This is a genomic window from Rhodococcus sp. P3_B8, assembly GCF_056402775.1.
Genome location: NZ_JBFUGT010000046.1, coordinates 1 through 40541, shown reverse-complemented (window position 1 = coordinate 40541; position 40541 = coordinate 1). Strand labels below are relative to the sequence as shown.

The 40541-nt window shown below is 66.1% G+C and carries 36 protein-coding genes and 1 pseudogene; 22 read left to right on the top strand and 15 right to left on the bottom strand.

Annotated features, from left to right (window positions below):
• The 4 genes and pseudogenes from AC1D1G_RS17600 to AC1D1G_RS17585 all read right to left on the bottom strand — a co-directional run.
• Window positions 1-915, bottom strand: a 915-nt coding sequence (locus AC1D1G_RS17600; protein ID WP_477953035.1) for an acyl-CoA dehydrogenase family protein, incomplete at its 3' end; no start/stop codon positions are given.
• A gap of 369 nt (window positions 916-1284) precedes the next feature.
• Window positions 1285-1491, bottom strand: a pseudogene (locus AC1D1G_RS17595) (recombinase family protein); the annotation flags it as partial.
• A gap of 33 nt (window positions 1492-1524) precedes the next feature.
• On the bottom strand, window positions 1525-1701 hold the full coding sequence (locus AC1D1G_RS17590; RefSeq protein ID WP_477953034.1) for an RraA family protein: 177 nt from the start codon (window positions 1699-1701) through the stop codon (window positions 1525-1527).
• A gap of 180 nt (window positions 1702-1881) precedes the next feature.
• On the bottom strand, window positions 1882-2457 hold the full coding sequence (locus AC1D1G_RS17585; RefSeq protein ID WP_477953033.1) for a TetR/AcrR family transcriptional regulator: 576 nt from the start codon (window positions 2455-2457) through the stop codon (window positions 1882-1884).
• A 108-nt stretch (window positions 2458-2565) separates the two neighbouring features.
• Between AC1D1G_RS17585 and AC1D1G_RS17580 the strand changes: the two genes are divergently transcribed.
• The 9 genes from AC1D1G_RS17580 (at window position 2566) to AC1D1G_RS17540 (ending at window position 12466) form a co-directional block, all read left to right on the top strand.
• Entirely contained in the window at window positions 2566-3084 is a 519-nt protein-coding gene (locus AC1D1G_RS17580) for a Zn-ribbon domain-containing OB-fold protein (RefSeq protein ID WP_317571425.1), read from the top strand.
• A complete protein-coding gene (locus tag AC1D1G_RS17575; protein ID WP_477953032.1) occupies window positions 3081-4220 on the top strand; it encodes a thiolase C-terminal domain-containing protein in 1140 nt (379 codons plus the stop codon). The genes AC1D1G_RS17580 and AC1D1G_RS17575 overlap by 4 nt, the downstream gene beginning before the upstream one ends.
• Before the next feature lie 21 nt (window positions 4221-4241).
• Window positions 4242-5834, top strand: coding sequence for an AMP-binding protein (locus tag AC1D1G_RS17570; protein WP_477953031.1), 1593 nt, complete (start codon window positions 4242-4244; stop codon window positions 5832-5834).
• A gap of 13 nt (window positions 5835-5847) precedes the next feature.
• Complete coding sequence (locus tag AC1D1G_RS17565; protein ID WP_317571422.1) at window positions 5848-6996, top strand: acyl-CoA dehydrogenase family protein; 1149 nt, start codon at window positions 5848-5850, stop codon at window positions 6994-6996.
• Window positions 6997-7019: 23 nt separating this feature from the next.
• Window positions 7020-7775, top strand: coding sequence for an SDR family NAD(P)-dependent oxidoreductase (locus AC1D1G_RS17560; protein WP_317571421.1), 756 nt, complete (start codon window positions 7020-7022; stop codon window positions 7773-7775).
• Window positions 7776-7789: 14 nt separating this feature from the next.
• On the top strand, window positions 7790-8554 hold the full coding sequence (locus AC1D1G_RS17555) for a crotonase/enoyl-CoA hydratase family protein (protein WP_317571420.1): 765 nt from the start codon (window positions 7790-7792) through the stop codon (window positions 8552-8554).
• A 5-nt stretch (window positions 8555-8559) separates the two neighbouring features.
• Window positions 8560-9696, top strand: coding sequence for a CaiB/BaiF CoA transferase family protein (locus AC1D1G_RS17550; protein ID WP_317571419.1), 1137 nt, complete (start codon window positions 8560-8562; stop codon window positions 9694-9696).
• A 96-nt stretch (window positions 9697-9792) separates the two neighbouring features.
• The gene (locus tag AC1D1G_RS17545) at window positions 9793-10959 is read left to right on the top strand and encodes a CaiB/BaiF CoA transferase family protein (protein WP_317571418.1); all 1167 of its coding nucleotides are present in this window, start codon (window positions 9793-9795) and stop codon (window positions 10957-10959) included.
• A 181-nt stretch (window positions 10960-11140) separates the two neighbouring features.
• Window positions 11141-12466 (top strand): MFS transporter, encoded by a 1326-nt coding sequence (locus AC1D1G_RS17540; protein WP_317571417.1) that lies wholly within the window; start codon window positions 11141-11143, stop codon window positions 12464-12466.
• A 231-nt stretch (window positions 12467-12697) separates the two neighbouring features.
• On the opposite strand, the gene AC1D1G_RS17535 is transcribed toward AC1D1G_RS17540, so the two are convergent.
• From AC1D1G_RS17535 to AC1D1G_RS17520, 4 genes are all read right to left on the bottom strand, one after another.
• The gene (locus AC1D1G_RS17535; protein ID WP_317571416.1) at window positions 12698-12955 is read right to left on the bottom strand and encodes a DUF1214 domain-containing protein; all 258 of its coding nucleotides are present in this window, start codon (window positions 12953-12955) and stop codon (window positions 12698-12700) included.
• 389 nt (window positions 12956-13344) lie between these two features.
• Window positions 13345-14106 carry an SDR family NAD(P)-dependent oxidoreductase gene (locus AC1D1G_RS17530; RefSeq protein WP_317612926.1) on the bottom strand — a complete coding sequence of 254 codons (762 nt, stop codon included), beginning with the start codon at window positions 14104-14106 and terminating at the stop codon, window positions 13345-13347.
• A gap of 48 nt (window positions 14107-14154) precedes the next feature.
• Entirely contained in the window at window positions 14155-15336 is a 1182-nt protein-coding gene (locus AC1D1G_RS17525) for an acetyl-CoA C-acetyltransferase (protein WP_477953030.1), read from the bottom strand.
• A 32-nt stretch (window positions 15337-15368) separates the two neighbouring features.
• Window positions 15369-16511, bottom strand: a complete 1143-nt coding sequence (locus AC1D1G_RS17520; RefSeq protein ID WP_016881871.1) for an acyl-CoA dehydrogenase family protein — start codon at window positions 16509-16511, stop codon at window positions 15369-15371.
• A 101-nt stretch (window positions 16512-16612) separates the two neighbouring features.
• Here AC1D1G_RS17520 and AC1D1G_RS17515 point away from each other — a divergent pair, with 101 nt between their 5' ends.
• Window positions 16613-17197 (top strand): TetR/AcrR family transcriptional regulator, encoded by a 585-nt coding sequence (locus tag AC1D1G_RS17515; RefSeq protein ID WP_009476362.1) that lies wholly within the window; start codon window positions 16613-16615, stop codon window positions 17195-17197.
• Window positions 17198-17203: 6 nt separating this feature from the next.
• Here AC1D1G_RS17515 and AC1D1G_RS17510 read toward each other — a convergent pair whose 3' ends face one another.
• Window positions 17204-19072: a helix-turn-helix domain-containing protein gene (locus tag AC1D1G_RS17510; protein WP_283333243.1), complete on the bottom strand. Its 1869-nt coding sequence runs from the start codon at window positions 19070-19072 to the stop codon at window positions 17204-17206.
• A gap of 105 nt (window positions 19073-19177) precedes the next feature.
• Here AC1D1G_RS17510 and AC1D1G_RS17505 point away from each other — a divergent pair, with 105 nt between their 5' ends.
• Window positions 19178-20545, top strand: coding sequence for an FAD-binding oxidoreductase (locus AC1D1G_RS17505; protein WP_477953029.1), 1368 nt, complete (start codon window positions 19178-19180; stop codon window positions 20543-20545).
• A gap of 5 nt (window positions 20546-20550) precedes the next feature.
• Here AC1D1G_RS17505 and AC1D1G_RS17500 read toward each other — a convergent pair whose 3' ends face one another.
• The 3 genes from AC1D1G_RS17500 to AC1D1G_RS17490 are packed head-to-tail and all read right to left on the bottom strand — an operon-like array spanning window position 20551 to window position 24020.
• Complete coding sequence (locus AC1D1G_RS17500; protein WP_477953028.1) at window positions 20551-21471, bottom strand: fumarylacetoacetate hydrolase family protein; 921 nt, start codon at window positions 21469-21471, stop codon at window positions 20551-20553.
• Entirely contained in the window at window positions 21468-22250 is a 783-nt protein-coding gene (locus tag AC1D1G_RS17495; RefSeq protein WP_477953027.1) for a cyclase family protein, read from the bottom strand. Before AC1D1G_RS17495 ends, AC1D1G_RS17500 begins: the two co-directional genes overlap by 4 nt.
• A 12-nt stretch (window positions 22251-22262) precedes the next feature.
• Window positions 22263-24020, bottom strand: coding sequence for a CocE/NonD family hydrolase (locus tag AC1D1G_RS17490; RefSeq protein ID WP_477953026.1), 1758 nt, complete (start codon window positions 24018-24020; stop codon window positions 22263-22265).
• Between the two features lie 91 nt (window positions 24021-24111).
• Between AC1D1G_RS17490 and AC1D1G_RS17485 the strand changes: the two genes are divergently transcribed.
• Complete coding sequence (locus AC1D1G_RS17485) at window positions 24112-24729, top strand: TetR-like C-terminal domain-containing protein (protein ID WP_477953024.1); 618 nt, start codon at window positions 24112-24114, stop codon at window positions 24727-24729.
• 153 nt (window positions 24730-24882) lie between these two features.
• A complete protein-coding gene (locus AC1D1G_RS17480; protein ID WP_477953023.1) occupies window positions 24883-26238 on the top strand; it encodes an MFS transporter in 1356 nt (451 codons plus the stop codon).
• Between the two features lie 43 nt (window positions 26239-26281).
• On the opposite strand, the gene AC1D1G_RS17475 is transcribed toward AC1D1G_RS17480, so the two are convergent.
• Window positions 26282-26755, bottom strand: coding sequence for an Lrp/AsnC family transcriptional regulator (locus AC1D1G_RS17475; RefSeq protein ID WP_477953022.1), 474 nt, complete (start codon window positions 26753-26755; stop codon window positions 26282-26284).
• Window positions 26756-26924: 169 nt separating this feature from the next.
• Here AC1D1G_RS17475 and pdhA point away from each other — a divergent pair, with 169 nt between their 5' ends.
• The 4 genes from pdhA to lpdA all read left to right on the top strand — a co-directional run bounded on the left by pdhA (window position 26925) and on the right by lpdA (window position 31738).
• On the top strand, window positions 26925-28010 hold the full coding sequence (gene pdhA / locus AC1D1G_RS17470) for a pyruvate dehydrogenase (acetyl-transferring) E1 component subunit alpha (protein WP_477953021.1): 1086 nt from the start codon (window positions 26925-26927) through the stop codon (window positions 28008-28010).
• Window positions 28007-29008: an alpha-ketoacid dehydrogenase subunit beta gene (locus AC1D1G_RS17465; protein WP_477953020.1), complete on the top strand. Its 1002-nt coding sequence runs from the start codon at window positions 28007-28009 to the stop codon at window positions 29006-29008. The genes pdhA and AC1D1G_RS17465 overlap by 4 nt, the downstream gene beginning before the upstream one ends.
• A gap of 16 nt (window positions 29009-29024) precedes the next feature.
• Entirely contained in the window at window positions 29025-30299 is a 1275-nt protein-coding gene (locus tag AC1D1G_RS17460; protein ID WP_477953019.1) for a dihydrolipoamide acetyltransferase family protein, read from the top strand.
• A gap of 62 nt (window positions 30300-30361) precedes the next feature.
• Entirely contained in the window at window positions 30362-31738 is a 1377-nt protein-coding gene (lpdA, locus tag AC1D1G_RS17455) for a dihydrolipoyl dehydrogenase (protein ID WP_477953018.1), read from the top strand.
• Between the two features lie 46 nt (window positions 31739-31784).
• On the opposite strand, the gene AC1D1G_RS17450 is transcribed toward lpdA, so the two are convergent.
• Complete coding sequence (locus tag AC1D1G_RS17450) at window positions 31785-32414, bottom strand: cysteine hydrolase family protein (RefSeq protein WP_283350963.1); 630 nt, start codon at window positions 32412-32414, stop codon at window positions 31785-31787.
• Window positions 32415-32471: 57 nt separating this feature from the next.
• Complete coding sequence (locus AC1D1G_RS17445) at window positions 32472-33998, bottom strand: permease (protein ID WP_477953017.1); 1527 nt, start codon at window positions 33996-33998, stop codon at window positions 32472-32474.
• A 780-nt stretch (window positions 33999-34778) separates the two neighbouring features.
• On the opposite strand from AC1D1G_RS17445, the gene AC1D1G_RS17440 reads away from it, so the two are divergent.
• The 5 genes from AC1D1G_RS17440 to AC1D1G_RS17420 all read left to right on the top strand — a co-directional run.
• A complete protein-coding gene (locus tag AC1D1G_RS17440) occupies window positions 34779-34928 on the top strand; it encodes a hypothetical protein (protein WP_280779410.1) in 150 nt (49 codons plus the stop codon).
• 148 nt (window positions 34929-35076) lie between these two features.
• The gene (locus AC1D1G_RS17435) at window positions 35077-38364 is read left to right on the top strand and encodes a protein kinase domain-containing protein (RefSeq protein ID WP_477953016.1); all 3288 of its coding nucleotides are present in this window, start codon (window positions 35077-35079) and stop codon (window positions 38362-38364) included.
• Between the two features lie 154 nt (window positions 38365-38518).
• Window positions 38519-38830: a hypothetical protein gene (locus AC1D1G_RS17430; RefSeq protein ID WP_283350966.1), complete on the top strand. Its 312-nt coding sequence runs from the start codon at window positions 38519-38521 to the stop codon at window positions 38828-38830.
• Window positions 38831-38909: 79 nt separating this feature from the next.
• Window positions 38910-40097 carry an epoxide hydrolase family protein gene (locus AC1D1G_RS17425; RefSeq protein WP_477953015.1) on the top strand — a complete coding sequence of 396 codons (1188 nt, stop codon included), beginning with the start codon at window positions 38910-38912 and terminating at the stop codon, window positions 40095-40097.
• 217 nt (window positions 40098-40314) lie between these two features.
• The coding region (locus AC1D1G_RS17420; RefSeq protein WP_477953014.1) for a protein kinase at window positions 40315-40541 on the top strand (227 nt) is incomplete at its 3' end.

Sequence of the window (40541 nt, the reverse complement as noted above, 5' to 3'; positions counted from 1 at the left end):
GTCGGCGGCCATCTTCGCGATCTTGAACCGCAGATGCTGGAAATCGGCCAACTCGTGCCCGAACTGCCGGCGGGTGTGCAGATACGCGATCGAATCCTCCAACGCACCCCGCGCCAGACCGATTGCCCGGGCCGCGGTATGCGCCCGCCCCACCTCCAGACCGGACACCGCCAGGTAGAAACCCTTACCCTCCGCACCGAGCATCGCCGTGGCGGGCACCCGGAAATCGTCGAACGAAAGCTCCCACGTGCTCCACCCGAAATACCCGATCTTGCGGATCTTCGTCCCACTGATCCCCTCCGGGAACCCGCCGCGCTGCTTGTCGATCAGGAACGCGCTGATCCCCCGGTGCGGYTTCGCCGGRTCCTTGTGCGGATCGGTSCGCGCRAACAGCACCAGGTAGTCGGCCTCGTCGGCGTACGTGCACCACATCTTGGTGCCGCTGATCACCCAMTCGTCRCCGTCGCGGGTCGCGCGGCACGAAATGTTCGCCACATCGGATCCGGCCTCGGCCTCCGACAGSGCATACGCGCCCAGGTACTCACCRCGCGCGACCTTCGGCAGCAACGCCGCCTCCTGCTCCGSGGTGAACCCGCCGCCCATCCCGTTGCCGCGGGCCAGCAAMCCCGACACGCTCATCCACGCCCGSGACAACTCCTCCGCGACCAGGCAGTACTCGAACACSCCGAGACCGAGACCGCCGTGCTCCTCGGGGATCATGATCCCGAAGAACCCGACCTCGGCCATCGCCTTCTTCACCGTGTCCGGGATGGTGCCGCGCACCGGGTCGAGTTCGTTGGCGACCGGAAGCACCTGCTTCATCGCGAAATCGCGAGCCAGGTCACGGATCGCCACCCGATCCTCGGTCAGATACCGCGGCGAGTCGGTACGCGGCTGTGACGGCCGGTGAGTCATAGGAGAACTCCTGCTCTACTCGAGGGGTGGGCGCTTGCGATTCGGCGCCGGTGCGGCACAGCGCTCACGAGCGTGGCGTGGACGCGTACCGATCGATTGGCCGTCATCGCAATGGATCCACAGACCACCATAATGTACGGCCATGATTGCGGCGTTATTCTCCTTCAAAAACAATATTTTCCATGGCATTTCCGGTAAGTATGTTGACAATCGAGAGCCCCGACTGCAATCTGGCCGTACAAATATTGCAGGTATCGCGAGGATGAGTCAAGGGCAAGCTGAACGAGGAAGAGACGTACCCGGCCGACTGGCGGTGTGCGGTATTCGAAAGGTGCGGTATTCCGCCACCCGTGGGGCGTGGGTCAGCCCACGACCGCGGGCCCGAGCGGCAGGCAGCCCGTCGCGGGTGTTGGCCACGATCAACTCACGCTGGAACTCGGCCAGGACCGACAGCATGCCGAACATCGCGCGGCCCTCGGCGGTGGCAGTGTCGATGCCCTGCGCGAGTACCTTCAGGCCGATGCCGCGCTCGCGTAGGTCGGCGCCCAGGGTGATCAGGTGCAGCTTCGACGTACCGAAACCGGCCGGGAAGTAGGCGTGCAGCGTCGATCACGACGACGCCGTCGCGTTCGACACGACGGTGTCGCCGTTGTGGACCACGGTGCCGGCGACGGTGTCCACCCGTTTGCCGATGATGCCCTCGTATGCCTTCGCCGTTCCTCGGATGGTCGACCCTTTGGCGAGGACCGAGAAGCCCATTGCAATGATCGCTTCGGCGTCACGCACGCACCATTGATGATCAGGCAGCCGATGCCGACCCCGAGGTTGCCGCGGTGAGGGCATCGCCCCAGGACGTCCGCCTCGGCGAATCCTTCAGCGTTGGAGACGATGTCACTGAGGCAGGTGTGCTGCGGGCGGCGAGCATCAGGGTGTCTGCCGGGCCGGAGGCGTTGCGTGTCAGGAGTCTTACACGATGCCCTCGCGGCACAGTTGAGCAAAGGCTTTCATGACATCGCTCTTGGATGCGCCGATCTTGGCCAGTATTTCGGGATCGCGTAGACGTTTGATCACCGCGTCGATGATCTCCGCGATGAGGGCAGGGGAGCCACTACGCAGTTCACCGGTGTCCATTGCGGTGCGGATCATTTCTTCGAGGGCACTGACGGCCATGTCTTGATGTCGGTCGTAGAGATGGCGGGTCGGTAGATATTCTTCGACGTCCCTGAGGAACGTGGGACTGATGTCCATGTTGCGGTCGACCGAGGCGGACAGGTACGCCTGGATCTTGTCGTGCACGTCGTCGACCTTTGACGCCCGGCTGCGGGCGTCCTTCCCCATGCGGTTGTAGAAACGGTCCACAACGACCAGGACGAGCTCTTCCTTGCTGGCCGCCACGGTGTACAGCGTGCGCCGCGACGAACGTGTCCGACTCGCCATTTCGCTGATCGTTAGATGCCGGAATCCTTCTGCCAGGAACAAACTTTCGAGGTCGTTCAGCAACGCGACCTGCCGAGTGGTCCAGCGCTCACGAATGTCCGGCATGATCCTCGTTTCCTGAGGGATGGACGAACTCTCGTCCACGCCTGGCTGTCGACATTATCGGACGCCCTGAACTGCCCGACTGCTTGACACGATACCAGAAGGTAGACCATGATCGACGAAACAGTACCAATCTGGTCAGTTAAGCAGGCAATTCTCCGGTGCCACGTCTCACGCTGGCGCCGCGCCATTCACCACAAACGACGAGGTTCACCCATGCCCGTGAAGGACATACCTATCCCGACTCCCGTCACTCAGCCCTACTGGGACGCACTGGATCGACATGAGCTGATGATTCAACGGTGCGCACAGTGCAGCGCCGCCAATTTCTATCCGCGTTTGGCCTGTCCATCCTGCGGATCTCGGCGTATCGACTGGGTACGAGCGAGTGGTCGCGCCAGCCTGCACTCGTATGTGATCAATCATGTGCCCGCACCCGGGTTCGAGGACGAGGTGCCCTACGTCATCGCCATCGTGCAGCTCGAAGAAGGGCCCCGGATGATGACGAACCTGCGGGAGGTTGTGATCGCACCCGAGGCATTGCCCCTGGACATGGCGCTCGAGGTGACATTCGAGGGCTGCGGCGGTCGCACCTTGCCGATGTTCCGGCCGGCCGGGACTGCGGCATGAAGCCGGGAACTGTCGCTGTCGTGGGGGCCGCGGAGACCGAACTCGGTGCCCTGCCGCACATGTCGGAGTCGGATCTGCATGTGGACGCAGCTCTGCGTGCGCTCGATGACGCAGGTTTGACCCTCGCCGACGTCGACGGAGTGACCAGCGCGGTGCATTCGCCCGTCGACATCGCCCACCAGCTCGGCATCCGCCCGAACTGGTTCGACGGAACCTCCGTCGGAGGCTGCTCGTTCCTCGTCCACGTCGCGCATGCGGCGGAGGCGATCGCTGCAGGCCACGCCCAGACGGTCCTGGTCTTGCACGGTGAGTCGCGACGATCGGCGGTCGGGCGGGCACCGCGCGGTCATACCGCCGACTCCGCATTCGGTCAATTCGAGGCACCGTTCGGTGTCTACGGACCACCGACGTTGTTCACCCTGCCGTTCCTGCGCTACATGCACGAGACCGGAACGACCGCCGATCAGCTCGCAGCGGTACCCGCGCGGCAGAGCGAATGGGCGCACGGGAATCCGCGTGCCAGCAGGAACTCGCGATTCACCGTGCAGGACGTCCTGGACTCCCGAATGATCGCCTATCCGTTTCACAAGCTCGAGTGCTGCGTGGTCACCGACGGCGGCGGGGCGCTCGTGGTGACGAGTGCGGAGAGGGCCCGGGACCTGAGACAGCAACCGGTGTACCTGCTCGGATCAGGCCAGGCCGCAGACAGTCCACTGGTCTCGCAAATGCCCGACCTGACCAGGGCGGAGGCGTTCGAGCGCTCCTCACGGTCCGCATTCGTCGAAGCCGGGATCCACCGTACGGACATCGACCACCTCATGCTCTACGACGCCTTCGCGCATCTACCGATCTACGGTCTCGAGGCGCTCGGGTTCGTCGGCCGAGGTGAGGCCGGTGCGTTCATCGCCGAAGGCAACACCGCCCCCGGCGGCCAGCTGCCAGTCAATACGAATGGTGGCGGTCTGTGCTACACGCACACCGGTATGTACGGCATGTTCGCAATTCAGGAATCGGTGCGTCAGCTGCGCAAACAGGCGTACGCGCAGGTTGCGGACGTCGAACTCAGTGTCGTGCAGGGTGTCGGTCACTTCTTCACCGAGGCCGCCACGCTCGTTTTGTCCAATCAGCTCCCGTGAGCTCGCCCGAAGGAGAGTGATATGAATCCCGAATCTCGTCCCGAACCGAATGTGCTAGAGCCACTGGGCTTTTACGATTACGCCACAGCGATGCCCGACAAGATCGCATTGGTCATCGACGAGGACAACACCGAGGTCAGCTACAGCGAGCTCGGCGCCCAAGTCAATCAGCTGTCCCGTGCGCTGCTCGAGCTCGGTCTCGTCCGCGGTCAGACTGTCGCCGCCGTGCTGGGCAACAGCCGGGAGATGTTGGCATTGCAACTGGCCACCGACCAGATCGGGCTGTATCTCACGCCGATCAACTGGCACCTCACGCCCGACGAGGCTGCGTACATTTTGGCCGACTGTGGCGCCGAGTTCGTGGTTACGAACCTGTCCTTCGCCACCGATATACAGCGCGCACGCAGTATCGCGGGTATGCCCGCCGGCAGCATCCTGGTGTTCGGGGCCTTCCCGGACTCGCTGAATCTGGAGGAACTGAGCACTCGCCAACCGGTGAGTCCACCGCCCAACCGCAGTAGCGGCATGCTGCAGCTGTACAGCTCAGGAACGACCGGGCGACCGAAAGGGATCCGCCGTCCGCTACCGGATGGGACACCGGACGCCGCCAGCAGGGCGGTATCGCGCGGGCGGGCCGAACGCTTCGGCATCGAGCCTGGTTCCGGTGCGCACTTGGTCGTCGCTCCGCTCTATCACTCCGCGCCCAACATGAACGCGATCGGCGGGTTGCATCTCGGGCACACGGTGGTGCTCGCCGGCCGATTCGACCCGGTACGAACACTCGAACTCATCGAACACCACCGCGTCACCACCTCATTCATGGTGCCGCTGATGTTCCACCGCCTCCTCTCAGTTGATGATGCCGAGCGCGATCGGTTCGACATCTCCAGCCTGCAGGCCGTGATGCACTCCGGTGCTCCGTGCCCGATCCATGTCAAGAAGGCGATCATCGACTGGTTCGGCCCCGCCGTGTATGAGTACTACGGTTCCTCCGAAACCGGCATCGCCACGGTCATCGATTCACACCAGTGGGTGGCCCGCCCGGGGTCGGTCGGCAGACCCGCCGCCGGGATCGAGATCAAAATCTTCGGTGCCGACGGTACCGAACAGCCTGCCGGGCAACCAGGCGAAATTTTCGTCAAGGGCGGCACTGCCTTCCGCTACCGAGGCAAGGAAGCGGAGACGGCGGCTCAGTGGCGCGGTGAGTTCTACTCCGCCGGCGACGTCGGCTACCTCGACCCCGACGGTTACCTGTTCATGCAGGACCGCCGCACCGACCTGATCATCTCCGGTGGCGTGAACATCTACCCGGCCGAAGTGGAAGCCGCGCTCATCTCCGAACCGACGGTGGCCGATGTCGCCGTCATCGGTGCACCGGACCCCGAGTGGGGCCAGAAGGTGATGGCGGTGGTGCAACTGGTGGCCGGAGAGCCCGGCAACGACACCACGATTACGCGCCTGCTCGAGCACAGCCGCTCCCACCTGGCGAAGTTCAAAATTCCACGCGATTTCGTGTTCTGGGACGAGCTCCCCCGCACCCCGACCGGCAAGATCAGCCGCTCCAGCATCCGGGCAGCGGTCCTCGGCGAACTGACTACCAGCTCCCCCACCTGACAAGGACAACATAGTGCGACGCAGAATCTACGGCGACGAACACGAGGCGTTTCGCCGGACCATCCGCTCGTTCATCGAGCACGAGGTCGTTCCACACTATGCCGAGTGGGAGGCCGATGGGGCACCTCCGAAGAGCTTCTACCGCAGACTCGGTGAACTCGGTATCCCCGGCATCCAGGTACCCGAGAAGTGGGGCGGCGGCGGGATCGACAGCCTGAAATTCAGTGCCGTCCTCGCCGAGGAGACAGCACGGGCGGCGGTCACCTTCGGTGCGCTGCGAGTCCACACCGACATCGTCCTGCCCTACCTGCTCGAGTACGCAACCACCGAACAGCTCGACACCTGGATGCCCGGAATCGTCAGCGGCGAATGCATGACCTCGATTGCCATGACCGAACCCGGTACCGGCTCCGACCTCGCGAACATCCGTACCACCGCGCGGCTGCAGGGCGACCACTACATCCTCAACGGCGCAAAGACATTCATCACCGGCGGTGCGAACGCGGGCCTCGTCCTCGTCGTGTGCCGGACGTCGCCGCCGACCGAGACCAATCGCCGCTCCGGCCTTTCGATCCTGCTCGTCGACGCGGCCAGTTCCGGCTTCACCGTCGGCCGCCATCTGGACAAGATCGGCGTGCGTGCGCAGGATACGGTCGAACTCGCCTTCACCGACGTCGTCGTCACCGCGGATCGCCTCCTCGGCGAGGAGGGACGCGCGTTCGAGTACCTGACCCACAACCTCGCTCAGGAACGGCTGTCCATCGCAGTCGGGGCCTACGCGGCTGCGGCCGCCGCAGTCCGGATGGCCAAGGACTACGTTGCGGGCCGCACCGTGTTCGGGAAGCCGCTCTCGAGCTTCCAGAACACCAAATTCGTCCTCGCCGAGTGCCACACCGAAGTACTCGCCGCGCAGGCGCTGGTCGACCAATGCCTCGAACTGCACGACGCCGGGGAACTCTCCCCGGCCGACGCCGCCGCCGCGAAACTGTTCTGCACCGAGGCCCAGGGTCGAGTGGTCGACAAGTGCCTGCAGTTGCACGGCGGCTACGGATATGTCCTCGAGTATCCGATCGCCCGTCTGTATGCCGATGCCCGGGTGACCCGAATCTTCGGCGGCACCAGCGAAGTACTCAAGACCGTAATCAGCAAATCCATCGCGTAACACACCGAAAGAGATATCTGCACATGAAGATCGACAACTCTGTATGTGTCGTGACCGGCGGCGCAAGCGGTCTGGGGGCGGCCACCGTACACCGGCTCGCCGCCGCCGGCGCGACCGTCGTCGCCGCCGACATCGCCCCGCCGGAAGCGGCAGGACACAATGGTCACCGGGTGCACTACGTGACCGCGGACGTCACGTCCGAGGACGACATGACGCGGGTATTCGACACCGCAGAAGAATTCGGCCCGGTCCGCGCCCTCGTGCACTGCCCCGGTCGGGGGCTGCCCAAGCGCCTGCTCAACCGCAACCACGAACCCTTCCCACTGCACGAATTCCAACAGGTCACCCAGCTGAACCTGTTCGGAACCTTCAACGCACTGCGCCTCGCATCCGCCCGGATGGCCGGCAACGACGAGGTCGACGGTGAACGCGGCGCCATCGTGATGACCGCATCGGTCGCGGCGTTCGAGGGCCAGATCGGGCAGATCGCCTACACCGCATCGAAGGCTGCGATCGTCGGAATGACCCTGTGCGCTGCCCGCGACCTCGCCGACTTCCGAATCCGGGTCAACACCATCGCACCCGGCACCTTCGACACCCCACTGCTGGCGCGTCTGTCCGAGGACGTCAAGTCGAGTCTTGCAGCGTCCGTGCCCAACCCACCCCGACTGGGCGATCCCACCGAGTACGCCGACCTCGCCGCGACCATGCTCACCAACGGTTACCTCAACGGCGAGGTGGTCCGCCTCGACGGCGCCATCCGCATGGCACCCCGCTGACAGGAGACGCATTCATGTCCGACATCGTCACCCTCGACGTCAACGACGGCGTCGCCGTCATCACCCTCAACCGCCCCGAGGTACGTAACGCCGCCAACGCTGCACTCGCAGCCGATGTTGCGGCCGCAGTCGACGAAATCGACGCACGCGCCGACGTCCGGGTCACCGTCCTGACCGGATCCGGTGGGACTTTCTGCTCCGGAATGGACCTCAAGGCGTTCCTCGACGGCGAACGCGCTTCACTGCCGGGCCGCGGTTTCGCCGGCTTCACCGACCAGCCACCGAAGACACCAACCATTGCCGCGGTCGAAGGTGCTGCCGTCGCCGGAGGCTGCGAACTCGTCCTCGCCTGCGACATGGTCGTCGCCGCCGAGAACGCCAAATTCGGTGTGCCAGAGGTCAAACGTGGACTCGTCGCAGTCGGGGGCGCGCTGCTGCGACTACCCCAGCGCATTCCGTACCAGCTCGCAATGGAACTCATCCTCACCGGTGACCTGATGGACGCTCCCACCGCGCACACGGCCGGCCTGGTCAACCACCTGACCGCTCCAGGCACTGCCCTCGACGCCGCCTTGCGGCTCGCACACAAAATCGCCGCCAACGGACCCCTCGCGCTCAAAGCGAGCAAGGAAATCATGCAACGCGCACCGCGGTGGTCGCCCGACGAGGCCTACGACCAGCAGCGGGCAATCGCACAGACAGCATTCGAATCCCAGGACGCAAAGGAAGGCGCACGTGCCTTCGCCGAGAAACGCCAGCCCGTCTGGCAGGGAGTGTGACCCACATGCAGACCTCAGGACCCCTGGCAGGAACCCGCATTCTCGAGATCGGCGGCATCGGCCCGACACCGTTCGCCGGCATGATGCTCGCCGATCTCGGCGCCGACGTCATTCGCATCGACCGTCCAGGCCAGCCAGGCCACCCAGTGCTCAACCGAAACCGCAGATCAATCGTGATCGATCTCAAACAGCCGCGCGGCGTCGAACTCGTGACGACCCTCGCGGCACACTGCGACGCGGCCATCGAGGGTTACCGGCCCGGCGTCGCGGAGCGTCTCGGTGTAGGACCCGACGCCCTGCTCACAGCCAATCCTGCACTCGTCTACGGGCGAATGACCGGCTGGGGACAGGACGGTCCCCTGGCACAGGCACCCGGACACGACATCAACTACATCGCACTCAGCGGTGCACTGCACGCGATCGGGCCCGCCGACGGTGACCCTGTTGTTCCACTGAACCTCATCGGGGACTTCGGTGGCGGCGGAATGCTCCTCGCCTTCGGCGTAGTGAGCGCGCTGGTGCAGGCGAAAATGAGCGGCACCGGGCAAGTGGTCGACGCCGCAATGGTCGACGGCAGCGCCCTACTGATGGCCATGACCTACGGCTTCCTCGGTCAGGGTCGCTGGCAGGACCGGCGCGGGGTGAACCGTCTCGATGGCGGCGCACCCTGGTACCGGGTGTATCGCTGCGCCGACGACGAGCATCTGGCCGTGGGCTGCGTCGAACCACAGTTCTATGACCACATGCTTGGGGTTCTCGGACTCACCGACGACTCGGACTTCGCCAACCAGAACGATGTCGAACAGTGGCCGCGGATGCACAAGCGCCTCGAAGAGCTGTTCCGCACCCGGTCGCGCGACGCATGGGCCCGGCTATTCGATGGCCAGGAAGCATGTGTCACGCCCGTACTCTCGATGCGCGAAGCGCTCGAGCACCCCCACAATCTGGCGCGCCGCACCTTCACCCGCGACGCGGCGGGGATCTCGCAGCCGATGCCCGGACCGCGGTTCAGCATGACCCCGCCAGCGCATCCGCGGCCGGCGCCGACGGTCGGTGCCCAGACCCGCGAAGTCCTCGTCGACAGCGGTCTCGACTCCACTGCGATCGACGACCTGCTGCTGGCGGGGGTGATCAGCGCATGACGATGCGATCTCCCACACCCCGGATCGTTACCCGGTATGCCTGCGATAAGGACGGCGGTCTCACTGCCAGTCCGCCGGACAAGGGTCGGTGACGTCGTGAATGCCCTCGCGGACCTCACCGTGGTATCCCTCGAGCAGGCGGTGGCCGCGCCGTTCGCGACGCGTCAACTGGCCGATCTCGGTGCCCGCGTCATCAAGATCGAACGTCCTGGAGCGGGAGATTTCGCACGGCACTACGACACGGCCGTCCACGGCACATCGAGCTACTTTGCCTGGTTGAACCGGGGCAAACAGAGCGCCGCGCTCGACGTGAAGCAGCCCGCGGACCTCGCACTGGTCAAACGCATGATCGCGAACGCCGATATCTTCGTTCAGAACCTGGCGCCCGGCGCGGCCGCGCGTCTCGGGCTCGACGCCGACACACTTCGAGCGGATCATCCAGACCTGATTGTCTGCTCGATCTCGGGATATGGGCCGGGCGGACCCTACAGCGGCAAGAAGGCCTACGACCTGCTCGTCCAGTGCGAGACCGGACTGCTGTCGGTGACGGGCACCGCAGAGGAACCGGTCAAGGTCGGCATCTCCATCGCGGACATCGCCACGGGGATGTACGCCTTCAGCGGCATCCTCACAGCCCTCTACGAGCGCCAACGCACCGGAGACGGAACCGCACTCGAAGTCGCGATGATCGATGCGCTGGGCGAATGGATGAGCCAGCCCTACCTCTACAGCGAGTACGCCGGCGCGCCGCTGCCGCGGACAGGTCCTCGGCACTTCTCGATCGCACCCTACGGGCCGTACCGAACCGGCGGCAACGCAACAGTTTTCATCGGAGTGCAGAACGACCGCGAGTGGGCGGTGTTCTGCGAACGGGTCCTGGTGAATCCGGCGTTGGCATCCGATGAACGATTCGTGACCAATTCCGAGCGCGTCGTACACAACGCGCAGCTGACCCAACTCATCGAAGAGGCCCTCGCGCAGTACGACGCCGACGAGGTCACCGCGGCACTCGAGGAAATCGGGATCGCGAACGCCCGGCTACGCACGATGGGTGAGTTCGCGCACCATCCGCAATTGGTGGCACGCGACCGCTGGCGCACCGTCGAATCAGCCGGCGGTCCGGTCCGCAGCCTCCTGCCGCCGGTCGTCGTCGCCGGCAGCCGAGAAGCAGTGATGGGCGGTATTCCTGTCCTCGGACAACACACCGCGGACCTGCGTGAGGAGTTCGCGGTCACCGAACCCGTCCCGACCGCGGGCCGGTGACCGTCCCCATGCCCGGGTCTCGGCCCGGGCAATGACCTGCCGCTACACCGACAGCCACGAAAACAACTCTCTACCTCAATCACGCCGATCCGATGCCCCGTCGGGCGCTGTCAACTACAGCGTTCCCGGCAGTGATTGCAAAGCCCACCGAGCGATCGCAACCCGAGAGGACCAGTAGAAAATGAGTACCGGAACCTTCAAGAAAGCGGCGGTGCGGGTGATCGAGCCCGGCGCCGAATCCCGCCGTACCGCATGGGGCCTGACCTCCCTGCTCGTTCTGCTCTACATCGTCAACTACGGCGACAAGGTGGTCTTGGGCATCATCGCCCAGCCGTTGGCGGAGGAATTGGGACTGCGCTCGTCCCAAATCGGCCTCGTCGGCAGCCTGTTCTTCCTCACCTTCACTATCGGTGGGTTCTTCGCCGGCGCTCTCAACCGGTGGTTGACTCTGCGATGGGCACTCGTCCTGCTCGCGCTGGGATGGTCGGTGGTGATGTTGCCCATGGTCATCACCGCGACGTTCGCAGTCCTGCTAGTGAGTCGATTGGTGCTGGGCCTCGCCGAGGGGCCCACGTCCGCGCTGCTGCACACTGCCGCATATTCCTGGCATCCCCCGACGCGGCGCGCCCTGCCCGGCGCGTTGCTTGCCGGCTCCGCCTCGGTGGCGAAGATCGCGGTGGCTCCGCTCCTGGCCTACGTCACCGTCACAATGGGGTGGCGAAGCGCGCTGGTAGCCCTTTCCATCGCAGGTGTCGCATGGTGTGTCGTGTGGGTGGCCCTGTGGCGACAAGGCCCGTACGTCGGAAGCAACAAGAAGGACGAGGCCGTGCAGGACGCAGCGTCGGCCGAGTCGGCTGAACCGACCATCCCGTGGGTTCGGATCTTCACCACCCGGACCTTCGTCAGCGGCGTATTTCTGGTGATGAGTTGCTACGCCATGTCCTCTGTCATCCTCACCTGGTTGCCGTCCTACTTCGAGGTAGGCCTCGGCTACAGTCGACTGCAGGCCGGATCCATGTTCGCCTTCCCCAGCATCACCGGGTTGATCCTGATGCTGCTGACGTCGACGATCGGTGACCGTCTCATCACCCGAGGCGTGTCAAGCCGTCTCATCCGCATCGTGCTCCCAGCTACCGGCGTATTGTTCTGCGGTGCTTTCCTTCTCGTCCTGCCAGCCATCGATTCCCCCGCCCTGGCGGTGCTCGTCGTCTCGCTCGGCTACGGATTCGCATCGCCGGTCTTCCCGATGCTCAACGCTGCGATCTCGGAGATCTGTCCGCCGCGCCAGACCGCGGGAACGATGGGGGTGTTTTTGGCGATCATGGCGATCGGCGGCCTCATCGCCCCCTACGGGACCGGGCTCATCGTCGACGCCGCGAGCACACCAGCGGCAGGCTACGCGACCTCCTTCCAGGTCCTCGGTGTCGTCGCCGCGCTGTGCGCACTGCTCGCCGTTCTGCTCGCGAACCCGGAACGGGACAAAGCGAAAGTCCGCAGCACCCAATAGGTTGCAGCCCGCGCATCGACCTGGTGGTCGGGGTTCTGGATTCCGCTCGGTTTCTGCCTTACAGAGGCTCCACCCATCTTTTAGCGCTTGAAATGGGGATGTCACCGCGGCATGGGGCTATCGGGGTTCGTGCTGGCCAGCGAGTTCTCCGGTAAGGGACCACGCTGTCGGGACGAGCCGGTGGGATTCGACATACCCGGTGGCGGAAGGTGCGTTCTGTCAGTGGCCTGGTCAGGCTATCTGGATGGGGGGCAGGTGGTAGCTACCGTCCAGGACGGGTGCGAGTGGGGCGTAGAAGCGCATCGTGGTGTTGAACGACCCGGCGGGCGCGGGGAGCCAGTTCGCCGCCTCGGCCGGGTCCTCGGGTCGGGTGTGGCGCAGGTGAATCGTCAGCGAGCCATCGGAGTTGGGTCGAAGACCGTCCGTGGTGCTGCCGATCGAGAACCGGCCGATGTCGTTGGCGACGAACAGCATATCCTCGGCGTACATCGTGCTCGGCTCCCTCGACTCGGCCCAGGTGCGAAGACTCCTGGACGAATCGGCAATCGCGTTCGCCGAACAACGCACTGTCCGTGCATGTGCGGACCATCCGCAACTTCATGGCCAGGGACCGTTGGGAAGGCGTTGCGACACCGGAAGGCGTCGTCCGAACACTGATCCCCCCGGTCACGTTCGCCGGGACACGGCCGCTACTGAAGCCCGTCCCGGCATGGGGAGAGCGCACCGCGGAGATCATCGACTGGCTGGCCTCGGCACCGCGTTCACGCGTTCGCTGAATTCAAGTCAGCTCCAGCGCAGGTCATCCGTGCCGAGGACGTCTTCCCCGCACTCGAGTCCAACCCGTCAGGTGGTGACGGATCGTACCGGTGTCGGGTCGCCTACCTGGGACCCATGCGGATGGCTCCGTCGAGGCGGATGGTTTCGCCGTTGAGCATGGCGTTGTCGATGATGTGCGCGGCGAGGGCGGCGTATTCGGCAGCCTTGCCGAGCCGGGAGGGGTGCGGCACCTGCTGTCCGAGGGACTTCTGGGCCTCCTCGGGAAGCCCGGCCATCATGGGCGTTTCGAAGATTCCGGGTGCGATGGTGACGACGCGGATGAGGTGGCGGGCCAGTTCGCGGGCGATCGGCAGTGTCATGGCGGCGACGCCGCCCTTCGACGCCGCGTAGGCGGGCTGACCGATCTGGCCGTCGAATGCGGCGACGGAGGCGGTGTCGATGATGACGCCGCGTTCCCCATCGACGGGTTCGGTCTGGGCGATCTTCTCGGCGGCGAGGCGGAGGACGTTGAACGTGCCGACGAGGTTGATGCGGACGACGCGTTCGAAGTCCGCGAGGGGAAGGGCGCCGGCCTTGCCGAGAACCTTGCCGGGCGTGGCGATTCCGGCGCAGTTGACCACCACGCGAAGGTCGCCGAGCGACGCGGCGAAGTCGATCGCGGACGTGACGTCACCGGCGGAGGTGACGTCGGCGGCCGTGAAGTAGGCGCCCTTCCCGATCTCCTTGGCGGCCACTTCCCCGTCGGACGACGGGAGGTCGAGCAGCACGACCTGGGCGCCGCGCTCGTGCAGGGCCCGGGCGGTGGCGTTGCCGAGTCCGGATGCTCCGCCGGTGACGACAGCGACGGCTCCATCGATCTTCACAAAGTTCTCCTCGAATAGGTTTGCGGCAGTGGTGGGTAAGCGGGGTTGTCAGGGGACGCGCAGGATCAGGGCGTCGCCCTGTCCGCCGCCGCCGCACAGGGCGACGGCGCCGGTGCCGCCGCCGCGGCGCTGCAACTCGAGCGCGAGGTGCAGGGTGATGCGGGCGCCGGACATGCCGATCGGGTGACCGAGGGCGATCGCACCGCCGTTGACGTTGACCCGGTCGGGGTCGACGCCGAGTTCGCGGGTGGAGGCGATCCCGACCGCCGCGAACGCCTCGTTGATCTCGATCAGATCCAGCTCGGCGGGCGCGATACCGGCTGCATCACAGGCTTTCGCGATGGCACCGGACGGCTGGAACTGCAGACCCGAATCCGGTCCGGCGACCATGCCGTGCTCGCCGATCTCGGCCAGCCAGGTCAGTCCCTCGGCCTCGGCGCGTTCCTTGCTCATCACCACCACGGCGGCGGCGCCGTCGTTGATCGTCGACGCGTTCCCCGCGGTGACTGTGCCGCCGTCGCGGAACGCGCCACGCAACCGCGCCAGGGTTTCGGGCGTGGTGTCGGGGCGGATGCCTTCGTCGCGGCGCAGCCAGGTGCTCTCACCGCGGCGGGCGGGGATCTCGACCGGGACGACCTCGTCGTCGAAGATCCCGTTGTCCCAGGCCTTGGCGGCCAGCTGGTGGGAGCGGGCCGCGAACGCGTCCTGGTCCTCGCGGGCGATGACGTCGCTGTCGTTGCCGGCCTCGGTGAGCAGCCCCATCGGCTGATCGGTGAACGCGTCGTGCAACCCGTCGAGGGCCATGTGGTCGACGAGGGTGACGTCGCCGTACTTGAAACCGCCGCGTGAACCGGGCAGCAGGTGCGGTGCCTGGCTCATCGACTCCATGCCGCCGGCGACGATCACGTCGAATGCGCCGGACCGGATGAACTGGTCGGCGAGGATGATCGACTCGACCCCCGACAGGCAGACCTTGTTGATGTTCAGCGACGGGGTGCTCATCGGGATGCCGGCCTTCGCGGCGGCCTGACGGGCGGGCATCTGCCCGGCGCCGGCGGTGAGGACCTGACCCATGATGACGTACTGCACCTGGTCCGGGGCCACACCGGCCTTGCCGAGCGCCGCGTCGATGGCGATTCCGCCGAGGTCGGCGCCGGAGAACCCGGCGAGCGAACCCTGCAGCCGGCCGATCGGGGTGCGGGCGCCTGCGACGATCACAGAGGTGGGCATATCAGGAGGAGCCTTTCTCGGGGGTGGGTACGTCAGTTCGCGGCGAGGGTACGGCTGATGACCAGGCGCTGAATCTGGTTGGTGCCCTCGAAGATCTGCGTGATCTTCGCTTCCCGCATGTACCGCTCGACGCGGAAGTCGCGGGTGTAGCCGTAGCCGCCGAGCACCTGGACGGCGTCGGTGGTGACCTTCATGGCGGCATCGGTGGCGACGAGCTTGGCGACCGACGCGTTGCGGGAGTACGGCAGGCCGGCGTCGCGGCGGCGGGCCGCGTCGATGTAGGTGGCGCGCGCGGAGTCGACGGCCGCCGCCATGTCGGCGAGCAGGAAGCCGAGCCCCTGGTGGTCGATGATCTTCTTGCCGAACGCAGTCCGTTCCTGGGCGTAGGCGACGGCCTCGTCGAGGGCGGCCTGCGCGAGACCGACAGCGACGGCGGCGATGCCCAGGCGGCCGGAATCGAGTGCGCTGAACGCGATCTGCAGACCCTGGCCTTCCGCGCCGATACGTCGTTCCGCGGGCACGAAGGCGTCGTCGTAGTGCGCGGACGTCGTCGGCACGGCGTGCAGGCCCATCTTCTCCTCGGGCTTGCCGAACGTCAGGCCCTCGGTGTCCTTGGGGACCAGGAAGCAGGAGATCCCCTTCGATCCCTCACCGGTGCGGGCGAAGAGGTTGTAGAAATCGGCGATGCCGCCGTGGGTGATCCACGCCTTCGCGCCGTTGACGACGTACCCGCCGTCGGTTGCGGAGGCCTTGCAGGTCAGTGCGGCGGCGTCGGATCCGGCCTGCGGCTCGGACAGGCTGTAGGCGCCGATGGTGTTGCCGCCGAGCATCTCCGGGAGCCACTGCTGCTTCTGCTCGTCCGTGCCGAACGCCATCAGCGGGTGGCAGGCGAGGCTGTGGACGCTGACCGCGACCGCGACCGATGCCCAGCGGGCGGCGATCTCCTCGAGCACCTGCAGGTACACCTCGTACGGCTGCGCGCCGCCGCCCCACTCCTCCGGGTACGGCAGGCTCAGCAGTCCGGCCTCGCCGAGGGTGGCGAACACGCCTTCGGGGTAGGTCTCCGCCTTCTCGTGCTCGTCGACGATCGGCGTCAGGACCTTGTCGGCGACGTCACGCGTGAGCTGGATCAGGTCACGGGCTTCGTCAGTAGGCAGCAAGCGATCGACGGCCACGGTTTCTCCTCGAGAAGGCTACGGAAAACAGTACTGGATTACGCCCCAGGGTACTGATTGCGAAATAGTACTGCAAGGCATCGCCCAGTACTATTTCTGTCATGGAGCAGCCCACCCGAACCGGTTTCGCCACCCGACGGCGCACCCAGCTCTTCGACGCCCTCGTCGACCTGATCCTGGTCGAGGGGTTCGCCCACCTGACGCTCGACGAGATCGCGAACCGGCTGCGCTGTTCGAAGTCGACGCTGTACACCCTCGCCGGCAGCAAGGAACAGCTGGTCCGGGCCGCCACCGTGCACTTCTTCCGCCGCGCGACCGACGACGTCGAGTCGCACATCGAGCCGATCACCGGGGCCCGCGAGCGGATCACCGCCTATCTGTCGGCCGTGGGCACCGCACTGTCGGCCGCGTCCGACCAGTTCATGACCGACCTCGACGCCTTCCCGCCGGCACGGGAGGTGTACGAACGGAACACGCAGTTCGCGGCCGGCCGGGTCCAGGAGTTGATCACCGAAGGCGTCGCCGGCGGGGACTTCCGCGACGTGCACGCCGCCTTCGCCGCCGACCTCGCCGCCACCATGATGGTCCGCATCCAGCAGCGCGGGGTCCGCGACAGCACCGGGCTCGACGACGCGCACGCCTACGCCGAACTCGCCGCCATCCTCACGGGCGGCATCAGCGCCTGAACCGTGTCACCGAGTTCGTGCGCCGAGTAGTTCCGCGGTTCTCCGCAACCGCATCAGCACCTGCAGATCGAGAGCCTTGTCGGGGTCGCGCCAGTCCGGGCCGAGGAGGCGGTCGATCGCGTCGAGACGCTGGTAGAGGGTGTTGACGTGCACGCCGAGACTCGACGCGGTCGCCGAATGGTGACGGCCGTGAGCCAGATACTCGGACAGTGTTTCCAGCAGTGGCACTCCGCGTTTGGCCTGCTCGGCCATCAGCGGGCCCAGTTGCGCCTCGGTGAGCTCGTCGAGGTGCTCACGCGCCATGTGGCTCAGCAGGATCCGGTAGATGCCCAGACCGCGCGCGGACGAGACCTCGCCTGCGCGTCCCAATGTGTCGAGCACATCGACGGTCTGCTGGGCTTCGACGTAGGCGCGCGCGAGCGCCTTCGCGCCACGCGCGGGCTCCGCGATACCGATCGTCGCGCCGAGCCGTCCGGCGGTGAACACCGCCTGGGCGGAGGCCGAATTTTTGGCGGGCACGACCGCCAGGGCGCGGGAGCCATGCTCCGCTGCAACGGTTCCCGAGGGGAAGGGCAATGTCCCGAGAGCGGTGCGGACCGTGTCCTGGCCCGCGGCGATCGCCACGGCGACGCAGTACGTCGTGTCGGGGTTGAGTCCGGCCAACCGCAGTTGGCGGCGCTCGTCCTGTGCGGTGGCGGCGGGATGGGTCAGGAGGTCGACGAGAAACGCATCCCGTGCGCGACGCGTCGCCTCCCCCGCCGCACGTTCCTCGGCGAGCGACAGTGCGATCGCGGGTGCCGCGCGTTCGAGCAGGAGGCGAGTGGTCGGCTGCCCGGCTCCCACGGACAGGAGCGCGCCGAGCATCTCGCCGGCAGCCGCGACACGCTGCGCGATCACCTCGCCGCGTTCGGCGTGGTCGTTGCCGCCCGCGCGCAGCTCACGGACCGCCGCCGACACCTCGTCGGCGTGCGGCATCAGGTCCACGGGCAACTCGGATTCGTCCTGCACGAAATAGGCCGGTTGCCGGGAGAGTTGGGCGACCTCCTGCACCAGACGCTGCACCCCGGCGCCGAGCAGCACCACCTGAGTCAGCGTCCGATCCCATTGCAGTATCTGTTCGAGCTCGGTTGTGCGCTGCGATAATTCGGCGTTCACCGATTCGAGCCGTGCGATGGTGTCTCGCTCACGTTCCAACGAGCGAACGTTCTCGATCGCGATCGCCGCATGGGCTGCCAGCGCCGACAACAGCGCGATCTCGGATTCGGTGAACGCCCGCTCCTGACGCTTGCACGCGAACAGGGCACCGATGACGCGGTCGGCGACGCGCAGGGGCACCCCGAGCAGGCCGCGCATGTTCTCCGACCGCGCTGCGCTGTCGGCTCCGGTGATGTGCCGGAACGCCGGTTCGCTCTGGTAGTCGGGCGTCCACTCCGGCGCGGACCTGCGGACGATCAGGCCCACGAGTCCTTCGTCCAGGGACAACCGGATTCCGACGAGGTTCGGGGTCAGGGCCCCGCTGGTGACCTCGATGACGAATTCCTCGTCGTAGACCGACCCCATGTAGGCGAGATCCACACCGAGCAGTTGCCGCGCCTGATCGACCACTTCCTGCAGCAACACCCGGTCGTAGCGGACGGTCGTCAATCGGGCGGCGATGTCGTTGAGCGCCGCCAACTCCCTACTGCGCTGTTGGCGCTGGTCGAGCTGCGCCCGGAGCCGAAGTGCGGCGTTGGCTTCGCGTTCGACCGCGGCCCTGTCGGACGCGTCGGATTCCTCGATCAACGTGCGCCGGAGGGCATCGAGTTCGTCGATGGGTGCGTCGTCGAGCAGCAGTTCCATCCAGCCGCGATCGGCAGTACTCACTGGTGCCTCCATCCATGGATTCCTGGATTTGATAGATGAAATCTACATTGGCCGAGATGCAGATCACAGCTAGATTCGAGACATCACCTTCTCGCCCGCAAAGGACCGGTTTTCGCCATGTTGATCGATGCAGTGTTGGCATCCCTCCCCGCGGATCGCGTCGTGCGCGACCCCGACGTCGTCGCGAAGTACCAGCACGACGAAGCCGAGTGGGCGCCGTACGCCGCTCCACTCGCGGTCGTCAGGCCCCGAACGGCCCTCGAAGTCCAGGCTGTCGTGCGCGCCTGCCTCGACCACGACACCGCCGTCGTCACCCGGGGCGCCGGGACCGGTCTGTCCGGCGGAGCGAACGCCACCGACGGCTGCGTCGTCCTCGCCCTCGAGGGCATGAACGCGATCAAGGAAATCGATCCGCTCGAGCGGTATGCCGTCGTCGAGCCCGGCGTGGTGAACGACCATCTCCGCGCCGCGTGCGCCGAACACGGACTCTGGTATCCGCCGGATCCGGCCAGTTCACCGTGGTCGACGATCGGAGGGAACGTTGCCACCAACGCGGGCGGACTGTGCTGCGTCAAGTACGGCGTCACCCGTGACTACGTGCTCGGCATGCAGATCGTCACCGGCACCGGTGACCTCGTGCGCCTCGGCCGCAAGACCGCCAAGGGTGTGGCCGGTTACGATCTGGCGGGTCTCATGGTCGGGTCCGAGGGAACGCTCGGCGTCATCACCGAAATCACCGTCAAGCTGCGTCCACTCCAGGACCCGCAGCGCACGGTGGCCGGCTACTTCGACTCCATCGTCGACGCGGGCCGGGCCGTCAGCGCGGTGGCCGCTGCGGGGCTCACCCCGTCGGCGCTCGAACTGGTGGACAAGCAGTGCCTCATCGCCGTCGACGCGTGGAAGAAAATGGGACTGTCGGTGGAGGCGAACGTCGTTCTGCTCGGCCGAATCGACACCGCGGGAGTCGTCGGCGACCAGGAAGCGGAGAAGATGCTGTCGTGCTTCGAGGAAGCCGGAGCCACCTGGTCTGCCGTCTCCACCGACCAGGAGGAAGCCGACGCGTTGTTCGCTGCGCGTCGTCTGGCCTACCCCGCGATGGAGCGGCTCGGACCGGTCCTCACCGAAGACGTGTGCGTGCCGAAACGGGCTGTCCCCGAGATGCTTGCGCGCATCGAACAGATCGGTATCGACCACGGGACCACCATCGCCAACATCGCACACGCCGGCGACGGAAACCTGCACCCACTCCTCATCACACCGCGCGACGACGAGGCCGCCCGCGCCCGCGCGCAGGCCGCGTTCGCGGACATCATCGACGCGGCACTGGAACTCGGCGGCACGGTCACCGGCGAGCACGGTGTCGGTCTACTGAAGATGGACGGCCTCGCCCAGGAACTCGATCCGGTCGTCCTGGACATGCATCGATCGGTGAAGAACGCCCTCGACCCACGCGGAATCATGAACCCGGGCAAAATCTTCGAGTAGTCCGGCTATCGGCGCGCTGGCGGGACCTCGTGGAGTGGTGGTCCGGCGACCACGGTGTTGTGGATGCTGCCGATGCCTTCCACGGTCATGCTGACGGTGTCACCGATGCGCAGCGGTGGTGGTTGTCGATCTCCGCGCCATCCCCACAGTTCGGCGAGGCAGCCGCCCCCGCAGGTTCCGGATCCGAGTACGTCACCGGGCCGCACCCAGGTGCCGCGGCTGGCGTAGGCGATCAACTCGGCGAAGGTCCACGCCATGTTCGCCAGGGTGTCGCCGCCGATGCGGGTGCCGTTGACGAAGACCTCCATGTCCAGGTCGAAGCGACCATCGACCTCGTAGTCGACGAACTCGTCGATGGTGACCAGTGCCGGCCCGAGGGTGGTGGCGGTGTCCTTGCCTTTCACAGTTCCCAGGCCCACCCGCATTTCACGTCCCTGCAGGTCGCGGGCGGACCAGTCGTTGAGGATGGTGAACCCGGCAACATGGTCGAATGCCTCGTCCACGGACAGGTTGTAGCCGGCTGTGCCGATCACGACGGCGACTTCCAATTCGAAGTCGAGTACCTCGCAGCCCGGCGGCATCGGAACTGTTGCGCCCGAGCCGATGGCCGCGTGGGGGTTGGTGAAGTAGAAGGCGGGCGCTTCGTACCAGGCGTCCGGGATCGCGGCCGCCCCGGTGACCGCGCGCAACGATCCTGCCGTGTGTTGCTCGAAGGTGATGAAGTCACGGATGCTCGCGACGGGAACCGGTACTGCCAGTTCGGTGGTCGACTCCCACGCTAGCCGGTGCCCGGTCAAGGCCACGCTCGGGTCGTCGGACTCGAGCACGTCGAAGACGTCGGCGGACTCCGCCAACAGGGTGATGTGGTGGTCGGCGACAACGCCGTAGCGCTGGACACCGTCGACGATCAGGGAACCGATTCTCATGCCTGCTCCTCGTCGAAGATGGCCACGGCGCGGGTCCATCCGGCCGAGGCCTTGTGGATCTTCACGGGGAAGCAGGCCACCTGGAATCCCGACGAGGGGATCGATTCGAGGTTGCCGAGTTTTTCGATGTGGCAGTAGCCGATGTCGCGGCCGGCGCGGTGGCCCTCCCAGATGATGCCGGCGTCGCCGGTTTCGGCGTACCGCTGGGCTGTGTAGACGAACGGCGCATCCCAGCTCCAGGCGTCGGTGCCGGTCACCCGCACGCCCTGGCGCAGCAGGTGCAGCGTGGCATCACGGCCCATGCCGCAGCCGGTGTTCACATAGTCGTCGTGGCCGTAGCGGGCACCCGCGCTCGTGTTGACCAGGACGATGTCGAACGGGGCCAGGGTGTGCCCGATCCGGTCCAGTTCGGTGTCGATGTCGTCGGCGGTGACGACGTAGCCGTCGTCGAAGTGCCGGAAGTCGAGTTTGACGCCGCGCCCGAAGCACCAGTCGAGGGGCACTTCGTCGATGGTGATGGCCCGTTGGCCGCCGTCCATGGTGGACGCGTAGTGGTAGGGGGCGTCGAGATGGGTGCCGTTGTGGGTGGACAGCTGGATGCGCTCGATGGCCCAGCCTTCCCCGTCGGGCAGGTCGTCGACCCGCGTGCCGGGGAAGAACTGCAGCAGGTCATCGCGGGTATGTGCGTGGTCCAGGTAGTCGATCTCGGGCAGATGGCCGGGTGGGTCGGAGGGAATGCCCGCCTGCAATGAGACGGACAGGTCGATGATGCGTCGCATGATGTCGAGCCTTTACTTCGGGATCACGGGAAGGAGCAGGGAGGTTCCGGCGTCCGGGCCGGTGTGCACTGTTGTCGTGCCGTCGAAGATGCCGGCAGGCCGGTCGTCCGGATCGTCGTGCGGGGTCAATCCGTTGCCGCGCATCTCGATGCCGTAGATCACCGGCCACGGTCCGTCGCCGGGCATGTCGAAGTCGCGGCCGGCGAGGGTGACGCCGAGCCGGTAGCCGGTGGGGACGACGATGGAGGTAGGCCAGATCTCGACGTCCAGATCGACAGCCTCGCCGGGCGTCAGCGGCTGCTTGCTCGAATGCCGGTGCCACGGGCGGTGCGGCAGACTGGCCTGCTCGTCCAGCTCGCGGTGGGACGCGCGCAGCCAGCCCACGCCGAGCACACCGTGGGGATCGATCGCGTCCACCAGAGAGATCTCGTTCCCGTCCGGGTCCTGAACGCGCAGGGTGACGATCAGGTCGGCGTCGGTGGTGGAGGAGGACAGACGTACCCGTGCCGAGGCCGGTCCGGTGATCTCCAACGGCTCGGTCAGCGGCGCGGTCCAGAAGTCGACACCGGGCCCCAGCGCCGCAAACTCGGCCGTGCCCTCGGCCGGTGGTTCGGCCGGGCTCATCGCTCCGGACGTCGCGTCGAGGTGGAACCGCGTCCACTGCGTGCGGGCCAGCGGCCATTCCTGTTCGTCGCGGCCCTCGAACGAGCCGTCGAGGTGGCGCACGTTCAGTCGCACCGGTGGCTGGTCTTCCCAGCCGGTCGCCTCGCCTCTGAGGAAGTGGCCGAAGAATCGCTTCTGCAGGTCGACGCCGTAGTCGGTGTAGAACTCCGCGTAGTGCTCGTGACCGTGCACCTCCAGCCACTTCTGGGAGGACGACACCTGGGCGTAGGCGTCGAAATTGCCGCGGGTGTGCAGCCGGTGCGCCCAATTCGCCGCCGACAGCACCGGGACCTCGATCCGCGTCAGGTCCGGCGTGCGGGCCTGCGCGAATTCGTCGAGCAGCTCCCGACGTTTGCCTTCCCCGATCGTGTCGACTCTGTTCGCGACGAGTTCGTCGTCGGTCAGCGTCGGCGGTCCGGCGACCAACTCACCGGTGTTGGGGTTGCGTCGGCCCCGCTCCCCGGCCCCGTGCTGGACGGTGAAGATCTGGTGCTCCTGCCACGCTTGGCCGAACCGGGTCACGATGCCGCCGTGCCGGTTGAGGTCTCGGTAGATGTCGGTGAAGCCCTCCCACGGGCAGATCGCCGTCAGATGTGGTGGCTGCAGTGCCGCCACGAGCCACTGGTTGGCCGCGTAATAGGAGATCCCGAGCAGTCCCACCCGGCCGTTCGACCAGTCTCGGGTGCCGGCCCATTCGATGGCCTCGTAGTAGTCGCGGGCCTCCTGCTCGCTGAGCATGTCCAACAGTCCGGCCGAGCGGCCGGCGCCTCGGGAATCGACCCGAATGCAGATGTATCCGTCCGGGACCCACTTCTCCGGATCGACGGTCTCCCACACCTGGTAGCGGTTGCTCGACCCGGCCGCCGCGTCCGGATGCGCTCTGATCAGCTGCTGCCACATCGGCCCGAAACCCTCTTGGAACGCGAGGCCCTTGCCGTACGGCCCGAGCGTCATCAGCACCGGATATACGCCCTCGTCGTCGGGCCGGAAGACGTCGGCCCGCAGGATCGTGCCGTCCGCCATCGGCACGGGTACGTCCCAGTCGATGCGCATCCCGTCCACCGTCTCGCTGCGTTCGCTGATCTCCGCACTGGTTTGCGTTGTCATGACTACCCACCTTCTAAAGTCCAGAAACTTGCATTAACAGTATGAGCTGAGTCACGTCATTAATGCAAGGGTCTTGCGTTAAGGTGGAGTCATGAGTGATCAAGGAGCCCAGCGTCGCCCCGGTGGCCGTTCCGCTCGAGTCCGCCGCGCAGTCCTCGACGCCGCTCTCGACGCGCTGCACGAGCACGGCATGGAGGGGTTGGCGGTCGCGGACGTCGCGTCGCGGGCGGGCGTGCACGAGACGTCGATCTACCGTCGGTGGGGTACGCGGGAGAACCTGATGATCGAGGCGCTGCTCGAGGAAGCGGAAGAATGGGGTCAGGTGCCCGACACCGGATCACTTCGCGACGATCTGATCGCCTACGCCGGTCGACTCGTGACGTACCTGACCAGCCCGGTCGGCTCGGCCTTCGACAGGGCATTGGCTGCCTCCGGCGACGACCCCGCCGCCACCGAGGCGCGCAACCGGTACTGGGAGGCGCGCTTCGCGCGGTCGAGTGAGATCGTGAAGCGCGCGATCGGACGGGGTGAGCTGCCCGAGACCACCGATGTCCGACTCGCCATCGAAATGCTGGTCGCCCCAATACACTTCAAGGTCCTGCTCACCCGCGAAGCTCCGGGACCGGAGCTACCCGAGCGCATCGTCGACTCACTCCTGCACGGTCTCGTCGGACGCGGCAACTCCGGCGAGGGCGCCTCGACGGTGTGAGGCACACTCTGGTTACCGAAGGCGGTGATTGTCTCCACTGATCTCATCGCGGTATGGGTGATTTCTCCATGGTTTCCACGCGACCCGGCTCATACAGTGGTCTACATCACGTTGCCCGGTCGGGCGCCCACTCTTCAGGAAGCCGAGTCATTCATGTCGTCTGTACTGCAGAAACCCGAGATCGAGGCGAGGGTGGTCCGGAAGGTCGCCCGGCGGCTCATTCCGTTCCTCGGCCTGGCCTACTTCGTCAACTATCTCGACCGGACCAATATCGGGCTGGCGAAGCTGACGATGAGCGAGGAACTCGGACTCACCGAGACCATGTTCGGTCTGGCCTCCGGGCTCTTCTTCGTCGGATATCTCCTGTTCGAGGTGCCGAGCAATCTCGCGTTGCACAGGTTCGGGGCACGCCGGTGGATCGCCCGGATCATGCTCACGTGGGGAATCATCGCGGCGGCCATGGCCTTCGTGCCCAATGCCGGCTCGCTGTACACGCTGCGCATGCTGCTGGGTATCGCCGAGGCGGGTTTCTTCCCGGGTGTGCTGCTCTACCTGACCCTGTGGTTTCCCCGCGCCTATCGGGTCCGGCTGATGGGCCTGTTCCTTCTCGCGCTCCCGGTGTCGTCGGCGCTAGGCGCCCCGCTGTCGAGCGCCATCATTCAATACTGGGACGGGCTGTTCGGACTGTCCGGGTGGCGGGTCATGTTCCTGCTCGAGGGGATCCCCGCCGTCGTGCTCGCGGTGGTCACCTGGTTCTACCTGACGGACCGGCCCTCGCAGGCCACATGGCTGGACGAGGACGAAAAAGTCTGGCTCACTCGTGAACTCGAATCCGAGGCGGCCGAATCCGGTTCCCACATCAGCGGCTCGGTTCGCCGGGCGCTGACCGACTCCCGCGTGTGGATGCTGGGGCTCGTCTACTTCGGAATCACCTACGGCTTGTACTCGCTCAGCTTCTTCCTGCCCAGCATCGTCGCCGGTTTCAAAAAGACGTTCGACACCGACTTCTCACTGGTCACCACCGGGTTGATCGTCGCGGTCCCGTTCGCGGTCGGTGCTGTCGCAATGGTGTTGTGGAGCAGGCACTCCGACCGGACCGGTGAGCGGATCTGGCACGTCGCCATCCCCACCCTGATCGGAGCCGTCTCCATTCCGATCGCCCTGTACATGCAGTCTCCGCTCACGACGATGATCGCGGTGACCGTCAACGCGGTCGGTGTGTTCTGTGCCCTGCCGGTGTTCTGGTACCTGCCCAGCACGTTCCTCACCGGCGCGGGCGCCGCGGCAGGCATCGCCGTCGTCAACTCGGTGGGCAACACGAGCGGTTTCGGGGCCCCGTACGTCACGGGATGGCTGTTCGACGCCACCGGGAACTCACGCGCAGGCCTGTGGGTCGTCGGGGCGGTCATGCTCGTCGCCGTGGTGCTGGTTCTCGTACTCAGATCGCGGGTAACTCCCACTCGCAGTGTCGAAGACGTCGGCGGGGAGGTCGTCGCCGCACATCGCTGATCGGAGAACAGGCGCTGCCGGGCGGTCGACGGCAGCGCCTTCGTCATTGCTCCTCGGCGATTCGCTCGAGCAGCGGCCGGGTTCGGTAGGGGATGGCGTCGCGCATCGCCACGGACACCGTGGTGCGCTCGATCCCGGGCACGGCGAGGATGAGGCCGGCGACCCGATACAGATCGTCGGCATCGACGGCGACCACGCCGATGTGCAGGTCCGCCGCCCCGGAGATGCCGACGACCTCCACGACCTCGGCGATGTCCCGCAGGTGTTCGATGACGTCCTCGAGGCGATGCTGGTCGACCACCGCGGTGACGAACGCCTGCAGGGGGTATCCCAGATCGCGGGGTGACACGCAGCKGTCGACCGGTGCGAGCACTCGTTGCTCCTCCCAGCGAGACATCCGTGCTTGCACGGTATTCCGTGCCATCCCCAGCAGCGAGGCCAGCTGCACCCCGGTGGCGCGAGGGGCGTCGCACAGGGCGAGCAGCAGCCGGGCGTCGGTCCGATCGAGTTTCGTCATGTAGCGCAGTATGCCAGAGTTTGCCGCTCGCGATTTGAGCATTCTGCTTATTTTGAATGACAACACTTGCGCATGATGAATCCTGATGATTGTGTGAATGCAACATTCTGACCGACACGGTCACTCGCGGGTGGCGAGCTCTCCCGGTACATCACTTTCGGAGGTTTTCGTGTTCGACAATGACGACGTGGTGCAGCTGGTCACCGAAATCGGTGCGCGAGTAGAGCATCCGGACTACTCCCGGTACGTCGACGATGTCGACATCACCGCGGTGCGTGCGCTGTACGAAGACCTGGTCGTGGTGCGGCGCATCGACGCGGAGGCGACCGCGCTGCAGCGTCAGGGCGAACTGGGGCTGTGGGCTCCGCTGCTGGGGCAGGAAGCCGCGCAGGTCGGGTCGGCGCGCGCCCTCCGTCCGGACGACTTCGTCTTCGCCAGCTACCGCGAACACGGTGTCGCGTACTGCCGCGACGTCGACCCCACCCACATGCTCAGGTTCTGGCGGGGGTCGACGCACTCGGGCTGGAACCCGTTCGAATACAACATGACGACCCCCGCGATCATCGTCGGCGCGCAGGCGTTGCACGCCACCGGGTATGCGATGGGCATGCAGTTCGACGGCTCCGACGGCGCCGCGATCACCTACTTCGGCGACGGCGCCACCAGTCAGGGCGATATCTCCGAGGCCTTCGGGTTCGCCGCGAGCTTCAACGCGCCCGTGGTGTTCTTCTGCCAGAACAATCAGTGGGCGATCTCCGAACCGGTCAGCCTGCAATCGCGGGTGAGTATCGCCGCGCGGGGCCGGGGCTTCGGGGTTCCCGGCGTGCGCGTCGACGGCAACGATGTCCTCGCCGTGATCGCCGTGACCCGGGCCGCGCTCGAACGGGCGCGGGAAGGCAGCGGACCCACCCTGATCGAGGCGGTCACCTACCGGATGGGTCCGCACACCACGTCCGACGACCCGTCCCGGTACCGGCCGGCCGCGCTCGACGAGGAATGGAAACGCAAGGATCCCCTCGACCGCATCCGCGCCCTCCTCGAGTCGGCGGGCGCGATCGACGACGACTACCTCGCCGCCGTGCAGCAGCGCGCCGACGACACTGCAGCGGCGTTGCGCCGTGGATGCCTCGAGACCGTCGAACCCGAGCCGATGTCCCTGTTCGACAACGTGTACGCCGAACCTCATCCCCTCGTCGACGAAGAGCGGCGCCAGTTCGCCGCCTACCTCGACAGTTTCGAAGGAACCGACGCATGAGCACAGCCATCTCCGCGGCCGCCCCGACCACGCTTCCGCTCGGCAAGGCCCTCAACGCCGGCCTGCGCCGCGCCCTCGAGAACGACCCGAAGGTCGTGCTCATGGGAGAGGACATCGGCAAACTCGGCGGTGTCTTCCGCATCACCGACGGACTGCAGAAGGACTTCGGTCCCAACCGTGTCATCGACACCCCGCTCGCCGAATCCGGGATCATCGGCACCGCAGTCGGTCTCGCGATGCGCGGATACCGACCGGTGTGCGAGATCCAGTTCGACGGGTTCATCTACCCCGGCTTCGACCAGATCGTCTCGCAGGTCGCCAAACTGCACTACCGCACGAGCGGCAACGTGAAGATGCCGATCACCATCCGCGTCCCGTACGGCGGCGGCATCGGTGCGATCGAGCATCACTCCGAGTCGCCGGAGGGGTATTTCGCCGCGACCGCCGGTCTTCGCGTCGTCACCTGCAGCACCGCCGCCGACGCGCACTCGATGATTCAGCAGGCCATCGCGTCGGACGATCCGGTGCTGTTCTTCGAACCCAAGCGCCGGTACTGGGAGAAGGGGCAGATAGACCCGGCGGCCGAGACGAGTCCTCTGCACAAGGCCCGGGTGGTTGCACCGGGCACCGACGCCACCGTCGTCGCCTACGGGCCGCTCGTGACAACTGCACTGCAGGCCGCGAAAGTCGCTGCGGGCGAGGGTAGGTCGATCGAGGTGATCGATCTGCGGTCCATCTCCCCGCTCGACGTCGACACCGTCGCCGCGTCCGTGCAGCGCACCGGACGCCTGGTGATCACCCACGAGGCGCCCGTGTTCCTCGGGATCGGTGCCGAAATCGCTGCCCGCATCAGCGAGCGCTGCTTCTATCACCTCGAAGCGCCGGTGGCCCGCGTCGGCGGCTTCACCGTCCCGTATCCGCCGGCGAAACTCGAGGAGCACTTCCTGCCGGACGTCGACCGCATCCTCGACGCCGTCGACCGCACCTTCACCGCGTAGGAACCAGGAGTTCGCCATGCCCACTGTCCAGACATTCCTGCTGCCCGACCTCGGCGAGGGCCTCACCGACGCCGAAGTGCTGACCTGGCTGGTGAAGGTCGGCGACACCGTGACGCTCAACCAGATCATCGCCGAGGTCGAGACGGCGAAGGCGTCGGTGGAGTTGCCCTCGCCCTACGCCGGAACGGTGGTCGCGTTGCACGCCGAGGAGGGGACAACTATCGACGTCGGCAGCCCGTTCATCGACGTCGCGGTCGCCGGCGAGGGCCAGGCGGACGTGCCCGAGCCGACCGCTCCCGCGGGCCCGGCCGAGCGGACCCCGGTCCTGGTCGGCTACGGCGTGGCCGAGGACTCCTCCAGCCRGCGCCGGCAGCGGCGCCCGGCGGGAACCCGGGTCGACGTGACCCCGGCGCCGCGCACGTCGCGTCCGCTGGCCTCTCCCCCGGTGCGGTTCGCCGCGAAGCAACACGGCGTCGACCTCACCGAAGTGAACGCAACCGGGGTGCACGGTCAAGTCACCAGGGACGACCTCGAGCGCCACCGCACCGCCGCCCCGATGACGACGTCGGCGGCGACGGTCCCGGCGGACGCCGACGAGGAACGCATCCCGATCAAGGGTGTCCGCAAGCACACCGCCGCAGCGATGGTCCGCAGCGCATTCACCGCCCCGCACGTTACCGAGTTCGTCACGGTGGACGTCACCCCGACGATCGACCTCCTGGCTCAGCTGCGCGACACGAAGCACTTCACCGACGTGCGCCTGACATCACTGACGTTGGTGGCCAAGGCATTGCTCGTGGCGCTGCGCACCAACCCGACCCTGAATTCGTCCTGGGACGAGGACGCTCAGGAGATCGTCGTCAAACGCGCCGTGAATCTCGGCATCGCCGCCGCCACCCCGCGCGGGCTGATGGTGCCGAACATCAAGAACGCCCACACCCTCGGTCTGCGCGACCTCGCGATCGCCCTGTCGGATCTGACGACCACGGCGAAGGAGGGCAAGACCGGGCCCGCCGATCTGGCCGACGGCACGATCACGATCACCAATGTCGGCGTCTTCGGAATCGACGCGGGCACGCCCATCCTCAACCCCGGGGAGGCGGCGATCCTGTGCTTCGGGGCGATCCGCAGGCAGCCGTGGGAACACCAGGGAGAGATCGCGTTGCGGTCGGTCACCACACTGAGCCTGTCGTTCGATCATCGACTGGTCGACGGCGAGCAGGGATCGAGATTCCTCGCGGCCATCGGTCAGATCCTGTCGGACCCGTTGACGTTGATCGCACTGAGCTGAAATCCAGTCCACTTCGACCTTGCTGCACGTCCCATGGCGTGCCCGACCGAGGGAGTTTTCCCATGTCCGACCAACCGGACGTCCTGATTCTCGGCGGTGGATCCGGCGGGTACGCCAGCGCCTTCCGCGCCGCGCAACTGGGCAAGACCGTCACCCTGATCGAAGAGGACAAGGTCGGCGGCACCTGCCTGCACCGAGGGTGCATCCCCACCAAGGCGCTCGTGCACGCCGCCGAGGTCGCCGACACCGTCACGCACGCGTCGGCCCTCGGGATCGGGGCGACGCTCGACGGAATCGACCTCGGAGGTGTCCACGCCTACAAGAACGCGACGGTCGACCGCCTGTACAAGGGCCTGCAGGGGCTGGTTCGCGGCCACAAGATCGAGGTGGTGCACGGAACCGGCCGCTACGGCGGAGGGCGCACCGTGCACGTCGGCGATCGCACGATCACCGGCACGTCGCTGGTGCTCGCGACCGGCTCGCAGGTCCGGAGCCTGCCCGGACTCGAGATCGGTGGCCGCATCCTCACGAGCGACGAGGCACTGACGTTTCCCGAACTTCCGAAGCGCGTCGTCGTACTCGGCGGCGGTGTCATCGGGGTCGAATTCGCCAGCATCTGGGCATCGTTGGGTGCCGCCGTCACCATCGTCGAAGCGCTGCCCCGGCTCGTCGCCGCCGAAGACGAGTGGTCGTCGAAGCAACTCACCCGGGCCCTCCGCAAACGCGGCATCACCATCATGACCGGCACCCGATTCGCGAAGGCGGTCCAGGACGAGAGCACGGTCAGCGTCACGGTGGAGTCGGGCGACACGATCGAGGCGGACCTGCTGCTCGTCGCGGTCGGCCGCGGCCCCCGGACCGCCGACATCGGACTCACCGAGAACGGCGTCGTACTCGACCCCCGCGGTTTCGTCACGGTCGACGACTCCCTGCGGACCTCGCAGCCGGACGTGTACGCGGTCGGTGACATCGTCGCCGGTCCGCAACTGGCGCATCGCGGATTCCAGCAGGGAATCTTCGTCGCGGAAACGATCGCAGGCCTGAGCCCGGCACCGATCGAGGACAGCGGCATCCCCCGGGTGACGTACTCCAACCCCGAGGTCGCGTCGGTCGGGCTCACCGAAGACCAGGCCCGCGAGCGGCACGGAGACGTCGCCACCGTCGTCTACGACCTCGCCGGCAACGGCAAGAGCCAGATCCTCGGAACCAGCGGCGGCGTCAAACTGGTGCGCGCCGGAGCCACCGAGGGACCGGTCGTCGGGATCCACATGGTCGGCGAACGCGTGGGCGAACTGATCGGCGAGGCCCAACTGATCGTCAACTGGGGCGCCTACCCCGACGAAGTCGCCACCCTGGTTCACGCGCACCCCACTCAGGCCGAAGCGCTCGGCGAGGCACACCTCGCTCTTGCGGGAACACCACTGCACAGTCACAGCTGATCGCTGGCCGACCTCGCGGGTCGCGCCCGTCGCCGGCGGAAGCCGTTCACAATTCTGCAGTCCAGAACGTCTCGAGCTTCTCGGCCGTGATCACGGTGCCGAAGTTCTGTGCGACGACGGACACCGAAGCGTCGTGGGCTGTTCGACTGTAGGTGGCGGCGCAGTCTTCGACGAGCGAAACCCAGTATTCGTGAAACAGCGCGCTACGCAGACTCGACTCGACACACACCTCGGTGGCGACGCCGGTGAAGAGCAGGGAATCGATGCCGAGGGAACGCAGGGTGAGGTCGAGGTTGGTGCCGACGAATGCGCTGAACCGGTTCTTCGTGATCACCACGTCGCCGTCCCGCGGAGCGACGGCATAGTAGTCTGCCCCGGGTGTTCCTGTGCGGCAGGTAATTCCGGTGCGTGCGGCGTCCGGTCCCTCGCCCACGCGGCCGAGCCACTGGGGTGTATCGGTGGTTTCGTCGTGCAGGGTGCGTACGAAGATCACCCGGACCCCGGCCGTGCGCGCAGACGAGACGAGGTGGTCCAGGCGCGGAGCCATCGCCACCGGGGCGGTCACGTCGAAGCCCTTCTGTGCCAGCGACCCGTCGGGGGAGCAGAAATCGTTCTGCATGTCGATGACGATCAGTGCGCACCGGGCGGGGTCGTAGCGGAACGGGACCGAGCTCATTTCGTGGTGTCCTTCCATGTCAGGGGTTGTGCGGAAACCTGGTTCGGCGATGAGCCGCTACCAGATGACGACGGCGGCTCCGGTGGCCAGCAGCAGTCCGGCCATCACCGGGACGACGAGGTGGCGGACCAGTTCGGCAACCGGTATCCGGCAGAATCCGGCGACCACCACCAGCGACGACCAGATCACGAGAGTTCCCCCGCCCGTCCACGTGGCACCGTTCTGGGCGATGGCCGCCAAGGTCGCGGTGTCCATCCCGGACTGCGGCGCCAGCGCGGCAGCCAATCCACCGGTGAGGGGTAGGCCGGCCCACCCCGAACCGTCGAGACCGACCGCCATACCGATGAAGAGCATGCTGAGCGCGACGAATACGCCGTTGTCGGGGATGTACGGCTGCACGCGTTCGACGGTGTCGAAGAGGAAGGCCGGACCGGTGGTGTCGTCGTCGAGTCCGAGAATGGCGCCCGAATAGTCGGGAATGCCGATGTACACGAAACCTGCGACGGGAAGGATGATGCCGATCGCCTTGAAGGCGTACGACAGACCGTCGATGAAGTGGGTGGCGCAGAATTCGAGAGCCTCGGATCGTCGTGACGTGACGGTCACGAGTGCCATCAGGATGATTGCCGTGCCTCCCACCAGGGACGCGCCGCCACCGTCCTCCCAGGGGACGATGTCGGTGAAACGACCGACCAACATGTAGGCAAGGACGGCGAGGAACGCGGCGGGCACGCCGATCGCCCAAGCACGGGTCAGTGTCGGGCGATCCGTGATTCTCGTTCCGTCGTCCTCGAAGCCGGGCAGTTCCTCGTCGAGCACGTCCGTGGCGGTGGGTGAGACCGCGACGTCCTGACCCGGCGGGAAACCAGCGGACGTGCCGGCGGGCGTGCCACCGACACCGCCGGTGGGATGCACGGTTCCACCCATCGGTTCGGTGCCCGGAACTGGGTCCGTACGCATCCTGCGGCGGACGGTCAGGAAGTAGGCGAGCACCGCCGCGGTGACACCGACGATCAATGAGATCACCAGGGCACGGTCGGCGATGTCGTCGGCGGGAACGCCTGCGCCGCTCGCGGAAATCGACGGCGCAAGACCGATCACGTAGTCGGAGGCGATCGACATTCCCTGCCCGGAGATCGCGAGAACCACCGCGGCTCCGAGCGGCGGCAGACCCACCTTGATCGCGGCAGGAAGTAGGACCGCACCGATCAGGGCCAGTGCCGGGGTCGGCCAGAAGAACAACGAGAGAAGATAGGTGAAGACGAACAACACGATGTAAGCGACGCGGCCATTGACCATCCACCGGCTGATGGGGCGCACCATCACCTCATCGGAACCGATCGCCCGCATCGCCGCGAGCATCGAGGTCACCGCGGCGATGACGATGAAGATCTCGAACAGCGCGGTGCCGGAAGTGATGGTGGCCCGGAACACCGACATGATGGCATTCGGGACGCTGCCGCTGTACGCAAGTGCTGTGGCAAATGTCGCGACTACCGCGGGGATCATGACGTTCTTGCGTAGCGCCATGGCCACGATCAGAGAAGCGAGGCCGACTAAGAACACGATCTGCGCAGCGCCCACGTGCGACTCCTTGTATCGAACTACTTGCGGCGAGTACCTCGGAAGTGTGCGGGCGAGGACGGCCGAGTAGCGACCTATGTCGGGTCACGACGCGGGGCGCCGCAGCCCGGTTGTCGCATGATCGTGGCCTACCTTTGATGTGTCGTCAACGTCAAAGTGACTATGCGAGAGCCCATTCGATGTGCAAGGTGCGCAGAAAATGACAACCGCGTTTCGGCTTCGGCGGGTCGTGTGAACGATTACAGTATTCTGCGGCTTCCGTTGGCCACGTATAGGATGTCGCCGGTCGCCGGCACATCGTCGCCCGTCTTGACCGCACCACGTGCAGGCGCACGAGGAGCCGCCCGCGGCAGAGGAAGAGGTGGGCGTCCCCGGCCACGAGCGGCGGACGGCCTCCCAGCCGAGGGGGACCGGTCAGGGGGCCTGGCTGCCACTCGGGGCCGTCGAGCCCGGGGCAGCGTGGATGCCGGGTACCCGCCGACGTGCGGGGCTACTCGCTTCGGGCAGGAAAAGTTTCGTCCTAGTGACGATGCTGCCCGCGACAGTCTGACCTGCGAAGATCATCCTTCTCGCGGGCGACCCCGCCGGACGCGCTCGAGAGCGCGGGTGTTTAGTTGTGCGTAACACGATCTGTGCGGGTGGCGAGTTCCCGGCGAGACGACGTTCTCGGCGCCGTTTCGGCCGGAGCTCTGCTCGTCCAGCGCCGGCGGCGCCCTCGTCAGGGTCAGCTATCTCAACGTCTCCAGCGGTGACCGCGGGTCGGTGGTCGTGAAGCCGTGCGTGAATTTCCTGGAGCCCGCACCGGAACGCGCCACCGTGCGCACGGGTTCCGGTCCGGTTGCGTTCACAGTGTCCGTCATCGGTTCGGGGTTCTACCCGCGGGCCGGCCAGCCCTCGCTCCCCGGAGTCGGAGGCTTCGTCGCCCCCTGACCGGGAATCCTCGAGTACTCCGCCCAGGGAGGTCGTAAGTCGGCCATCGGATGGGGGGCGTCGGCGATATCCTTGGGTATCTCCTCGAGAGGCCAGCGGTGGTGCACTTCTTCGACAGTGGCTCGGACCGGAAGAATCGGTCCGGTCGATGACCGACGACGATCCCTTCGCGACGCAACGCGACGCGTCGGGTTCGGTCACGGCCGATCTGGCGGCTGCCGGATTCGAGGACGCACAAGAGATCGGCCGCGGCGGTTTCGGCGTCGTCTACCGCTGCACCCAGGCGGCCCTCGACCGCACTGTGGCGGTCAAGGTCCTTACCACCGACCTCGACGAGCAGAACCGGGAACGTTTCGTCCGCGAGCAGCGCGCGGCGGGCCGGCTGACCGGGCACCCCAATGTCGTCAATGTCCTCCATGTGGGCGTCACCGACAACGGTCGGCCGTACATCGTCATGCCGTACCACGCCCAGGACTCACTCGACACGCGGATCCGCCGCCACGGACCGCTCCCGCTCGACGAAGCGCTGCGACTCGGGGTGAAAATGGCCGGTGCCCTCGAGACTGCCCACCGCCTCGGGATCCTGCACCGGGACGTCAAGCCCGGGAACATCCTGCTCACCGACTACGGTGAGCCGGCACTGTCGGATTTCGGCATAGCCCGTATCGCCGGCGGGTTCGAAACCACCGCCGGCGTCGTGACGGGTTCGCCGGCGTTCACTGCCCCCGAGGTGGTGACCGGCGAATCCCCGAGTGCTGCTGCCGACGTGTACGGCCTCGGTGCCACGTTGTTCGCTGCGATGACCGGTCACGCTGCCTTCGAACGCCGTAGCGGGGAGCAGGTGGTGGCCCAGTTCCTGAGGATTGCCGCCGAGCCTGGTCCGGACCCGCGGAAGCACGGCATTCCCGAGGACGTCAGCACGATCATCGAACGTGCCATGTCCGGCACCTCGGAGGGCCGTCCCTCCGCCACGGAACTCGGTCAGCAACTCCGAGCATCTCAACGCCTCCACGGTTTTCCCGTCGACGAGATGGCACTGCACGCCGAAGCGGGAGCCGCGCAGCCGAAGGAGGACGTGATGGTGCCGCCGCCTCACCAACTCGTCTCCCATGCACACGAATTCTTCCGCGAAGTGACAAGTTTCGTCGGACGCCGCAATGAAGTAGCCGCAGTGAAGGCGCGTCTGTCGGATTCCCGGATAGTGACCCTCACCGGATTTGGTGGGGTAGGGAAAACCCGGCTGGCGTGCCGCGTCGCCTCGGAAGTGCGCAGAACCTACACCGGCGGCGTCTGGTTTGTGGATCTCGCCGCGATCTCCACTCCAGACCTTGTCGTCAGTGCGATTACCGAGGCGCTCGACATTCGCGACGGAGTGAATGCGGACGGTAGTCACTACCTGTTCGAATTCCTCGGTGGAAGACATGCACTCATCGTCCTGGACAACTGCGAGCACTTGATCGACGCGAGCGGAAGCGTCGCCGCCGAGATTGTTCGGCGGTCGGACCGTGTGGAGATCCTGGCAACCAGTCGGGAACCTCTCGGTGTGCTGGGTGAGACCGTGTTCGAGGTACCCCCCATGCCGGTCCCCGACGAAGCTCAGCTCGCCGACGGGCAGAACACCAAGAGCTTTCATTCCGAGGCGGTCGATCTTTTCGAGCAACGCGCTGCCTCCGTCGTCCCCGGATACACCCTCGACGACGAGAGCCGCCTGGAGGTTGCCCGCCTGTGCCAGCGGCTGGACGGCATCCCTCTGGCGATCGAACTCGCAGCGGTCCGGATCAGGTCCCTACCCCTCGACCGCGTCCTGTCGCGCGAGGGCGCACTCTTCGAAATTCTGACGCGGGGAAACCGTGGCGGACCGGTACGGCATCAAACGCTGCGTGGCGCCATCGATTGGAGCTTCAATCTGTGCTCGCCGGAGGAACAAGTCCTGTGGGCACGGCTGTCCGTCTTCGCGGGCGGATTCGATTTCGACGCGGTCGAGAGCGTGTGCACCGATCCGGACATCGTTCCGGACGCGTTTGACCTGATCTCCAGTCTTGTCGAAAAGTCGGTCATTTCCACCGTTCAATCCGGATCCACAGTTCGATACAAACTATTGGAAAGTATCAAGGACTACGCGGCCGAGAAACTTGCCGAGCACGGCGACGAGAATGCGTGGCGCAGAAGACATCGAGACTACTTCCTGCGTTTGGCCGAACGCAGCGAGAGCCAGTCACTGGGGTCAGGGCAGCTGGTATGGAACCGTCGTTTGCGGCACGAGCGGGCGAATCTGCGGGCGGCGCTGGAGTACTGCCTGTCTACCCCCGGGGAGGCCCGAACCGGTCTTCGGATTGCGGGTGCGTTGTGGTTCTTCTGGAACGCGAGTGGCCTGCTGCGCGACGGGCGGTACTGGCTGACCCGAGCCTTGGAGGCAGACCGGGAGCCGAGCAGCGAGAGGGCGAAAGCGCTCTGGGTGATCGCGTGGAACGCCATGGTTCAGGGCGACAACCCGACCTCCAAACAGTATTTGCTGGAATGCAGCGCCGTCGCGGAAGCGATCGGTGATCGAACCGCCCAGGCGTTTGCAGTTCAGTTCCGGGGTGCGGCGGAGATGCTCGGAAACGGAAATCTCGACGTCGCACTGGAGTACCTCACTGCCGGCATGACACTTCATGCCGAGTCAGGGGAGGTCAATTCCCTGACACTGCTGGGCGGCGCTCAGCTCGCTTTAGTGCATTGCCTGTCCGGAAACCTGGAACAATCCCTTGCCTGGGCGGACGACACCATCGCCTCAGGTAGGTCGCTGAAGGAGCACTTCTCGACGTCATGGGCGCTGTGGGCCCGCGGACTTGCCCTGTGGACCCAGCGCAAGTACCCGCAAGCCTCGGACTCGTTGAAAGAAGCGCTCGAACTGAAGCAGTCATTGAGTGACTGGTTGGGCGTGAGTACATGCACCGAGATTCTGGCGTGGATCGCGATCGAGGAAGCAAACCCCGTCCGATCCGCCCGCCTGCTGGGTATCGGGCGCACACTGTGCGGCGAGATGGGGAGCGCTCCACTCTTCGGAAACGACACGTTGATCCGCACGCGGACTCGTTACGAACAACGCACCCGTCAGCTGCTGGGTGACTCTGCGTTCGAGAAAGAATCCCGGGCCGGTGAGCGTCTCGAACACCTCGCGTCGTTTGAATTCGCGTTGCAAAAGCGCACGTCCCAGCCCGCAGCGGCGGCCACTCCTGCAGCGAAGGTGAAACTCACACCTCGTGAGAAAGAAGTGGGAAAGCTGGTGGCCGAGGGACTGACGAACAAGGAGATCGCGGAAAGGTTGGTTATCTCGCCCCGTACCGCAGAAGGACATGTAGATCGCATCCTCACGAAGACTGGGCATCGATCCCGCGCGCAGCTTGCCGCCTGGATCGCCCGCGAAGAGAGCATCGAGTCCCGAAATCCGTAGTTCGGGCAGTGCCCCCGCTGCGTTGGGTGCGGACCCGGGCTGAACTCATCGAGGGCCTCGCTGGTCCCCGCGGATACCTGTGTAGGAAATGCGGGTAGTGAAGCACGTAGATCTTCGCCGTCCCACTCGCCGCGCAATTGCGAGTCTTATCGGCATGAACAGCACACACCAACACCACACCAGGACACACACCACCAGCACCTCCTGGAAGCGGTTCGCCACCGTCGGAGTCGCCGCCGCCGCACTCGCCGTCATCCCCGCCGGCGTCGCGGCCGCATCCACCAGCACACCGGTGCCCAGCCCCCTCGCCGCCGTCGCCGGCCACGACATCCCCCGCGATCACGACAACACCATGCCGCAGCAGCGCCGGCACGACCGTCAACGCGACCAGAGGCGGGACCGCCGCGCCGAAATCACCATCGGCAACGAGATCCTCGACGGCTGGGAAAGCAGCACCCCGAGGTAGACGGTCGCACCGTCGAATGCAGGCGCCAATCCAACGAAAACCCTTCTCGACCAACAACCGACACAGCAAGGAAACCTACATGTCTTTCACAACCGACGTCACCATCCGGCCGTTCACAGTCCAGTTCCCCGACTCCGAACTCGAGGCACTGCGTGAGCGCATCGAGACCACCCGCTGGCCCGAAACGGAGACCGTCGCAGATCAGTCGCAGGGCACACCGCTCGCGACGAGCAAGGCACTGGCGCAGTACTGGGCCTCGGAATACGACTGGCGCAAGGTTGAGGCGAAGCTGAATGCTCTGCCGCAGTACATCACTGAGATCGACGGGTTGGACATCCATTTCATTCACGTCCGCTCGAAGCACGAGGATGCGTTGCCGCTCATCGTCACACATGGGTGGCCCGGTTCGATCGTCGAGCAGCTGAAGATCATCGACCCCCTGACCAATCCCACCGCCCATGGTGGTGACGTGTCGGATGCTTTCCATCTGGTGATTCCGTCGATGCCCGGCTACGGCTTCTCGGGCAAGCCCACGACGACCGGCTGGGGCCCCGACCGCATCGCACGTGCCTGGGTGGAGCTGATGAAGCGCCTCGGGTACAACCGGTACGTGGCACAGGGCGGGGACTGGGGTGCGATCGTGACTGAGGCGATGGCGGTGCAGGCGCCGCCGGAGCTGCTCGGCATTCACACCAACATGGCCAAGGTGGTTCCACCCGAGATCGACCAGGCGCTCCTCACCGGGCATCCCGTGCCCGCCGATCTGTCCGACGACGAACAGGCTGCGTGCGACCAGCTGGCATTCTTCTATCAGCACATCGGCTACGCCGTGGAGATGGGATCGCGGCCGGAGACACTGATCGGATTGGCGGATTCGCCCGTCGGTCTGGCCGCCTTCATGATCGACCACGACCCGGCGAGTTTGGCGCTGATCTCGCGGGTCTTCGCGGGACAGCCCGAAGGCCTGACGCGAGACGATGTACTCGACAACATCACCCTGTTCTGGCTGACGAACACGGCGTTGTCAGCGGCTCGTCTCTACTGGGAGAACAAGGCCCCGTTCTTCGCCGCCGGTAGCGTCTCCATCCCGGTTGCCGTGAGCGTCTTTCCCGACGAGCTCTATCAGGCACCGCGCAGTTGGGCAGAGAAGGCCTACCCCAACCTCATCCACTTCAACAAGCTCGACAAGGGCGGGCACTTCGCCGCCTGGGAGCAGCCCCAGCATTTGGTAAACGAGCTCCGCGTGGGCTTGCGGTCGCTTCGATAACGACCATGACGTGCGCGCCAGCGCACGAGCTGAGAGCGACCGGGTGGCTCATTCCGAGCCACCCGGTTCGCCTTCGGCCGTCCAGCCAACCCCGTGTTCACCATTCTCATCGACTTCGCAGCGGTGCGGCGCGGCGATATCCTGGGGTACATCGTCGAGAGGTGAGCAGTGTGGCATTCGTCGGCAGTGCCTCGAGCGGGATGAATCGATGTAGTCGATGACGGACGTCGATCCGTTCGCGACGCAACGCGACGTGTCCGGTTCGGTCACGGCGGAGTTGGCGGCGGCCGGATTCGAGGATGCCCAGGAGATCGGCCGCGGCGGTTTCGGCGTCGTGTACCGGTGCACGCAGGCTGCGCTCGACCGCACCGTGGCGGTGAAGGTCCTCACCGCAGACCTCGACGAGGAGAACCGGGCACGGTTCCTGCGTGAGCAGCGTGCGGC

Excerpts from the sequence above, each read along its gene's own strand:
- AC1D1G_RS17585 (WP_477953033.1), bottom strand. The coding sequence starts at position 2,457 with ATGCCGGACATTCGTGAGCGCTGGACCACTCGGCAGGTCGCGTTGCTG.
- AC1D1G_RS17580 (WP_317571425.1), top strand. The coding sequence starts at position 2,566 with ATGATCGACGAAACAGTACCAATCTGGTCAGTTAAGCAGGCAATTCTC.
- AC1D1G_RS17575 (WP_477953032.1), top strand. The coding sequence starts at position 3,081 with ATGAAGCCGGGAACTGTCGCTGTCGTGGGGGCCGCGGAGACCGAACTC.
- AC1D1G_RS17570 (WP_477953031.1), top strand. The coding sequence starts at position 4,242 with ATGAATCCCGAATCTCGTCCCGAACCGAATGTGCTAGAGCCACTGGGC.
- AC1D1G_RS17560 (WP_317571421.1), top strand. The coding sequence starts at position 7,020 with ATGAAGATCGACAACTCTGTATGTGTCGTGACCGGCGGCGCAAGCGGT.
- AC1D1G_RS17555 (WP_317571420.1), top strand. The coding sequence starts at position 7,790 with ATGTCCGACATCGTCACCCTCGACGTCAACGACGGCGTCGCCGTCATC.
- AC1D1G_RS17550 (WP_317571419.1), top strand. The coding sequence starts at position 8,560 with ATGCAGACCTCAGGACCCCTGGCAGGAACCCGCATTCTCGAGATCGGC.
- AC1D1G_RS17540 (WP_317571417.1), top strand. The coding sequence starts at position 11,141 with ATGAGTACCGGAACCTTCAAGAAAGCGGCGGTGCGGGTGATCGAGCCC.
- AC1D1G_RS17535 (WP_317571416.1), bottom strand. The coding sequence starts at position 12,955 with ATGTACGCCGAGGATATGCTGTTCGTCGCCAACGACATCGGCCGGTTC.
- AC1D1G_RS17525 (WP_477953030.1), bottom strand. The coding sequence starts at position 15,336 with ATGCCCACCTCTGTGATCGTCGCAGGCGCCCGCACCCCGATCGGCCGG.
- AC1D1G_RS17515 (WP_009476362.1), top strand. The coding sequence starts at position 16,613 with ATGGAGCAGCCCACCCGAACCGGTTTCGCCACCCGACGGCGCACCCAG.
- AC1D1G_RS17510 (WP_283333243.1), bottom strand. The coding sequence starts at position 19,072 with ATGGAGGCACCAGTGAGTACTGCCGATCGCGGCTGGATGGAACTGCTG.
- AC1D1G_RS17505 (WP_477953029.1), top strand. The coding sequence starts at position 19,178 with ATGTTGATCGATGCAGTGTTGGCATCCCTCCCCGCGGATCGCGTCGTG.
- AC1D1G_RS17500 (WP_477953028.1), bottom strand. The coding sequence starts at position 21,471 with ATGAGAATCGGTTCCCTGATCGTCGACGGTGTCCAGCGCTACGGCGTT.
- AC1D1G_RS17495 (WP_477953027.1), bottom strand. The coding sequence starts at position 22,250 with ATGCGACGCATCATCGACCTGTCCGTCTCATTGCAGGCGGGCATTCCC.
- AC1D1G_RS17490 (WP_477953026.1), bottom strand. The coding sequence starts at position 24,020 with ATGACAACGCAAACCAGTGCGGAGATCAGCGAACGCAGCGAGACGGTG.
- AC1D1G_RS17485 (WP_477953024.1), top strand. The coding sequence starts at position 24,112 with ATGAGTGATCAAGGAGCCCAGCGTCGCCCCGGTGGCCGTTCCGCTCGA.
- AC1D1G_RS17480 (WP_477953023.1), top strand. The coding sequence starts at position 24,883 with ATGTCGTCTGTACTGCAGAAACCCGAGATCGAGGCGAGGGTGGTCCGG.
- AC1D1G_RS17465 (WP_477953020.1), top strand. The coding sequence starts at position 28,007 with ATGAGCACAGCCATCTCCGCGGCCGCCCCGACCACGCTTCCGCTCGGC.
- lpdA (WP_477953018.1), top strand. The coding sequence starts at position 30,362 with ATGTCCGACCAACCGGACGTCCTGATTCTCGGCGGTGGATCCGGCGGG.
- AC1D1G_RS17450 (WP_283350963.1), bottom strand. The coding sequence starts at position 32,414 with ATGAGCTCGGTCCCGTTCCGCTACGACCCCGCCCGGTGCGCACTGATC.
- AC1D1G_RS17435 (WP_477953016.1), top strand. The coding sequence starts at position 35,077 with ATGACCGACGACGATCCCTTCGCGACGCAACGCGACGCGTCGGGTTCG.
- AC1D1G_RS17430 (WP_283350966.1), top strand. The coding sequence starts at position 38,519 with ATGAACAGCACACACCAACACCACACCAGGACACACACCACCAGCACC.
- AC1D1G_RS17425 (WP_477953015.1), top strand. The coding sequence starts at position 38,910 with ATGTCTTTCACAACCGACGTCACCATCCGGCCGTTCACAGTCCAGTTC.